This is a genomic window from Tessaracoccus pujii (assembly GCF_055326215.1).
Genome location: NZ_JBUZNP010000009.1, coordinates 1 through 57,164 on the forward strand (window position 1 = coordinate 1; position 57,164 = coordinate 57,164).

Annotated in this window: 48 protein-coding genes and 1 tRNA gene; 21 read left to right on the top strand and 28 right to left on the bottom strand. The window is 69.6% G+C overall.

The window, feature by feature from the left end; all coding sequences use genetic code 11:
- Positions 1-101 precede the first annotated feature (101 nt).
- From ACZK5N_RS12030 to ACZK5N_RS12060, 7 genes are all read left to right on the top strand, one after another.
- The gene (locus ACZK5N_RS12030) at positions 102-1,511 is read left to right on the top strand and encodes an IS1380 family transposase (RefSeq protein WP_459020375.1); all 1,410 of its coding nucleotides are present in this window, start codon (positions 102-104) and stop codon (positions 1,509-1,511) included.
- A gap of 892 nt (positions 1,512-2,403) precedes the next feature.
- Entirely contained in the window at positions 2,404-4,422 is a 2,019-nt protein-coding gene (locus ACZK5N_RS12035) for an AAA family ATPase (protein WP_463625024.1), read from the top strand.
- Complete coding sequence (locus ACZK5N_RS12040) at positions 4,422-5,264, top strand: HNH endonuclease family protein (protein WP_459018481.1); 843 nt, start codon at positions 4,422-4,424, stop codon at positions 5,262-5,264. The genes ACZK5N_RS12035 and ACZK5N_RS12040 overlap by 1 nt, the downstream gene beginning before the upstream one ends.
- A gap of 2 nt (positions 5,265-5,266) precedes the next feature.
- On the top strand, positions 5,267-7,210 hold the full coding sequence (locus tag ACZK5N_RS12045) for a hypothetical protein (RefSeq protein ID WP_459018480.1): 1,944 nt from the start codon (positions 5,267-5,269) through the stop codon (positions 7,208-7,210).
- Between the two features lie 127 nt (positions 7,211-7,337).
- Entirely contained in the window at positions 7,338-8,792 is a 1,455-nt protein-coding gene (locus ACZK5N_RS12050; protein ID WP_459018479.1) for an A1S_2505 family phage non-structural protein, read from the top strand.
- Between the two features lie 53 nt (positions 8,793-8,845).
- Entirely contained in the window at positions 8,846-10,006 is a 1,161-nt protein-coding gene (locus ACZK5N_RS12055) for a lycopene cyclase family protein (RefSeq protein WP_459018478.1), read from the top strand.
- A 98-nt stretch (positions 10,007-10,104) separates the two neighbouring features.
- Entirely contained in the window at positions 10,105-10,344 is a 240-nt protein-coding gene (locus ACZK5N_RS12060; RefSeq protein ID WP_459018477.1) for a hypothetical protein, read from the top strand.
- 128 nt (positions 10,345-10,472) lie between these two features.
- On the opposite strand, the gene ACZK5N_RS12065 is transcribed toward ACZK5N_RS12060, so the two are convergent.
- Positions 10,473-11,144 carry a LysR substrate-binding domain-containing protein gene (locus ACZK5N_RS12065; protein WP_459018476.1) on the bottom strand — a complete coding sequence of 224 codons (672 nt, stop codon included), beginning with the start codon at positions 11,142-11,144 and terminating at the stop codon, positions 10,473-10,475.
- 35 nt (positions 11,145-11,179) lie between these two features.
- On the opposite strand from ACZK5N_RS12065, the gene ACZK5N_RS12070 reads away from it, so the two are divergent.
- Entirely contained in the window at positions 11,180-11,596 is a 417-nt protein-coding gene (locus ACZK5N_RS12070; RefSeq protein ID WP_459018475.1) for a DUF5997 family protein, read from the top strand.
- A 109-nt stretch (positions 11,597-11,705) separates the two neighbouring features.
- Here ACZK5N_RS12070 and ACZK5N_RS12075 read toward each other — a convergent pair whose 3' ends face one another.
- The gene (locus ACZK5N_RS12075) at positions 11,706-14,276 is read right to left on the bottom strand and encodes a hypothetical protein (protein WP_463625025.1); all 2,571 of its coding nucleotides are present in this window, start codon (positions 14,274-14,276) and stop codon (positions 11,706-11,708) included.
- Between the two features lie 220 nt (positions 14,277-14,496).
- Between ACZK5N_RS12075 and ACZK5N_RS12080 the strand changes: the two genes are divergently transcribed.
- Together ACZK5N_RS12080 and ACZK5N_RS12085 are read left to right on the top strand one after the other, a co-directional pair.
- Positions 14,497-16,188 carry a sensor histidine kinase gene (locus ACZK5N_RS12080; protein WP_463625026.1) on the top strand — a complete coding sequence of 564 codons (1,692 nt, stop codon included), beginning with the start codon at positions 14,497-14,499 and terminating at the stop codon, positions 16,186-16,188.
- Positions 16,176-16,832 carry a response regulator gene (locus tag ACZK5N_RS12085; RefSeq protein WP_463625027.1) on the top strand — a complete coding sequence of 219 codons (657 nt, stop codon included), beginning with the start codon at positions 16,176-16,178 and terminating at the stop codon, positions 16,830-16,832. The genes ACZK5N_RS12080 and ACZK5N_RS12085 overlap by 13 nt, the downstream gene beginning before the upstream one ends.
- On the opposite strand, the gene ACZK5N_RS12090 is transcribed toward ACZK5N_RS12085, so the two are convergent.
- Complete coding sequence (locus ACZK5N_RS12090; protein WP_463625028.1) at positions 16,801-17,808, bottom strand: DUF4349 domain-containing protein; 1,008 nt, start codon at positions 17,806-17,808, stop codon at positions 16,801-16,803. The genes ACZK5N_RS12085 and ACZK5N_RS12090 overlap by 32 nt on opposite strands.
- 307 nt (positions 17,809-18,115) lie before the next feature.
- Here ACZK5N_RS12090 and ACZK5N_RS12095 point away from each other — a divergent pair, with 307 nt between their 5' ends.
- The 4 genes from ACZK5N_RS12095 to ACZK5N_RS12110 all read left to right on the top strand — a co-directional run bounded on the left by ACZK5N_RS12095 (position 18,116) and on the right by ACZK5N_RS12110 (position 21,437).
- Positions 18,116-18,334 carry a YgaP-like transmembrane domain gene (locus ACZK5N_RS12095; RefSeq protein WP_459018470.1) on the top strand — a complete coding sequence of 73 codons (219 nt, stop codon included), beginning with the start codon at positions 18,116-18,118 and terminating at the stop codon, positions 18,332-18,334.
- Between the two features lie 415 nt (positions 18,335-18,749).
- On the top strand, positions 18,750-19,802 hold the full coding sequence (locus ACZK5N_RS12100; protein WP_463625029.1) for an ABC transporter substrate-binding protein: 1,053 nt from the start codon (positions 18,750-18,752) through the stop codon (positions 19,800-19,802).
- Entirely contained in the window at positions 19,799-20,578 is a 780-nt protein-coding gene (locus ACZK5N_RS12105; RefSeq protein ID WP_459018468.1) for an ABC transporter ATP-binding protein, read from the top strand. Before ACZK5N_RS12100 ends, ACZK5N_RS12105 begins: the two co-directional genes overlap by 4 nt.
- Positions 20,550-21,437, top strand: coding sequence for an ABC transporter permease (locus ACZK5N_RS12110; protein ID WP_463625030.1), 888 nt, complete (start codon positions 20,550-20,552; stop codon positions 21,435-21,437). The genes ACZK5N_RS12105 and ACZK5N_RS12110 overlap by 29 nt, the downstream gene beginning before the upstream one ends.
- 49 nt (positions 21,438-21,486) lie before the next feature.
- Here ACZK5N_RS12110 and ACZK5N_RS12115 read toward each other — a convergent pair whose 3' ends face one another.
- Positions 21,487-22,680 carry a cytochrome P450 gene (locus ACZK5N_RS12115; protein ID WP_463625031.1) on the bottom strand — a complete coding sequence of 398 codons (1,194 nt, stop codon included), beginning with the start codon at positions 22,678-22,680 and terminating at the stop codon, positions 21,487-21,489.
- A gap of 130 nt (positions 22,681-22,810) precedes the next feature.
- Positions 22,811-23,743, bottom strand: a complete 933-nt coding sequence (locus ACZK5N_RS12120; RefSeq protein WP_463625032.1) for a LysR family transcriptional regulator — start codon at positions 23,741-23,743, stop codon at positions 22,811-22,813.
- A gap of 134 nt (positions 23,744-23,877) precedes the next feature.
- Here ACZK5N_RS12120 and ACZK5N_RS12125 point away from each other — a divergent pair, with 134 nt between their 5' ends.
- Both ACZK5N_RS12125 and ACZK5N_RS12130 read left to right on the top strand, forming a co-directional pair.
- Positions 23,878-24,069, top strand: a complete 192-nt coding sequence (locus tag ACZK5N_RS12125) for a ferredoxin (RefSeq protein ID WP_463625033.1) — start codon at positions 23,878-23,880, stop codon at positions 24,067-24,069.
- Positions 24,066-25,262, top strand: a complete 1,197-nt coding sequence (locus ACZK5N_RS12130; protein ID WP_463625034.1) for an NAD(P)/FAD-dependent oxidoreductase — start codon at positions 24,066-24,068, stop codon at positions 25,260-25,262. The genes ACZK5N_RS12125 and ACZK5N_RS12130 overlap by 4 nt, the downstream gene beginning before the upstream one ends.
- 3 nt (positions 25,263-25,265) lie before the next feature.
- Here the strand turns inward: ACZK5N_RS12130 and ACZK5N_RS12135 are convergent, their stop codons facing one another.
- From ACZK5N_RS12135 to ACZK5N_RS12165, 7 genes are all read right to left on the bottom strand, one after another.
- Positions 25,266-26,144: a sugar phosphate isomerase/epimerase family protein gene (locus ACZK5N_RS12135; RefSeq protein WP_463625035.1), complete on the bottom strand. Its 879-nt coding sequence runs from the start codon at positions 26,142-26,144 to the stop codon at positions 25,266-25,268.
- Between the two features lie 24 nt (positions 26,145-26,168).
- Positions 26,169-27,176 carry a Gfo/Idh/MocA family protein gene (locus ACZK5N_RS12140; protein ID WP_463625036.1) on the bottom strand — a complete coding sequence of 336 codons (1,008 nt, stop codon included), beginning with the start codon at positions 27,174-27,176 and terminating at the stop codon, positions 26,169-26,171.
- A gap of 64 nt (positions 27,177-27,240) precedes the next feature.
- Positions 27,241-28,230, bottom strand: a complete 990-nt coding sequence (locus tag ACZK5N_RS12145; RefSeq protein WP_463625037.1) for an ABC transporter permease — start codon at positions 28,228-28,230, stop codon at positions 27,241-27,243.
- Entirely contained in the window at positions 28,227-29,741 is a 1,515-nt protein-coding gene (locus ACZK5N_RS12150; RefSeq protein WP_463625038.1) for a sugar ABC transporter ATP-binding protein, read from the bottom strand. The genes ACZK5N_RS12145 and ACZK5N_RS12150 overlap by 4 nt, the downstream gene beginning before the upstream one ends.
- A gap of 4 nt (positions 29,742-29,745) precedes the next feature.
- Positions 29,746-30,747: a sugar ABC transporter substrate-binding protein gene (locus ACZK5N_RS12155; protein WP_463625039.1), complete on the bottom strand. Its 1,002-nt coding sequence runs from the start codon at positions 30,745-30,747 to the stop codon at positions 29,746-29,748.
- A 153-nt stretch (positions 30,748-30,900) separates the two neighbouring features.
- Positions 30,901-31,902 (bottom strand): sugar phosphate isomerase/epimerase family protein, encoded by a 1,002-nt coding sequence (locus ACZK5N_RS12160; protein ID WP_463625040.1) that lies wholly within the window; start codon positions 31,900-31,902, stop codon positions 30,901-30,903.
- Positions 31,899-33,074 (bottom strand): Gfo/Idh/MocA family protein, encoded by a 1,176-nt coding sequence (locus tag ACZK5N_RS12165; RefSeq protein ID WP_463625041.1) that lies wholly within the window; start codon positions 33,072-33,074, stop codon positions 31,899-31,901. The genes ACZK5N_RS12160 and ACZK5N_RS12165 overlap by 4 nt, the downstream gene beginning before the upstream one ends.
- 115 nt (positions 33,075-33,189) lie before the next feature.
- Between ACZK5N_RS12165 and ACZK5N_RS12170 the strand changes: the two genes are divergently transcribed.
- On the top strand, positions 33,190-34,209 hold the full coding sequence (locus ACZK5N_RS12170; RefSeq protein ID WP_463625042.1) for a LacI family DNA-binding transcriptional regulator: 1,020 nt from the start codon (positions 33,190-33,192) through the stop codon (positions 34,207-34,209).
- 200 nt (positions 34,210-34,409) lie between these two features.
- Positions 34,410-35,216: a GntR family transcriptional regulator gene (locus ACZK5N_RS12175; protein ID WP_463625043.1), complete on the top strand. Its 807-nt coding sequence runs from the start codon at positions 34,410-34,412 to the stop codon at positions 35,214-35,216.
- Positions 35,217-35,295: 79 nt separating this feature from the next.
- Here ACZK5N_RS12175 and ACZK5N_RS12180 read toward each other — a convergent pair whose 3' ends face one another.
- From ACZK5N_RS12180 to ACZK5N_RS12190, 3 genes are all read right to left on the bottom strand, one after another.
- Positions 35,296-35,847, bottom strand: coding sequence for a hypothetical protein (locus ACZK5N_RS12180; protein ID WP_463625044.1), 552 nt, complete (start codon positions 35,845-35,847; stop codon positions 35,296-35,298).
- 87 nt (positions 35,848-35,934) lie between these two features.
- Positions 35,935-36,753, bottom strand: coding sequence for a maleylpyruvate isomerase family mycothiol-dependent enzyme (locus ACZK5N_RS12185; protein ID WP_463625045.1), 819 nt, complete (start codon positions 36,751-36,753; stop codon positions 35,935-35,937).
- Positions 36,740-37,396, bottom strand: a complete 657-nt coding sequence (locus tag ACZK5N_RS12190; protein ID WP_463625046.1) for a TetR/AcrR family transcriptional regulator — start codon at positions 37,394-37,396, stop codon at positions 36,740-36,742. Before ACZK5N_RS12190 ends, ACZK5N_RS12185 begins: the two co-directional genes overlap by 14 nt.
- Before the next feature lie 136 nt (positions 37,397-37,532).
- On the opposite strand from ACZK5N_RS12190, the gene ACZK5N_RS12195 reads away from it, so the two are divergent.
- Positions 37,533-38,573 carry a sodium:calcium antiporter gene (locus ACZK5N_RS12195; protein WP_463625047.1) on the top strand — a complete coding sequence of 347 codons (1,041 nt, stop codon included), beginning with the start codon at positions 37,533-37,535 and terminating at the stop codon, positions 38,571-38,573.
- 99 nt (positions 38,574-38,672) lie between these two features.
- Here the strand turns inward: ACZK5N_RS12195 and ACZK5N_RS12200 are convergent, their stop codons facing one another.
- From ACZK5N_RS12200 to ACZK5N_RS12210, 3 genes are read right to left on the bottom strand one after another with little or no spacing between them, the layout of a single operon-like run.
- Entirely contained in the window at positions 38,673-39,560 is an 888-nt protein-coding gene (locus ACZK5N_RS12200) for a phosphoribulokinase (RefSeq protein ID WP_463625048.1), read from the bottom strand.
- A gap of 8 nt (positions 39,561-39,568) precedes the next feature.
- On the bottom strand, positions 39,569-40,624 hold the full coding sequence (locus ACZK5N_RS12205; RefSeq protein ID WP_463625049.1) for a class 1 fructose-bisphosphatase: 1,056 nt from the start codon (positions 40,622-40,624) through the stop codon (positions 39,569-39,571).
- Positions 40,625-40,648: 24 nt separating this feature from the next.
- Positions 40,649-42,028: a ribulose-bisphosphate carboxylase gene (locus tag ACZK5N_RS12210; protein ID WP_463625050.1), complete on the bottom strand. Its 1,380-nt coding sequence runs from the start codon at positions 42,026-42,028 to the stop codon at positions 40,649-40,651.
- A 333-nt stretch (positions 42,029-42,361) separates the two neighbouring features.
- Between ACZK5N_RS12210 and ACZK5N_RS12215 the strand changes: the two genes are divergently transcribed.
- Positions 42,362-43,633 (top strand): glycosyltransferase, encoded by a 1,272-nt coding sequence (locus ACZK5N_RS12215; protein ID WP_463625051.1) that lies wholly within the window; start codon positions 42,362-42,364, stop codon positions 43,631-43,633.
- 60 nt (positions 43,634-43,693) lie between these two features.
- On the opposite strand, the gene ACZK5N_RS12220 is transcribed toward ACZK5N_RS12215, so the two are convergent.
- The 4 genes from ACZK5N_RS12220 to gyrB form a co-directional block, all read right to left on the bottom strand.
- Positions 43,694-43,770: transfer RNA gene (locus ACZK5N_RS12220), tRNA-Ile, on the bottom strand.
- A gap of 61 nt (positions 43,771-43,831) precedes the next feature.
- Positions 43,832-44,701 carry a DUF3566 domain-containing protein gene (locus tag ACZK5N_RS12225; RefSeq protein WP_463625052.1) on the bottom strand — a complete coding sequence of 290 codons (870 nt, stop codon included), beginning with the start codon at positions 44,699-44,701 and terminating at the stop codon, positions 43,832-43,834.
- Positions 44,694-47,357, bottom strand: a complete 2,664-nt coding sequence (gene gyrA / locus ACZK5N_RS12230; RefSeq protein WP_463625053.1) for a DNA gyrase subunit A — start codon at positions 47,355-47,357, stop codon at positions 44,694-44,696. The genes ACZK5N_RS12225 and gyrA overlap by 8 nt, the downstream gene beginning before the upstream one ends.
- 575 nt (positions 47,358-47,932) lie before the next feature.
- Positions 47,933-49,930 carry a DNA topoisomerase (ATP-hydrolyzing) subunit B gene (gene gyrB / locus ACZK5N_RS12235; protein ID WP_463625072.1) on the bottom strand — a complete coding sequence of 666 codons (1,998 nt, stop codon included), beginning with the start codon at positions 49,928-49,930 and terminating at the stop codon, positions 47,933-47,935.
- A gap of 427 nt (positions 49,931-50,357) precedes the next feature.
- Here gyrB and ACZK5N_RS12240 point away from each other — a divergent pair, with 427 nt between their 5' ends.
- Positions 50,358-51,107, top strand: coding sequence for a sulfite exporter TauE/SafE family protein (locus ACZK5N_RS12240; RefSeq protein ID WP_463625054.1), 750 nt, complete (start codon positions 50,358-50,360; stop codon positions 51,105-51,107).
- A 23-nt stretch (positions 51,108-51,130) separates the two neighbouring features.
- Here the strand turns inward: ACZK5N_RS12240 and ACZK5N_RS12245 are convergent, their stop codons facing one another.
- From ACZK5N_RS12245 to dnaN, 6 genes are all read right to left on the bottom strand, one after another.
- Positions 51,131-52,492: a M23 family metallopeptidase gene (locus ACZK5N_RS12245; RefSeq protein WP_463625055.1), complete on the bottom strand. Its 1,362-nt coding sequence runs from the start codon at positions 52,490-52,492 to the stop codon at positions 51,131-51,133.
- 109 nt (positions 52,493-52,601) lie between these two features.
- Positions 52,602-53,231 carry an SIMPL domain-containing protein gene (locus tag ACZK5N_RS12250; protein WP_463625056.1) on the bottom strand — a complete coding sequence of 210 codons (630 nt, stop codon included), beginning with the start codon at positions 53,229-53,231 and terminating at the stop codon, positions 52,602-52,604.
- Between the two features lie 16 nt (positions 53,232-53,247).
- Positions 53,248-53,772: a DciA family protein gene (locus tag ACZK5N_RS12255; RefSeq protein ID WP_459018440.1), complete on the bottom strand. Its 525-nt coding sequence runs from the start codon at positions 53,770-53,772 to the stop codon at positions 53,248-53,250.
- 67 nt (positions 53,773-53,839) lie between these two features.
- The gene (recF, locus tag ACZK5N_RS12260) at positions 53,840-54,991 is read right to left on the bottom strand and encodes a DNA replication/repair protein RecF (RefSeq protein WP_463625057.1); all 1,152 of its coding nucleotides are present in this window, start codon (positions 54,989-54,991) and stop codon (positions 53,840-53,842) included.
- 12 nt (positions 54,992-55,003) lie between these two features.
- Positions 55,004-55,885: a phosphogluconate dehydrogenase (NAD(+)-dependent, decarboxylating) gene (gene gnd / locus ACZK5N_RS12265; RefSeq protein ID WP_463625058.1), complete on the bottom strand. Its 882-nt coding sequence runs from the start codon at positions 55,883-55,885 to the stop codon at positions 55,004-55,006.
- A 40-nt stretch (positions 55,886-55,925) separates the two neighbouring features.
- Positions 55,926-57,086, bottom strand: a complete 1,161-nt coding sequence (gene dnaN, locus ACZK5N_RS12270) for a DNA polymerase III subunit beta (protein ID WP_463625059.1) — start codon at positions 57,084-57,086, stop codon at positions 55,926-55,928.
- Between the last annotated feature and the right edge of the window lie 78 nt (positions 57,087-57,164).

Here is a 57,164-nt window from a genome sequence, read left to right on the forward strand (position 1 = left end):
CTAGCCTCGATCGTTCATGGCGTGTGGGCGACCTGTGCCGTAAATGAGCCAGAGTGCCTTCTGACTACGGGATACTTGGAGTTGCGAAGCTCAAAAGACCCATAGCGGAAGGCACTCGGCAAGTGAAGGATACTGCGTGGTCGTCGGGGTTGTCAGTCACAGGTGACGGGACCGGGGTGGTCGCCCACGCAGGCAGCATCGGGCTTCGCTTGTTGGCTGACCGGGTCGGGCTGACCGGTGGTCTCTCGACAGCGATGGCCAGGCGCGGTTTCGTCCCCTCGGTCCATGACCGCGGCCAGGTGCTGACCGATGTCGCGGTGCTGCTCGCCGACGGCGGTGAGGCGATCTCCGACATCGACGTCCTGCGTCACCAATCCCAAGTGCTGGGGCCGGTCGCCTCAGCTCCGACGGTGTGGCGGGCGCTGGATGAGGTCACGGACGCCAGGCGTAGGAAGATCGCCACGGCCCGGGCCCGTGTCCGGCGCCACGTCTGGGCCCAGCTGACAGGCGCTGGCGGAGTTCCGGCCTCTCGGGTCGCTGGCACCGATCTCGGCAGCACCGTGGTGTTGGATGTCGATGCCACGATCGTGGTCACGCATTCGGAGAAGGAACTCGCGTCGCCGACGTTCAAACGAACCTTCGGGTATCACCCGATCGGTGTGTGGTGCGACAACACGCACGAGTTCCTCGCCGCCGCGCTGCGAACCGGTCGGGCGGGGTCGAACACCGCCGTGGATCACATTCAGGTCCTGGGCGAGGCGATCACCCAGATCCCGATGCCGTATCGCCGCAACCTGTTGATCCGCTGTGACGGGGCCGGCGCCTCCCACCAGTTGCTGGACTGGCTCCATGCGCAAGGCCAAGTCAGAGGCCGGATCTTGCACTACAGCGTGGGGTTCACCATCGGCGAGAACGTGCGCGATGCGATCACGCAGTTGCCGGTCGGGTCATGGTCTCCGGCGCTGAAGGCCGATGGTGAGGTTCGAGAGGGCGGGGAGGTCGCCGAGGTCACAGGACTGCTCAATCTCGATGGTTGGCCGGCGGGGATGCGGGTGATCCTGCGCCGGGAACGCCCGCATCCGGGGGCGCAGTTGTCGCTGTTTGAAGAGGCCGACGGGTGGCGGTATCAAGCGTTTGCCACCAACACAGCCGCGGGGCAGTTGCAGTTCCTTGAGGCCCGGCATCGGGCGCATGCCCGGGTTGAGGACCGGATCCGTCACGCCAAGGACTCGGGCTTGGGACGTTTCCCGTCGCGCGAGTTCAGCATCAACCAGACCTGGCTGACCCTGACGATGATCGCCGCCGACCTGGTCGCCTGGTTCAAGATGCTGGCCCTCGACGGTGACCTCGCCAAGGCCGAACCCAAGGCACTCAGGTATCGGCTGCTGCACGTCCCGGCCCGACTGGTCCACGGCGCCCGGCGGCGACGGCTGCGCCTCCCGAAGAGCTGGCCCTGGGTTGAGCACCTCGTGGCCGCGTTCGCCCGGATCGCCGCGATCCCACCAGCCTGACCCCAACCGACCGCCACTACCCGAGGAAACCTGGAGAACCGCCGCCCGGCAGCGTCAGCCGGCCAACAGTCACGCCCTCAACCGGCCCAGTGTTCAAATCGGGCTCCGACAGCCCAGCTGACAGCTCTCAAGCCGCCTCATGAAAGAGGGAGGCTAGCTGTAGCGACCGACAATCGGTAGCGGAGATAGTGCCCCGCCACCGCTCACCATCATCCACGCAGACCACCCGCCCTCGGACCGTGCGAGTCGATTGAGTCCAATTCGAACAACATCCTCAGCAGAGACGCGCAGGCCGAGTACATCGAGAACAACGAGGAGATCCTGCGGGAGCATGTTCTAGGAGGGCATTATCACGGGCATCGACCCGGAGATCGACATCGCCTACGACTTCCGCCAGTGATCACACAGGCCCGTCTTGACCCCGCCAGACGTCCTCGCCACCCGCATGGGCGTCCTACTCAGACGCATCCGCAGCACCTTGGACAGCCTCACTGTCGACGCCGGCTCCTACTCCAGTTCGCCTCCTACGACACGGACATCAGGATCCTCGTCGCGACCGCCTCCACAGCGCACCACCCGGTCTAGGGCGTCCCGCCATTCCGGCTGGAGACCCCGCTGCGCCACCTGAGCGACCGCAAGGGCAGCAACTTCCACCTAGAGACCGCCGGCACGACGCGCCTCCCCTCAAGCCAGGGCGCTGCAACTTGCTACCTATGGCGCGGCATTTGTGCATATACACAGTTGCCGCGCTATGCGTAGAAACCTGCAGGGCTCGACGGCGTTCCTGAGCGAAGTGGATCTCCGCTCCTGCGCCTGACCCCAAGCGTCGCCGTTCGACCTCTTCCCACGCGGCCTCAACCCGGCAATAATCGCGGCAACAAGGGGGTACGCCATGCGGCTTGCACGACCCACCGAGCCGCCGGTCCTGGCCGCGGCCAAGGGCCGGCTCACCGAGGAAACCGGGCGCTCCTGGCAGGAGAAGCGGTCCCGCGGGCCTGAGATCGATCCCGTCCTGCACGACCCCGAGATCCTGAATTCGTTGCTCGGCATGACGAACGGCGCCTGCGCCTACTGCGAGCGCCCCCTCGAGGCTCACGGTCCCGACGCCGCAGTCGTCACCCACCACCGCCCCACCTGGGGCGCGGTCGGCAGCGCCGGCGACGTCGACCTGCGCGCCTACTGGTGGCTCACCTACGAGTGGGACAACCTCTACCCGGCCTGCGCGGACTGCGTCCGCTCCCGCGGCACGCGCTTCCCCGTCTCAGGCGAGCGCGCCACTCCGACAGGCGGCCTCGACGAAGAGCAGCCCCTTCTCCTCGACCCCCTCACCGACGACCCCGACGAGCACCTCCGTTACCAACCCGACGGCACCATCACCGCCCTCACCGAACGCGGCCGGATCACCACCGACATCCTCGCCCTCAACCGCGACTTCCTGATCAAGGCACGCCTGACCGCCCTGGCCGGCACCCCGGACGACCCCTCGTTCCCCACGCTGCGAAGACAGCTTGCGGCAGAGCGGCCTTCCGAGTCGGCGGCACCCGCTCCCCCGCAGCCGCCGCGACCCTCCGGCCCAGACCTCCCGCCCATGTCCGGCGCCGAGCCGGGCGCGCCCGCCTACGACCTCACCAGCAACATGGCCGGCGCCCAGCGCGGCAACTACTACCAGGCCACCCAGTGGGTCGAGCGCGTTGTCATCCACAACTTCCGCCCCATCCGCGACCTCGAGATCGACCTGGCAAGATCCACCAGCGAGCGCGGGCCCTGGACGGTCCTCCTCGGCGAAAACGGCTGCGGCAAGAGCTCCGTCCTGCACGCCATCGCACTCACCATGATGGGAGGAGAGCAGCGCCGGGCACTCGGCATCGACGCCCGGAAGTTCCTCCGCGACGGCGCCCGCAAGGGGCTGGTCGAGGTCTACCTCTCCGGGCGGCCGGATCCCCTGCGCCTCGAATGGGCCAAAGGTGAGCACGAGTTCACCGGCCCCGAACCGGTGGCCGCGCTGATGCTCGGCTACGGCGCCACCCGCCTGCTGCCGCGCACGCCGTCGCCGCACGACGACAACCGGGTGGTGCGCGTCGACAACCTCTTCGACCCCGTCGCCCCCCTCACCGACCCCACCTCGTGGCTGCTCTCCCTCGACGACGACACCTTCGACGACGTGGCCAACGGCATCCACGAGATGCTCGCCCTGGACCAGGACGCCGAGCTGCTCCGCGATGACGACCAGGTGCTGCTCAGACAGGGCCGCACCCGCTCCGACATCGTCACTCTGAGCGACGGCTACCAGTCGATGGTGGTGATGGCCTGCGACATCCTTCGCTCCACCATGCGGCTCTGGACGCAGTCGGCGTTGGCCGAGGGGATCGTGCTGATCGACGAGATCGGCGCCCACCTCCACCCTCGGTGGCGGCTAAGGATCGTCACCGCCATGCGCAACCTGATGCCACGCATCCAATTCATCGTCACCACCCACGACCCGCTCTGCCTGCGCGGCATCGTCGACGGCGAGGTGGTGGTGATGCGCCGCAACAGCGAGGGCGACGTCATCTCGCTGTCGGACCTGCCGCCGGTCACCGGCATGCGGATCGACCAGCTGCTCACCTCCGAGCACTTCGGCCTGGGCAGCACCGACGACCCCGAGGTGGCCGAGCTGTGGGAGAGCTACTACCGCCTGATGGCCCTCAAGCACCCCACCGGCGACCAGACGGGGCGCCTGGAGCGGGTCCGCGCCCGCCTCGACGAGCTGGAGCAGTTCGGCACCACCGAGCGCGAGCGGCTGCTGCTCACCTCTGCGGCGGACTACATCGCCCAGCGCCGCGAGACCGGCGACACCGTCGCCCCCAGCAGCAAGGAGATGACCGCAAAGCTCTCCGAGCTATGGGGCAGATACCTACCCGGGAGCTCGTGATGCGACGGGTGCCGCGGCCCAAGGAGCCGCCCAGCCTGGCCGAGGCGAAGACGCTGACAGAACGCCGGGCCGCCCTCGACTTCTACGCCGCCTGGGACGGCGCGGCCAAGTACGACGGCTACAAGGCCTACAAGAATCCCGACATCCGTGCCGCGCTGGAGCAGGCGTTCGGCGGCAAGTGCGCCTACTGCGAGACCTTCTACGCCGCGACCCAGCCCGTCGCCATCGAGCACTACCGGCCCAAGGGCGAGGTGACCATCGACGGCAAGCGCGTCCCGCCCGGCTACTACTGGCTCGCCAGCGAGTGGACCAACCTGCTGCCGTCGTGCACCGACTGCAACAGCCCCCGTAAACAGGACCTGCCCGACGAGTCCCGCACGGCAGGGAAGGCCAACGCGTTCCCGCTCGCCTCGGAGACCACCCGCGCCACGGCGCCCGGGCTGGAGAAGAGCGAGAAACGGTTGCTCCTGCACCCCTACCTCGACCATCCGGAGAAGCACCTCGAGTTCGTCTGGGGCACGGGCACCATCGACGACGGCTGGGTCCGGCCCCGGCGGGGCAGCGCCAAAGGGGCCGCGACCATCGCGGTGTGCGCGCTCCAACGTCGAGGGCTCCGCGCCGCCCGCCGCGACCGGCTGCTGGACCTCATCGCCCACCTGGAGTCCGTTGTGGAGGCGCAGAACAACGCGGTGCGCCACCCGGATGACGCGGACCTGCTCGCCCAGCTGGAGCGGCGGCTGGCCGAGGTCAGCCGCTTCGTCGCCGACCACGCCCCCTACAGCGCCATGTGCCGCCAAGTGGTGGCGAGCTACCACGAGAAACTTTTCGGACCCCAGGAGTGACCATGCCCACATCCCCGATCAACCCGTACGCCTCCCCGTCGCTGACCTGCGACATCGTCATGAAGGGCGGCATCACCAGTGGTGTCGTCTATCCCCGGGCGGTCGCCGAGCTGGCGAAGACCTACCGGCTGAGCCAGGTCGGCGGGGCGTCCGCGGGCGCGATCGCTGCGGCGGCAGCGGCCGCGGCCGAGCTCGGGCGACACTCCGGCGGGTTCGAGGAGCTTGACGCGATGCCCCAGGAGTTGGCCGCCATCGGGCCCGGCGGGAAGTCGACGCTGGCGTCGTTCTTCCAGCCGACGAAGACCGCCGCCCCGCTGTTCCGGCTGCTGTTCGCGGTGGCGGAGGCCGAAGGGGGGAAGGCCGGCGCACTGGTGGGCGGGCTGCTGAAGAGCTTCTGGAAGGAGGCCCTCGTCGGCTCCCTGCTTGGCCTGGTGATCGTGGTGCTGAGCGCGCTGGGCGACGGTGTCGCGGCAGTCGCGGGCATCGTCGGCGGGCTGGTGTTGCTGCTCCTCGGGGTGGCGGCGGGGGCCCTGTTCGGCGCGCTGCGGACGTTCGGTCGCGTCGCGGAGGACGGCTTCGGCATGTGCACGGGGATGGAGGGCGACGGCGCGGCGGGCGCGACGCCGCTCACGCCCTGGCTGTACGAGAAGATCCAGTCGCTGGCGGGCCGCAAGGACGGGGAGCCGTTGACGTTCGGCGACCTCCGTCGCGCCGGGGTCACGCTGCGCATGATGACCACGAACCTCACCCGCCACCAGCCGATGGCGATGCCGTGGACCACCGAGGAGTTCTACTTCGACCCCGACGAGATGCGCCGGCTGTTCCCCGAGGACGTGGTGACGTGGATGGAGACCCACCCGCCGTCGACCAACCCGGGGTTCGACACCCAACTCCGGCGTGCCCAGGCGGGCAGGCTCCGCCCTTGGCCGTCGGCCGACGACCTGCCGGTGATCGTCGCCACCCGAATGTCGCTGAGCTTCCCCGCCCTGATCTCGGCGGTGAAGCTCTGGTCCATCGACTTCAGCCAGCCGTCGAACTGGCAGGCGGGCGACGCCGTCACCGCGTGGCGGAAGGCGAACCCGGGCGGCACCGTCGAGCAGGCTCTGGCGGCCGTCCCCTCGCCGACGTTCTCACCCCTCTGGTTCACCGACGGCGGCCTCTGCGCCAACCTGCCGGTGCACTTCTTCGACTCCCCGCTGCCGAAGCACCCGACGTTCGCGTTCAACCTCGGGCCGTTCCCGGCGGGGCGGGAGAAGTCGAAGGACGAGGCGGAGAACAGCTACCTGCCCACCGGCAACGCTGGGGGGCTGCAGCGGCCGTGGTTCCCGCTGCCGACGTCGGGGATCGGCGCATGGGGGTCGTTCGGGCTGCTCATGGTGCACACGGCCCGCGAGTGGGTGGACGCGGCGCAGATGGTGATGCCCGGATACCGCGACCGGATCGTCACCGTGCACCAGGACCACTCCGAGGGGGGAATGAACCTGTCGATGCCCGAGCACGTGGTGACCGGCCTCGCGGAGCGGGGGAAGTGGGGCGCGGTGAAGCTCGTGGACGCGTTCGCCGGCGATCAACCGGGTGTCGTGCCCGCGCGCGGCTGGGACAACCACCGCTGGATCCGGTTCCGCACCGCGGCGTCGGGGCTGGCGGGATGGCTGGGGGCGTGGGAGCGCAGCTACCGCGACCTGACCTCGGGCGGGACCCCGTACCCGGACCTCGCCGGTCCGGCCGCCGACGCACCGCTGCCGTCGTACCAGCTCGGCAAGGCCGAGCGGGAGGCCCTCAACGAGCGCACCGGCGAACTGCTGACCCTCGCCACGGACTGGAGCGACGACGAGCGGGTCCCCGCAGCCCCCAGGCCCGCACCTCGCCTGCGCCTGGTGCCGGACGACGGCACCGCTGCCGGTCTCGATGCCACCGTCGACAGGCCGGCGCCCCCCGTCGTCTGAGGGTCGCCGACGCCTGGCCGAGGTGCTGGAACCATTCCCCCGCCTCCACACCACCGGCCCGCGTGAGCTCCACGGGCGCGCGAGAATGGACCTCCACGCCCGTGCAGCACCCACCTGAAGGACCGCCGTGACCCGGAACACCTCCCTCGATCCGTCAGGGCGACTGATCAGCTCTGCCCGCATCTCGACGCTGGCGCCCGACGAGGTGTTCGTGTTCGGGTCCAACTCCAACGGCGCGCACGGCGGCGGCGCGGCCCGTTTCGCGATGGACCGGTTCGGCGCGGTCTGGGGTCAGGGGCACGGGATGCAGGGGCGGAGCTTCGCCGTCGACTCCATGAGCGGGCTCACCGTGCTCGCCGACGAGGTGGCCAGGTTCCTTCAGTACGCCCTCGCGCATCCGGAGCGGGTGTTCCTGGTCACGGAGATCGGCTGCGGCATCGCGGGGTACACGCCGGCGCAGGTGGCGCCGCTGTTCGCCGACGCCCCGGCCAACGTCGCGCTGCCGGCGTCGTTCCTCGAGCGGCTCCCCGCCCGAGTTGCGGGGGTTTCGACGCGCGCTGAGGCGCTGCGCGGCCCGGCACGACACAGCTCACCGGCCCTGGCGTTGGGCACGCCTCATGTCGACAGGGCGGCGGGCGTCGTCGTCGCCTCGGCTGCCGGGGACGCGCTGGGGTCGGCCTACGAGTTCGGGCCGAGCCTCGACGACGACGTCACGCCGGCCTTCGGCCCCGGCGTCTTCGGGCACGCGCCCGGCGAGTGGACCGACGACACGTCGATGGCCGTACCCATCCTCGAGGCCATCGCCCGGGGTGACTCCCTCCGCGACCCCGCCACCCTCGCCGGGATAGCCAGGCGGTGGTGGGACTGGTCGAAGGACGCGCGCGATGTCGGCGCCCAGACCCGCGCGGCCCTCGCCGGGATCGCGGCTCTCGGCGGATCCCCCATCACGGAGGACTACATGCGCCGGCACGCCCGGGCTCTCCACGAACAGAGCGGCCGCAGCGGCGGCAACGGCTCGCTCATGCGCACCGGCCCGGTCGCACTCGGTTACCTGGCGCCGGGACGCGAGCCCGCCCTGGTCGAGGCCGCCGGGCGCGTCGCGCAGTTGACGCACTGGGAGGACGACAACGTGGACGCCGTCGTCCTGTGGTCGCTGGCCATCCGGCACGGCGTCCTCACCGGCGGACTCGACGTTCGCGCCGGCCTGTCCTGGGTGCCCGAGGACCGCCGCGACCGCTGGGCCGGCCTGATCGACGACGCCGTCGCACCCGGGACGCACCCACGCGCCTTCCGGGCAGGCAACGGATGGGTGGTACGCGCATTCCAGGCGGCGCTCTCCGCCGTCGCCGGCGCCACCGACCTCCCCGACGCCCTCAACCGCGCCGTCCGCGGCGGCGGGGACACCGACACCGTAGCTGCCATCGCCGGATCTCTCGCCGGAGCGCTGTGGGGCGCATCGGCGGTGCCGCTCGGCTGGCAGCAGGAGCTGCACGGCTGGCAGCAGGAGCTGCACGGCTGGCCCGGCTACACCGTCGACGACCTCACCCGCCTCGCCGTCGCAGCAGCCGGCCACGGCGGCTGAGAGTTGGCCCCGTCGCGATCCATCCCTCAGCTCACGCATGGCACGATGGGCGCGTGAGCGCCCCGACCCGATACGACGTGGCCGTGGCCGGGTTGGGCCCGGCCGGCCGGGCGCTGGCGTCGAAGTGCGCTGCGACCGGGATGAGGGTCCTCGCCATCGATCCGCGGCCCGGCGCGGAGTGGGCCCCGACCTACGGGATCTGGGGCGACGAGCTGGGGTCGCTGCCGGAGTCCGTGGTGCGCTCCCGGATGGTCGGGCCCGAGCTGCGGGCGCACGGCGCCTACCCCTTGCCGCGTGACTACCTCGTCCTCGACAACGCGGCCCTCCAGGCATCACTCCCGCTCGACGGGGCGTCCGTCCGTCAGGGCCGCCTGACCGACGGGCAGGTCGCGGCCCTGCGCTCGGAGGCGCGGGTGGTGGTCGACGCCCGGGGCGCCCGTCCCGACGGCGTGCTGCCTGGGGATACGGCGCCCGCTCAGACGGCGTACGGCATCGTCGTGTCCGCCGACGACGCAGTGCCGGCCCTCCAGGGCGCGCCGGCACTGCTGATGGACTGGCGCACCGACTGGTCGGCGGAGGCCGAGCCGTCGGGGACGCCGACCTTCCTCTACGCGATCCCGCTCGGCGAAGGGCGGGTGCTGCTCGAGGAGACGTGCCTGGCCGCGGCGCCGGGGCTGCCGATCGACGAACTCAAGGCCCGCCTGCGGCGTCGGCTCCGGGCGCGCGGGGTCGCGGAGTCCGCCGTCGATCATCCGCTGGAGCGGGAGGTTGTCCGCATCCCGATGCGGGGTCGGGGTCGCCGTGTCCCGTCGGGGGTGCTGGCCGTGGGGACGGCGGGTCGCGGGGGAAACGTCGTGACGGGATATTCGGTGGCGCACTCGTTGGCCCGTGCCGGGACGCTGGCGGACGAGCTGGCCGCCGGCGCGGCGCCGAGGGATGCGGACCCCGCCGGGCCCGCCGACGTGTTCCGCGAGATGGGTCTGCGGGCATTGCTGCGCCTGGATGTCGCGGGGACGCTGGGACTGTTCGACGCGTTCGGGCGGCTGCCCGCGGCGTCGCAGCGGGCGTTCATGTCGCGCGACTCGGCGGCGGCGGGCTTGGCGGCCGCAATGTGGGGGATGTTCGTGCGGATGTCGCCGAGGGACAGGGGCCGGCTGGTCGCGGCCACGCTGGGCCCGACGCGCGGCCGCGCGGCGGCGTCGTCAGAGCGGTGAAGTCCTCGTGCGTCTCGGGCGTCCCGGGTCTCCTGATGAATCCAGCTCTGTGGGTGCGTTCTTCGCCTCCGTTCGCAGGTCCGCGCAACACTGGGGTCATGAACATCGAAGAGTGGTGGCCCAGGCTGCGGGCCGAGACGCGCGACTGGCTGATCGCGAACAACGGCGACGTCGTGCCGTCGGCCGTTGTCGAGGAGATCATCCGAGCGGGCGGCGACGCCACCTCCGACGCCTGGCGGGCCGGCGAGAGCGGCGCGGACGGGTTCTACCTGGCCGACGAGGTGGTGGACTGGATCGAGGAGGTCGCCAACGGGGAGACGCCTGCCCCGCGACGGTGACCCGGCCGCAGTTGCGGTAATCATTCCTCCAGACAGGAAGTCGGCGCCGATTCAGCCCTGAGACTCTGTCTGGAGGAACAATTTCCGCTCGGCGCCATCGTGAGCAGGTACGAAGCCGCGTTGCTCACTCAGCGACGACGGGGCCGCCCGCCGCGCTGGGGTGGCCGCGACCCCCTCGCCGGGACCCCGCCCTTCCGTGGCCTCTCCGCCGGCTTCGCAGGCTTCGGCTCGTCGCCGCGCTCCGCAGCGGTCCTCGAGCTGTTGGGGGTCCGGCCGCGCACGATCCCGATGAACTCGTCGATCCACTCGTTGCCGTTGTCCGTCCGCCAGGCGAGGGCCACCGTCGTGGGAGGGGCGTCGACGACCGGGCGGTACACCATGTCGCGGCGGCTCCCAGAGCGGGCCACCGACATCGGCACGCGCAGCACCGCGGCGGAGAAGCTGGCCAGTTCGATGCTGTCCGGGGCGGCGTCGTGAATGACCCGCACGTCCGCCAGATCGACCGAGGACACCTCGTCGAGGACCGTCAGCTCGTGTTCTTTCGACAACCACACCACCGGCACCTCCTCATAGAGGGGGATGGCGTGGAGGCCGTCGGGGTTGAGCGGGAGGCGGACGAAGCACAGGTCGACGTCGCCGTCGAGGAGCGCTCGGCGCTGGTCGGCCTGCTCGATCTCGAGCACGGCCAGCGGCACCCGGCGGAACCGCTCCTCCCAGATGCGCCGCCACTTGGTCAGAGTCACCCCCGGCACGAATCCCACGCGCAGGCCGGCGACGTCGGGGCGCGAGGATGTGGTCACGCGCGCAGGCTACCCCACGGGGCTAGGCTGCGGGCATGAGCCAAACGATGAAGCCGGCCACCGCGGCCGCCAAGCTCGGCATCTATCTGCCGGCGGCGCCCGAGGAGTTCCAGAACACTCCGATCAGCCGCGACGATCTGGACGAGCTCCGAGCCGACCCTCCCGCCTGGCTCGTCGACCTTCGCCGCAACGGCCCCTTCCCCCGCGACGTCGTGGCCCAGAAGCTGGGCATCTCGCGCTCAGGCCTGGCCCGCGCCGGAGTGAGCGACGCGATGACCTCGGACGAGATCGGCGCCCTGCTCGCCGACCCGCCGGAATGGTTGATCAGTGAGCGGGAGACCCACCGTAAGGTCCTCGACGAGCAGGCCCGCGAGCAGGCACCCGCCCCCAAGCCGAAGCCGAAGACGAAGCCCAGATCGGCTGCCCCGAAGACGCGAGGGCGCTGGCGCTGACCTCCCCCAACGTCGACCCTTCCGTCACGCTCACGGTAGAGGCTCTGGCGGAGCCCCGACACTGGAGTGGCCCGGTCCCCCCAAGACCCGGGCCACTCCAGCTGTCACGTCACGGGTTCACCAGGACGGTGCTCCCCGCGTCGAGGTCGAGGGAGACCGGCGAGGAGGCGGCGAAGACACCGGGCCCCGTCACGATCACCTGGTCGTCGGCGTCCGCCTCGCAGTCGACGGCGACCAGCGCGAACTGCTGGTTGCCCACGGTCTCTCCGTCGAGGGTGTAGCTGGACTTGCCGTTGAAGGCGGCCATGGCACAGGACTCGCCTGACACCCTCCTGGTGGAGAACGTGAGCCCGCCCAGCGCGTTGCCCTTCAGCACCGCCGTGTGTGAGCCTGCGGAGTCCTCCCATGTGCGGACCAGCATCAGGCCCCCCTGGACGGTGGTGCCCTTCTTGTTCAGCTTGGCGCCAAAGGTGACGTTGCCGGGGCTTCCGTCCGCCCAGGTGAACGCTGCGGAACCCTCCGCGGAGCCCTTGGCCGTGGGGTCGTAGATCGCCAGGCCCGCGTAGCCGGCGCCCGCAAAGTCTCCGCCAAGGCCCTCGGTCGTCGCGACCGCCGAGTACACGTCGTGCGGCAGGTCGACGTCCGGGTTCGAGCACACGTACGCGGCCGAGCCGCCGTCGGACCTGCGCTGACAGTCCAAGGTCTCCGTGGCCCTGGTGACCAGGCCGGTGAGTTCCACGCGCAGGTCGGCGTCGTTGGCGAGGTCCGACGGTGATCGGCTGCCCACCTTCATGGTGACGGGCCCGGTGTAGTTGCCGTCGCCGGACCAGGCGATCGCCGGGGCGGCGCCCACGAACACCACAAGGTCGGCCGGGGTGACCGTCCACTGGCCCTGCACCGTTGCCACCTCGAAGTTCGCAGGGTCTTCGGTGCCGTACCGCATCTGGGGAGTCACGACACCATTCCCAGCGCTCACGCCCACCGTCGCCGGGTTGTTGACGCACGCCAGGGAGCCGGTGAAGGCCCCGGTCACGGCGCAGTCCCCCACGTCATGCGCCACGCCGTCGAACTGCCCCGAGTAGCTCCCGGCCGTCATCGTGACCGGCGCCGGAGCGATGGTGAACTCCACCGAACTGCTGCTCGCGGTGTGGTTGGCGTCTCCCGGCCAGCTTCCGGACACCGTGGCGGTGCCGGCGTCGACGTTGTCGCGGTAGGTCAGCGCGACATTCGCCGGTTCCATCCCCGCCGCGGTCACCGTGCCGGTGCAGGGTTCGATCGGCGATCCCGTGTACGTGGGATCGACGGTGGGGCACAGGATCGAGACGGCGGTCGACCCCGGGACGACGGTGAAGTTCGACGACGCGCTGCTGGGGTAGTGGTTACGGTCCCCGTCGTATTGGGCCGTCGCCCGTGCGGTGCCGAGCTGGACGTTGCCGGTGTAGGTGACGGTCAGCTCCTCGGTCATGCCGACGCCCTCCGCCTGTGCGCTGCACGGTTCCAGCGGCGAGCCCGTGTACCCGACGGAGGTCGGGCACACGATCGTGACCTTGGACCCCGCGCGGTTGATGCTGAACGTCTGCGTCCCGGTGCTGCCGGTGTGGTTGCGGCCGCCGTCCCACGTCGCCGTGGCGCTCGCGGTGTTGATGCCGGCGTCGATGTTGTTCTCGAAGACGATCTGCACCGGCTCTCGCAGGCCACCCACGCCGAGGGCGTAAGCGTTGAAGCAGCCCGACACGGGGCCCCCTGTGTACCCCACCGATCCGTAGCAGTCCATCCCGATCCACGAGGTTGCCTTGTCGATGGTGAAAGTCTTCCTGACCGTGCTCCCGGTGTGGTTGGCGTCACCGGCCCAGGCGGCCTCCGCCGTCGCAGTGCCCGCGTTGACGTTGTCGGTATAGGTGATCGTCGGCAGAACCCAGTCGGTCAGCCCTGCGGCGGTGGCCCGGCAGGGAGTCCTGGCCGTGCCCGAGTAGACCGCGTCGTCGCAGGTGAGGGTCACCGTCGACGCGGCCTTGCCGATCACGAACGGCACGGTCGCCGAGTTGCCGTTGGTGTCGGTCGCAGTGATCGAATAGCTGCCCGCGGCCGTCAGGAAGGGGATGCCGAGAGAACACGACGACGCGGAGCAGGTCGATACCGAGGCGCCCGGGATGGTCGTCGTCACCGTCGGAATCTGCGCGAAGTTCGCATGGCTCACGACGACGCTGGTGGCGCTGATGGAGTAGGTCGCGCCGGCCGGCGACGCGGTGATCGTCGGCTTCACCCGGTACCCGACCACCAGATCCCTGCTGCCGCCTTCGGCCGGAGTGTAGAAGCCACCTCCCAGGACGAGGGACTCATACTCCACACCGAGGCAGCTGATGGGCTGCTTCGGCCTGTAGTAGAAGTACGTGTCCGGTTGGACCACGACGGTCATCGGCAACGTGACATCGAGCCGCTCGCGGAACACCCCCGCCGGGTCGTAGAAGTTAATCCTCTCCAGCACCGCCGAACAACTTCCCGTCCCGGTGGCGCTCAGATTCACGTACGCCTCCGGTTCACCCGCCGCGACCGCCCGGCCGGGCAGGGCCAACACCTGCACGGCCAGCGCGACGGCCATGAGCACCGCCACCCAGACCCTCGATCGGCCGCGCCCACCCGTCACGCGTCCCGAATGGCTGTCGAAGCGGAACCCACGCATCACGATCCTCCTCAGGATGGTCAAGGACAGGCACGGACGTCCGATTCCGCGCCGCCTGCTCTCACCTTGGCGCGGGAGTAGGGGCCGGACCATGGGGCTAGGTCGCCTATCACCGCGACCGGCACCGAAGCCGCGACATTCGGGTCTACTGTGAGCGCGACGAACGGGAGACGACGTGACTCAGAGCCCGCACCGACCGCGCGACCCCAGACCACAGCTGGTGGACGCGCTCAGCACGGCGCTTCTCGCCTCCGTGATCGCCGCGGCCTCCGCGGCGTTCCTGGAGGGTGTGTTGATGCTGGCGCTCCCGGACGCCTTCTGGCCCACGCTCGCCTACCCAGCGAGCGTCGTGGTCTACGTGGTGGCCGGCGCGATCGCATGGCGACGGCGACCCGGGTCGCTGCTGGGCGCCCTGATCATGCTGGGAGGGTTGGCGCTGTTCGTGGCGGGATTCGCCAGCATCGAGATTCCCGCACTGTCGCTCGTCGGTGGGCTGGCAGGCACCTGGATCCTCGCCGTCGTGGTGCACCTGATGCTGGCGTTCCCGAGTGGTCGGCTCCGCCACTGGTTCCCGCGCGCGATCGTCACCGCCGCGTACGTCAACTCCGTGGTCCTTCAGGTGCCCAAGGTGCTGCTTGCCCCTGAGCAGGGCCAGGTGTGGGGGTGGGTCCAGTCGGCTCTCGGCACCGTCGTGATGGTCTCGCTCTCCGGCGTGCTTCTGTTCAGCCTCCGCCGCACCACTCCCGAGAAGCGACGCACCCTCATTCCGCTGTACGCCTACGGCATGGCCGTTGCGGCGCTGATCCCCACGTCGTCGCTTCTCCTCCGGGAGATCCTCGGCATGCCGCCCACCCAGGTGTGGGGGATCCAGATGGCGGCCATCGCAGGCGTCCCCCTCGCGTTCCTCGCCGCCTCCGTGCTGGGCAGCTTCGCCCCGACGGCGGAGGCCGAGGCCATCGCCGCCTGGCTCGGCTCGGGCCCGGGGCGGCCTCCGGTGCGCGAAGCTCTGGCCAAGGCGTTGGCAGACCCCAGCGTGAGCGTGGCCTACTGGGTGCCAGAGCGTGCCGAGTTCGTCGACTCCGAGGGCGTGCCCGTCGACGTGCCGCCCCCTGGATCCCCCGGGAGCGACGCCGCCCGTGTCCACGTGAACGGAGAGTTGGTGGGCGCTATCGTCTTCGACCCGGACACCACCCCCGGCCGCGCCGCGCAGGAGGCGGCGAGCGTCGTCGCCCTGGCCATCGAGGGCGAGCGCCTCACCGCCGCGCTGCGAGCCAGCCAGGCGTCGCTGCAGCGCTCGCGGGTGCGGTTGGTGGAGGCGGCCGACGCCGTGCGGGGCGCGATCGCGCGGGACCTGCACGACGGCCTGCAGGTGCGGCTCGTTCTCCTCGGCGTCGAGGCGCAGCGGCTGGCGATGGCCACCGCCGCGATCCCCGTCGCGGCTGGGGTCAGCGCGGAGGCGACCCGCCTGCGGGAGGGGATCGACGAGGCGGCCGGCGACCTGCGTCGCCTGGCACGGCAGGTCATGCCCTCGGCCCTGGAGGAGCGTGGCCTTGCCCTCGCCGTCGAGGACCTCACCGACCGGATGCCCATACCCACCGCGTTCGACCCGAACTCAGTGCCCGACCACATCTCCCCCGCGTGCTCCCTGACCGCCTACTTCGCGGTGGCAGAAGGGTTGAGCAACGCCGTGAAACACGGCCGGGCCACGTCTGCGGCCGTCAGCTTCGAGGTGGAGGGACGCAACCTCGTGGTTGAGGTGTCCGACGACGGCGCCGGCGGCGCCTCCCTCCGTCCAGGGTCCGGGATCGGCGGACTGCGGGACCGGGTCGACGCGGTCGGCGGGTGGTTGAGCGTCATCAGTCCCGAAGGTATGGGAACCAGATTGAGGGTGGTGGTGCCATGCGCATCGTGATCGCGGAGGATGAGGCCCTGCTGCGGCAGGGGCTCACGCTGGTCCTCGAGGACGGCGGGTGGGAGGTCGTGGCGCGCGTCGGTGACGCCGACGCCCTGCTGGACGCTGTCGTCGACTACGGGCCGGACCTGGTGCTCACCGACATCCGGATGCCGCCGTCATTCACCGACGAGGGGCTCCAGGCCGCGCTCAGGATCCGCCGGGAGTGGCCGGACACCGCGGTGGTGGTGTTGTCGCAGTACGTGCAGCGCCGCTATGCCATCGAGCTGCTGAACGGCGACGGCGGGGGCATCGGCTACCTGCTGAAGCAGCGCATCGCCGACATCGAGACGTTCCTCGGCGACCTCGCCAGGGTCGCGGCAGGCGGCACGGCGCTGGATCCCGAGGTGGTCAGCCTGATTCTCAGCCGGGCGGAGCACACCGGCGGGGCGGTCGTGCACCTGACCAGGCGTCAACGCGAGGTGCTGGCGCTGATGGCCGAGGGACGGTCCAACGCGGCGATTGCCGCGTGCCTGGTCCTCACTGAGAAGGCCGTGGTGCAGCACACCTCGCACATCTACGACGCGCTGGGCATCCCCGTCACCACCGACGACCACCGCCGCGTGCTGGCGGTCATTCGCTATCTCGAAGGCCTGGCCGGGTAGACGGGTCGGGATCCTCGACCGTCGCGGGTTCCGGCCCGGCAGGTGCCGGGGTCGCGGTGGGGGCGGGTGCCGCCGCGCCGGCGCGGCGCCGTCGGAGCAGGGCACGGATGGGGAAGAACAGGATCAGCGCCGCCAACCACAACGGGGCCGACGCGATGAGCACCGTGAGCGTCACGGTGACCAGTTGGGCCGCGCCACGCACACCGTCGGTGATAGCCTCGACAAAGCCCCACGACTCCCCCGTCGGCCGCACCACCGCGCTGGGTTCGGTGAGCTCGATGGTCACCGTGGCCATCGCCGCCTGGCGCTCCAGGTACGTCACCTGCGCGTCCAGGGATTCGATCTCGCCGCGCACCCGCCCCAGCTCGGTCTCGATGGCAAGCATCTCCGTGACGTTCTTGGCGGCGTCGAAGAACTCCCGCAGACGCACCTCCTGGGCGCGCATGTTCGCCAGGCGGGCGGAGAGGTCCACGTGCTCCTGTGTCACGTCGGTTGTCGCCTCGGACTGGTACTTCACCGTGCCGATCGTGGCCACCTCGTCGAGGAACTCCTCGTAGGACGCCGACGGCACCCGCACGGTGACCCACCCGCGGAGCGCGGCGCCGTCGCCGACGAGCGAGCCGTTCTTGTCGTAGTGGTAGATCCATTCACCGGTGTCGGTGGCCACCTGCATGTCGGTGATGCTGCCGTCGTGGGTGCGGGCGAGGTCGCGGATCTCGGTCACCGCGTCGGAGGTGCTCTCCACCTCGAGGCGAAGCACCTTGGAGCGGATCACGAGTCTGTCCGCCTCGTCGCCGCCGGTGTCCTCCTCGCCGCCCTTCTCGGGCATGCCCCCGTCGGCTCCGACGGCCGGCGCGGGCTCGACGCCCGGCTGCTCCTCCGAGCTGCCGGACCCGGAGCAGGCCGCGAGCCAGACCGTCATGAGCAGCATGACGACGACGGCCACCGCTCTCCGCAACCACGTGTTGAGCCTCATCGTGCCTCCTCGCAGGACGTGAGCCGGGCCGAGCCGACGGGTCCGCGCGGGCTGCGTGCCGACGCCGGGGCGAGTCTCCTCGGTACACCGAGATTACACCCGGGGTCCTCGCGTCACATGTGCCGTGCACCGCCGCGCGTCCCCGGGCGCGAGGAGGGACCCCCGAGGGCCAACGTGCAGGGGACGGCGGCTTCCGCGCGAGCCGCGACGGTGGCGACAGACTGGGCCACCAGTGTCGCGGCTCCCCCGTCGCCTACCCCCGGGGGTATAGTCTGGAGGCCTCGCAGTATCTACCCGGGAGCGCATCATGATCGAGTTCTTGTCGTCCACCGCCGGCCGCATCACCCGCGCCGCCGTGGGGGTGGTCCTGTTGGTCCTCGCCTTCGTCGTGGGCGGCGTGTGGGGTTGGGTCCTGGGGGTCTTGGGTGTGGTCTTCGTCGCCGTCGGCGCCCTCGACGTGTGCCTGCTCGCTCCCCTGTTCGGGAAGCCGTTCCGAGGGGCGGACGTCCGCGCCTCCCTGCGCTGACCGCCGACCTCGTGCCGGAGCGTGAGCCGGACACGGTCTTCCTGGGGGGTTGAGCCGGACACGGCTTCCGACAGCGCGCGTTGAGCCGGACACGGCCTCCGACGACGTGCGTTGAGCCTGAGATCGACCTCGTGAGAATGGCAGCGTTGCCACCGGCCGCTTCTGAGGTTGAGCCTCGGATCCGGCTCGTCGTCCCGAACCGAGAGCCGTGTCCGGCTCAACCCACCCCAGCGAGAGCCGTGTCCGGCTCAACCCACCCCCGACCCAGAAGGTGCGGCACTTATTCCCTCGTTCAGCAGTCAGCGAAAGACTGGCCTCGCGCACGCTCAGGGGCCATCTCACCACGGGCGCGCGCGTTGACTGCGCCGGTGGGCGCGCCTAGCTTCAGCATCACCCGCTCACCAGGAGACCCCCCATGGCCCACCGCAGCACCCGACTGTCGCGGCGGACGGCTGCCGCCGTCGGCCTGCTGACCGTCACCGGGATGCTCAGCGGGTGCGCCAGCACGGCCGCCGCCGACGACACCGTCGTCATCGGCTACTTCGCCAACGTCACGCATGCCCCGGCTCTGATCGCCGACGGCACCGGGCTGTTCGACACCCGGCTGGCAGAGGTCGGCGCCACGGCCACCACCCAGTCGTTCCGCGCAGGACCCGAGGCTCTTCAGGCCGTGCTCGCGGGCTCCGTCGACGTGGCCTACATCGGCCCCAACCCCACGGTCACGGCCTACCTGCAGTCGCGCGGCGAGGCCGTGCGTGTCATCGCCGGCTCCACCTCCGGCGGCGCCGCGCTCGTGGTCCGGGCGGGCATCGACTCCGTCGACGACCTGCGCGGCGCGAACCTGGCCAGCCCTCAACTGGGCAACACGCAGGACATCGCGCTGCGGTACTGGCTCGGCACCCAGGGCTTGACCGCTGGGGAGGACGGTGGCGGCGACGTGCACGTCCTCCCCCAGCCAAATTCCGCGGCGGTGCAGTCCTTCGCTTCCGGCGAGATCGACGGCGCCTGGGTGCCCGAGCCCTTCGTCGCGCGCCTCGTGGAGGCCGGCGGGGTGGTGCTGGTCGACGAGCGCGACCTGTGGCCGGACGCCCGCTTCGTCTCCACCAACGTCGTCGCGAGCCCTGAGTTCATCGAGCAGCGGCCCGACCTGGCACGGGCGGTCGTCGACGCGCACCTCGACGCGCTGAGCCTCATCGACGATGACCCGGAGGCCGCCCGCGCCGCCGCCGCGGCGCAGCTCCAGGCCCTCACCGGGCAGCAGATGGATCCCGCGACACTCGAGTCCGCCTGGCGCACCCTGGAATTCATCGCCGATCCCCTGGCCGAGACCCTCCGCGCCTCGGCGGATCACGCGGAGGCGGTCGGGCTCCTCCCTGACAAGCCCAACGACGGCTTCGCGCGCCTCTGGGATCTCACCGTCCTCAACGAGGCTCTCGTGGCCCGCGGCCAGGCCGAGGTGGCCCAGTGACCGCGACCACTGCCGCGACGGGCGGCCTCCGGCTCCGCGGGGTCTCGAAGTCGTTCGGCCAGGGGGACCAGAAGGTGACGGCGCTGGGGAACCTGGACCTCGACGTCGAACCGGGCGAGTTCGTCGCCGTCGTGGGCGGCTCCGGCTGTGGGAAGTCGACCATGCTCACGCTCGCCGCCGGGCTGGAGACCCCCACATCGGGCACCATCGACGCCGGGGGCAAGGTGGCGTTGATGTTCCAGGAGAGCACGCTCCTGCCCTGGCTCACCGCAGCCGGCAACGTCGAACTCGCCCTGCAGCTCCGCGGCATCGAGAAGGGCGAACGCAGCGCTCTCGCGCGGCAACTCCTCGCCAAGGTCCGCCTCGGACGGCACGTCGACAAGCGCCCCCACGAGATGAGCGGCGGCATGCGGCAGCGGGTCGCGCTCGCCCGGGTGCTGGCTCAGGACGCCGCGGTCGTGCTCATGGACGAACCCCTCGGCGCGCTCGACGCGATGACGCGCGACCAGATGCACGACCTCATCGAGGACGTCTGGCTCGACGCCGGCTTCAGCGTGGTGTTCGTCACCCACAATGTGCGGGAGGCGGTGCGACTGTCGGATCGGACCATCCTGATGGGGTCGCGGCCGGGGCGGATCATCCACGAGCAGCGCATCCAGGTCCCCCGGCCCAGGGCCATGGACTCGGCAGCGTGCGTAGCGCTCGCCGCGGACCTCACCCAACGCCTGCGCGAGGAGGTGGCCCGCCATGACGAGGCCGACTACTTCGAGATCTGACTCCCGGGCCGACGACCCGCTCGAGGCCGTCGACGACGCGGCCGTCGAGGCCCCGACGGCCCCCGGGGGTGCCCCCCGCTGGCGGCGCGCCCTGCCCATCCTTCTCGCCGTCGCGATCTTCCTCCTGCTCTGGCAGCTACTGGTCTGGACCGGATGGAAGCCCGACTACCTGCTCCCCGGCCCGGCCGTCGTGCTGGGCGAGCTCGGGCGGCTGGCCGCGGAGCCCTCGTTCTGGCTGGCGCTCGGCCGCACCCTCACCCGCGCTGTGGTGGGGTTCGCGTTGGCGGCGGCCATCGGCACCACCGTCGGCCTGGCGACTGCGCGGTCGCGGCTGCTGCGCTCCGCCATCGGGTCGCTGGTCACGGGGCTGCAGACCATGCCGTCGGTGGTGTGGTTCCCGCTCGCGATCCTGCTGATGGGGCTCGGCGAGCAGGCCATCATGTTCGTCGTCGTGCTCGGCGCCGCGCCCAGCATCGCCAACGGAGTCCTCACCGGCGTGGACCAGGTGCCGCCGGCCTACCACAAGCTGGGCGACGTCCTGGGCGCCCACGGCTGGACCCTGTACCGGCACATCATCATCCCCGCGGCCCTGCCGTCGTATGTGGCGGGGTTGAGCCAGGGCTGGGCGTTCGCCTGGCGCTCGCTCATGGCGGGCGAGCTGCTCGTCGTCATCCCGGGCGCGATCGCGCTCGGCAACCGGCTGTCCTTCGCCCAGGAGTTCGGCGACGCGGCCGGGCTGATGGCGTACATGATCGTGATCCTGATCGTCGGGATGCTGGCGGACACGGCCTTCACTGCGATGTCGCGGCGGATCCGCCGACGCCGCGGGCTGGCCACCCCGGCCGAGACGCGCACCTGAGCCCGCTCGACCCGGTCCGCTGCGACGAGATGCGGGGCCCATGGGGCGATCAGGCCGCGACCAGAGACGTGACCGGAAGCGAGTCGTAGCCCCTCGTCGCGTTGTTGATCCTGCGCCGCCCCTCTCCCACCTCGAAGCTCCTCACCCGTCGGACGAGGGCGTCGAGCACCGCGTGCGCCTCCAGCCGCGCCAGGCCCTGCCCCGCGCAGGTGTGCGGCCCGTAGCCGAAGGACAGGTGATCGATCGGGTTCCTTCGCACCAGGAACGTGTCGGGGTTGTCATAATGCCGCGGGTCGCGGTTGCCCGATCCGAACAGGAGCGCCAGCCGCGCATCCTTCGGAACGAGGGTCCCGTCGATCACGACGTCGGAGCGCACCAGACGCGAGAACGCGTGCGGCGGGGCCTCGATCCGCAGCACCTCGTTGAACGCCGACGGCACGAGGGAGGGGTCCGCCCGCAGGATCTCGAACTGGTCCGGGTTGCGGGCCAGGTGATAGATCGCGTTGCCGATCGACGACACGGTCGTGTCCATGCCCGCGGCCACGTACTGGTGGATGATCTTGGGCGCCGCACCGGCAGGGATGGCGCCGCGCCCGGCCGCATCGAAGATCGCGCGGCCCATGGATCCTGGCGCGAGATCGTCGGCCGTGACGCCTGAGGCCCATCCGAACAGCTCCCCCGCGACAGGGAAGTTCTCGGCCGTGCGCTGGTTCATGGGGCCGAGGACGTTGAACGCCGCCTCGCCCCAGCGCAGGATGTTGTCGCGCGGTTCGCCGGAGATCCCGATGAGGTCGGCCACGACGAGCCGCGGGAGAGCGCGGGCCAGGTCGTCCACCGCGTCGAAGGAGCCGCGCTCGACGAGCTCAGCGACCATGGTGTCGGCCTTCTCGTCGATCTCGGCCTTCATGCCGCGGAGCGCGCGAGGCGCGAGGTTTTCCGTCAGTGCTGCGCGGAGAGGTGCGTGGTCCGGCGGGTCGGTGGTGAGCGACGTGCCCTTCAGGATGTCGTTCATCGTGTCGTTGAAGGCGAACTTCGCGGAGGAGAAGACCTCATGGTTGGCCAACGCGTCGCGGATCTCGGCGTAGCGGGTGAAGGCGTACACGTCGTTCTTGGGGAGGTAGACGACGGCAGCCCGTTCACGGAGCGCGGCGAAGGTCGGGTAGGGATCGAGCAGGATCTCGTCCGAGAAGAGATCGACGTCCGACGTCGCGAGCTCTCGCAGGGTCGACTGGTCCACGGTCATGGTCTGACACCTCACTGGGTCAAGGGGGGCGACTGGTTCTGTCCAGTGAACGGGAGCGCTGGCCATGCGGCAAGACTCCGTTTGGCATACCGATCATGCACAGCGCGCATGTCCCGCGTGCGACCAGACGTCACCGGACCGAGGCGACGGCGTCGAACAGCACATCGCGCAGCCAGGCCGTGAAGGTCTGGTCGCTGAGCCACGGGTTCCACACGAGGTCGATCCCCAGGCCACGGATCGGGAACGGGAATTCCTCGATCCTCAGGTCGAAGTACCTCTGCAGCGCCGTGGCCACGCGGAACCGGTGGACCGCGACTCCTCCGGTGTTGGCCACGAGGCCCGGAATCATCATGTTGTCGGTGACGCGGTGCCGGACCGTGTAGGCCACCCGATGCTGGTCCAGGACCTCGTAGGGGCGGGCCCGATCCTGCAACACGCCGGAGGCGACATGGGGCAGCCCCGCGAGGAGTTCCACGGCGGTGGCGTCCCTGGGAGCGCCGGCGTGGGTGATGACCACCCAGCGATCGTCGTAGAGCCGCTCGCGTGGCAGTCGTGTGGGGAGCCCCTCGGACAGCAATGCGACGTCGGCGCCCTGCTCGGAGAACACGGCGCCGGACGTGGGATCGGTGGTCTCCAGCAGCAGTCCCGCCAGCGGGGCCCGCTCGGCGAGCAGCCGGGCGAGGGCGCCGCCCATGAAGAAGGCGGTGCTCGTCGTCAGGGCCACGGTGATGACCCGCCTGGTGGTCCCTGGGTCGAAGTTGGCCCCCTGCACGAGGCGGGCAGTCGAGTGAAGAACGCGCTCGAGGGGCTCCAGCGCCTCCGAGGCCATCGGGGTCAGCCGCATGCCCTTTCCGTCCCGGACGAGCAACTCGCCGCCCAGGAGGCGACGCAGCCGGCGGAGCGCGTGGCTCATCGCCGGTTGCGACAACCCCACCTTCTCCGCGGCCCGTGTCACCGAGCGCTCCTCGAGGAGGGCCAACAGAGGAACCAGCAGGTTGAGGTTGATGGACGCCAACCGGGCCAGGTCGGCGTCCATCGCGGGCCTGGGCTGCACCGTCATCATGGCTCCCGTCAGGAGATATTCACGCCACGCATGGTGGCCGTGACAAGAATCTACTTGGTGGAGGGGGCGTCGGTCTCCGACACTCGTGGGAGACCCGGACGCAGCGGCGCGTCCGAGAGACCCTGGGAGTACAGATGAGGATCACCGTCGATCGTGTGAAGTGCGAGGGGCACGGCCTGTGCGAGGAGGCCGCGCCGTCGCTGATGCACCTGGACGACGAGGGCGAACTGGTCATCGACGTCGAGACAGTTGCCGATCACGCCGACATCGACGCGGCCCTGGCCGCCGTCCGCGTCTGCCCCGTCGCCGCGTTGCGGATCGCGTGAGCGGTGCGGGCCTGCGCCGAATCGTCGTCGTCGGCTACGGAGTCGCGGGCCTGACCGCGGCCGACCAGCTACGCTCCTCCGGGTTCGACGGCGAACTCACCGTCGTGGGCGAGGAGCGCCACCACCCGTACAGCCGCCCGGCGTTGTCGAAGGCCGCCCTCGTGGAGCACGGCGAGATGACCGCCCACGAACTGCCGGCGCCCAGGCACGACGCGGCCGAGCGGCTGGGGATCGCGGCGACGAGCGTCGACGCCGGGCGGCGCATCGTCGGGCTCGCCGACGGATCGGAACTGCCCTACGACCGGTTGGTCATCGCCTCCGGGTCGAGGGCGGGCCGCCTGGCGGACCGTTGGCCCGTCGCCGACGGCGTCCAGGAACTCGTCGTGCGGACCGTCGAGGACGCGCGGGTGCTGCGCGAACGGGTGGCGTCGAAGCCGTCGGTCGTGGTGGTCGGAGGCGGCCCGCTCGGCATGGAACTCGCTTCGGCCTGCCTCGCCTCGGGCTGCGGCGTCACGCTCGTCGCGCAGGATCGCCCGATGACGCGCCTGCTCGGCGAGTACCTCTCGCAGGTCTTCGTCCGCGCCGCCCAGGCACGCGGCCTGACCGTGGCGGCGTCGCCGGCGGTTCGGGTACACGCCGGCGACGGGGGGCGCCCGACGGTGACTCTTGCCGACGGGACGTCGGTGACGGCAGACCTGCTCGTGTCCGCGGTCGGGGACGTGCCCAACCTCGAGTGGCTCGTCGGCTCGGGGCTGTTGGCCGGGGGCGCGCTCGTCGTCGACACGCGCGGGAGGGTGCGCCCGGACATCGTGGCCGCCGGTGACGTGGCGTCCTTCCCCACGCCGCAGGGCATCCGCCGCATCCCGTTGTGGACTAGCGCCATCGAGCAGGCGAAGGTCGCGGCGGTGGCGGCGCTCCGGGACGATGACGCCCCGGAGCTGGCATTCCAGCCCTACTTCTGGACGGATCAGTTCGGTCTGAGCCTCAAGGCCGTCGGCGCCACCCCGGTCACCGGCCGACCCGAGATCCTCGACGGTGCCCCGCACGAGGGCTCCGGGCTCCTTCGATGGGGCAACGTCGACGGATCCGTCACCGCTGCGGCGCTCAACTACCGCATTCCCGTGCCTAGGCTGCGGAGGTTGGCGGCTCCCTCGACCGTGGGCTGGGGCCCCAGCAGTGCGTCCGTCGGCTGAGACTCAGCCGGCGGAACCGCCGCCGAGTTCACGCTGGACCCTCTCCAGCATGCGGCGGTTGATGTTGTCGGCGTCCTCGTGCCAGCCGAAGACGCACACCGACACCACGCCGTCGAAGCCGATGTCCCGCAGGGTCGAGAAGACGGTGTCGAAGGGCACCTCGCCCTTGCCGATCTCAGCGTGCTGGTGCACCCGGGCATCCACCCCAGGCGGGTTGACGATGTAGCGGTTACCGTCGTTGGCCCGGTGGTTCAGCGCGTCCGCGACGTGCACTTCCCGCAGCTTGGGCGCCGAGTCGCGGATCATCCGCTCCACGTCACCCTTGCCGTCGGACAGGTGGAAGGCGTGCGGGCAGCAGAACTCGTAGCCGATCCATGGCAGGTTCACCCCGCGGATGAGGCTCATGGCATCGTCATGCAGCTCGGCGAAGTCGTACGGGTGGGCCTCCATGTTGAGCCGGATGCCGTACTGCTCGAACACCGGCGCGAGCTCCTCGACGGAGCGGTACCACTGGGCCTCGCATTCGCGGTAGGTGTTCGGGTTGCCGGAGAACTCCGAGGTGATCTCGCGCACGTCGATCTGGTCGGCGAGCTCGAGGAGCCGGCGCCAGTTGCGAACCTGCGCCTGACGCTCGGTCTCGTCGGTGCTTGACCAGTTGAACACCGGGTTCAGCGTGCGCACCTTCACGCCCGACTCGGCCTGGGCCTTGTTGAGCCCGGCGACGAAGTCGTCGTCGGCCTTGGGGTAGCGGTGCCAGAAGTGGAATTCGGTGTTGGGCGAGAGCTCCACGTACTTGAAGCCCAGCTCGGCGGCCTTGTGCAGGGTGTCGGCCGTGGACATGGACGCGTAGTACATGTTGGGGTCAAGGGCGATGTCGACCATCTGGGTCTCCGTTCGGAAGTGCGATCAGGCGTAGAAGTCGGGCTTGGCGATCATGTTGACGGCCAACTCGCCGCCGCCGTTGTCGAGCGACGCGAGCGCGGCCTCCACGACGGCGACGGCCGCATAACCGTCCCACGCTGTCGAGCCGGTGTGCTCGTCGCGCTCCACGGCCCGGATCCATTGGGACACCTCGGCGTTGAAGGCGTCGTGGAAGCGGTCGATGTGGCTGCGGCAGATCGAGTTGCGGTTGCCCGCTATGTCGCGGATGTGGGTCTGCTCCTGGTCACCCAGGCGGATGGTGCCGGTCTCCATCACCACCTCGCACTCGATCGAGTAGCCCCACTGCAGGTTGACGTTGACCTCGTTGTCGATCCGTACGCCGGACTCGGTGTAGGCGACGAGCACCAGCGGGTCCTGCAGGTGCGGGAAGCGGTGGCTGGTGGCCCGCGGCGTGTCGATCCGGATCCGGAGGATCTCCTCGCCCAGCAGGTAGCGGCAGATGTCGATCTCGTGCGAGGCGGTGTCGTCGATCATGTTCCGCGTGGTGTAGTTCTCGGGCACGCTCGGATTGCGGTGCCGGCAGTGCACGAGCGTGGGGTAGCCGTGCTCACCGGCCTCGACGGCGGCGCGCATCTGCTGATACCCCTTGTCGAAGCGCCGCATGTAGCCGACGGTGACCAGCTTCTTGCCGGCCTTCTGCTCCGCCTCCAGCACCCGCAGTGCGTCGGCCGTGGTGGTGACCATCGGCTTCTCGCACAGCACGTATTTTCCCGCCTCGATCGCCGCCAGCAGGTCGGGTGCGTGCACCTTGCCGAACGTGGCGATGAGGACCGCGTCCACACCCTCGTCGGCGATGAGCTCAGCGCCCGTCGCGTAGGCGCGCGCGCCGAGCGGTTCGGCGACAGCGCGCGCACCCTCCAGGTTCACGTCCGCTACCGCGACCACCCTGCCGCCAGCCAGCTCGCGCTCGATCCGTTCGACGTGGGCGCGACCCATCCCCCCGGCCCCGATGAGTCCGATGCGTACCGTCATGTGTGTCCTTCCAGAGGGGTGGGGCGAGGCCGCCCCCTCCGACGGCCCCGCCCCTGATGTGTGGTTACTTCTTCTTGCTGAAGATGACATCCACCGCGACCGCGAGGATCAGGATGGCGCCGTTGAACATGCCCTGGTAGTACGGGTTGACGCCCATGAGAACGAGGCCGCTCTGCAGGGCCGCCAGGATCAGCACACCGACCATGGTGCGCGGGATGGAGCCGAAGCCGCCGCTGAGCTTCGTCCCACCGATGACGACGGCGGCGATCGACTGCAGCTCGGCGGCGGGCAGCGCCACCGGGGAGGCGGTGCCGAGGCGCGACGTCAGCATGACGCCCGCGAAACCACCCACCATGGCGGCGACGACGTAGGCGGAGGCGAGGACGTTCTTGGACTTGATGCCGGCCAGGCGCGCCGCCTCCGCGTTGCCGCCGACGGCGTAGATGTGGCCACCCCACCGGGTGTAGGCCAGGGCGATGTGCGTCACGACGGCGAGGCCGCCGAACCACCAGATGATGCCGGGGAGCCCGAAGAGCTGCCACTGCACGAGCCCGATCAGCCAGTCCGGCAGGTTGATCACCGAGCCTCCGTTGTTCAGCAGCAGCGCCACGGACGTGAGGATGGTGAACATACCGAGGGTGACCACGAAGGGGTTCACCTTCGCCCTGGAGATGAGAACGCCGTTGACCAGGCCGATCAGGGCGGTGGCCGCCACGCCCAGGAGCAGGGCGATGGGACCCAGGCCCGAGGTCAACGCCACCACCATGCCTGCGACGACGGCGGTCTTCGCGATGCCGATGTCGAAGCCGCCGGTCAGCATGACCACCGTCTGGCCCAGCGCCAGCACGCCGATGACGGAGGCGCTGATCAGGATGTTGCGGATGTTGGCCTGGCTCATGAACTCGGGCCTCGAGATGGAGAACACCACGAGGAGGATGGCGAAGAAGAACAGAAGCCCGTTGCGCCTCATGACGGGGCCCACCCAGGCCCAGCGGTCCTGCTTCCTGACCGCGGCCGGTGCCGGCGCAAGCGGCGTTGACGTCGTAGTGCTCATGATGCTGCCTCTTCAGTGTTGGTGCGGATGCGGGCGTGCAGGACTGCTTCCTCGCTGGCGTCCTTGCTCGCCAGGTCGGCGACCACCTCGCCGTCGGCGAAGACCATCACGCGATGGCTCATCCCCTGGAGCTCAGCGTGGTCCGCCGACACCAGGATCACGGCCATGCCGGTCTCGGCCAGGGCGACGATCTGGTCGTAGATCTCTCGGCGGGCGCCGACGTCGACGCCCAGCGTCGGCTCGTCGAGGATAAGGAGCTTGGGTCTGATGGCCGCCCAGCGGGCCAGCAGCGCCTTCTGCTGGTTGCCGCCGGAGAGTTCGGCGATCACCTTGTTCGGCGACGACGTGCGCACATCGAACTGCTTGATCAGCTCAAGGCCGAGCTTGCGCTCGCGACCGGGGAGCAGGAAGCCCGCCGTGGCGAGATCGTCGGACTTGACGACGGTGGTGTTGCGCCACACCGGCAGGATGGGGAAGAGCCCGTCCGTGGCGCGGTCACCGCTGACGTAGCCGATACCCGCCCGGACGGCCTGGTCCGGATGCCCCAGCTGCAGCGGCTTTCCGTCCAGCTCGACGCTGCCGGTCCCCCGATCCGCCCCGAAGACGATGCGGGCAAAATTCCGCTGCCCAGCACCGATGGCGCCGGTGAGGGCGATGATCTGGCCGGCCCGGAGGGTCAAGGAGACGTTGCGCGCCAACTTGCCACTCACGTCCTCCGCCTTGAGGACCACCCGCTCGGTGACGGTGGGCAGGGCGGGGAACAGGTCTCCCATCTGCCGCCCCACGAGCAGCGGGATGATCTTCGCGGGCACCGAGTCGTCGTGGTCCAGCCCGCCGACGTTCCGGCCGTCGCGCAACACTTCCACGCGGTCACAGATCCGAGGAATCTCGTCGAGCCGGTGGCTGACGTAGAGCACCGGGATGCCGGTGGCCTTGAGCGTGCCGATCAGGTCGAACAGCTCGTCGACCTCATCAGGGTTCAGCGCGGCCGTCGGCTCGTCGAGGATGATCAGCGTGTCGGCCTCGGCGGCCGCCCGCACGATCTCGACGCGCTGCTTCTGCGCCACGCTGAGGTCGTCGACCAGGGTGGTGAGCGGAAGCTCGATGCCGAATCGCTCGGTCACCTCCTTGGCCTTGGCCAGGATCGCCTTCTGGCGGATCCAGAACGGGAGCCATGAGACGCCGGGCTCCCGGCCCATCATCAGGTTCTGGGCGACGGTGAGGTTGTTGGCCAGCGAGCTGTGCTGGTGCACCGTCGCGATGCCGCGCTTGAGCGCGTCGATCGGCTCGGTGAAACGCACCTTCTCGCCGCGGACCTTGAGTTCACCGCCCTCCGGGATGTAGACGCCGGCCAGCACCTTGATCAGGGTGGACTTGCCGGCGCCGTTCTCGCCGAGGAGACCCACGACCTCCCCCGCGTGCAGCGTGAGGTCCACGCCGTCGAGGGCACGGAAGCCGGCGAAAATCTTGGTAATCCCGCGCGCTTCGATGCGGGGAAGGTCGACGGTCATCAGATCACCAGTCCCCGGGGTTGTCTGCCGCGTTCTCCTTGGTGATGATCAGCGCGTCGACCACAACGGTCGGGCGGTCACCGGAGTCGTCGACCTCGATCTCCTCACCTCGGACCAGCGCGGCGAGCGTGCGCACCGAGGTGGCGCCGTCATCGTTGCCAGAGACCTTCACGGTGCCGAACATCTTGCCTGAGGCAACCGCCTCGGTGCCCTCGAGGGAGCCGCCGATGCCGATCACTCCGATCTCATCCTCCAGGCCCTGTTCCGCCAGCACGGTGGCCATGGCCAGCGCCTCGGGGTCGGTCTGGGCGAGCAGGAAGCTGATGTCGGAGTCGATCTGCAGCATGGTCTGGGTGACGTCGGCAGCCTTGACCGGATCGAAGTCGTTGGTCTCCTCCATCACGATCTCGATGTTCGGGGAGTCGGCGATCTTGTCCTTGAGGCCGGCGGAGCGGTTAACCTGCGGGGTGGCGCCCAGAGTGCCCACCTGAAGCCCGACACGGCAGGGATCGATGTCCTTGCAGGCCTCGATCAGCAGGTCGCCCTGGAATCCGCCCATCTGGTAGTCGTTGAAGCCGGTGTGCACGATCGGGTTCGCGCCGTCGACGCCGCCGTACTCCATGTCCAGGGTGCGGTTGGAGGTGATCATGATGATCCCGGCGTCATTGGCGGCCTGGACCGTGGGCTGGTTGCCGGTGGGGTCCACCGACGCCACCGCGATGCCCTGGACGCCGCTGACGATCAGGGTGTTGACCTGGTCGTTCATGGTCTGGGCATCGTTCTTGGCGTCGGTGATCGTGAGCTCGACGCCCAGCCGCTCGGCTTCGGCCTCGGCGCCCTTGATCCAGCCGGTCCAGAAGGTCTGGTTACCGGCGGGAAGCGCGATGCCCAGCTTGATGGTGTCGCCGCCGGCGTCGCCGGAGGTGGCGGGGTCGGCCGTGCCGCTGCAGGCAGCGAGCGCGACCACGCTGAGGGCGGCAATCGTGGTTGTCAATATCTTCCGCATGTTGAATCTCCTTCGTTGGGGACGTGCGCGGTGGTGGGACTGGCGCCAGGTCTGGCGGGTCCCACGCTCGTCGGGGGTGGGGTCCCCCGACGAGCAGGTGGGGTGTTGTCTGGAGCCGTCACTCACCGTCGAGTGGGGCCCGATGGGTGCGCGTCAGGCCTTGAACGCGGCCCAGGCGTCGGTGAGGACCTTGGCGGCCACTTCGAGGCCCTTGATCCGGCCGAGCTCGGTGTCCTCGTGCTCGATGTTGAGGCACATGTCGGGGTCCACCTCGTGGAGCACGCGGATGAACTCGGTCCAGTAGGCGGTGTCGTGGCCCTTGCCCAGGGCGACGAAGTCCCAGGAGGAGTCCTTCGGCCACTCGTTGGCCCACTCGTCGCCGCCGAGGTTGACCCGAGCCTCGTCCGGGCCCATGCGGCGGAAGCCGTTGTCCAGGACGCCGTTGAGCTTGGCGTTCTCGGTGTTGATGCGGATGTCCTTGGCCGCGGCATGGAAGATCAGCGGGCCGAGCTCGCGCACCACGGCTACCGGATCGGCCTGCTGCCAGAACAGGTGCGAGGCGTCCATCTCGACTCCGACGTGTGTGGCGCCGGTGAGCTCCACGAGCTTACGGATGTCGCGGGCGTTGAACACGATGTTCTGCGGGTGCAGCTCGAGAGCCACCTTGACGCCGTGGTCCTTGGCCAGCTGGTCGATGTCGCTCCAGAACGCGGCGGCGATTTCCCACTGGTGGTCCAGGACGTCGAGCGCGGCGGAGTTCCAGGCGTTCACGATCCAGTTGGGGAACTTGGCGCCGGGCTCACCGCCGGGCAGGCCCGACATGGTGACGACCCGGTTCTGTCCCAGCGCTGCGGCCGCGCGGATGGACCGGCGGATGTCCTCGGCGTGCTTCTCGCCGATCTCGCGGTTGGGATGCAGGGGGTTGCCGTTGCAATTGAGGCCGGCGATCTCGACGCCGCTGCCCTCGAAGCGGGCCAGGTAGGCCTTGGCCGCGGCGGGATCGGCGGCGATCTCGTCGATGTTCTGGATGTGGGTGGGGGGCAGGAAGCCGCCCGAGTTGATCTCGATTCCGTTGAGGCCGAGACCCGCGATCACCTTGAGCGCGTCCTCAAGGGGGCGGTCGTGCAGGACCGCGTTGTAGACACCGAGCTTCACAGGGTCACCGTCTTTCCGTTGTTGACAGCCGACTCAGCGACCGCGGCGAGAATTTCCATGTTGTGGACGCCTTCGTCGAAGGAGGCGTTGCGGGGGAGGGAATCGGCCTCGGGGATGCCGGCGACCTCTTCCAGGAAGGCGCGGGCCTGGAAGGCGAAGCCCTCGTTCTGGCCGAAGCCCACACCGGAGACGTCGATGGCCATGCCGCCGGCAACGTAGGGGTGATCCGAGCCGAGATTGACGGTGCGGTAGCCGTTCTTGCCGGGCTCGTCGTCGTGCAGGTAGAGGCGCACCTGCGACGGGGTGTCCTGGTGGAAACTGGCGGCGCCGTTCTCGCAGAAGACTTCGAAGTTGAGGCCGTTGGGGTAGCCTGCCGCCACGCGGGAGACCTCCAGGCTGCCCCGGACCTCGCCGAAGAGCGCGGTGTAGGTGGCGTAGTCGTCGTTCTCGACGGGCTCCTTGACATCGGAGACCGCGGCCAGGCCGTGGCCGACAACCGCACCCAGCGGAACGGGGCGCTCCTTGACAGCGGTGACGAAGGCGCCGCCGGCGACGGAGCGGATGTCGTCGCCGACGAGGAACTCGGAGAGGTACGTCAGGTGGCTGCCGACGTCGGCGAGCGCGCCGGAGCCCATCGGGCCCTTGTAGCGCCAGCTGATCGGGCCGTTGGGGTTGCAGCCGTAGTCGCACCAGTAGCGGCCGGAGTAGTGGAGGACCTTGCCGAGCGTGCCGTCCTCGATCCAGTTCTTGATGGCGGCGATGCCGGGCTGGCGGCGGAAGGTCAGGCCGATGCGGGCGAGCGACGAGGCCTCGCGGGCCAGGCGCGCCATCTCGCGGGCGGACTCCAGGGTGTCGGCGAGGGGCTTCTCGCACAGCACGTGCTTGCCGGCCTCGAGCAGGCCCTTGACCACCTCGAGGTGCAGGCTGTTGGCGATGACGACGCTGACCACCTGAATGGTCGGATCCTCGGCGATGGCGCGCCAATCCGTGTCGCTTCTCTCGTAGCCGTACCGCTTCGCCGTGGCCTCGCCGACGGCGGCGTTCACGTCGCCGATCGACACGTAGCGAAGTTCGGGCAGCGTGGGCTGGTAGAGGGTCGGTGCCACACGGTGGGCGGCGGCGTGGGACTTGCCAGCCATACCCGCCCCGATCACGGCGATGCCGATGCTCATTCATCCTCCTTGATGTATGCTTGGAGCGTTCCAAGTAGGACCACTGTAGACGTACGGAAAATGTTCTGTCAATAGGGGTCCGGTTAGACTTTCGGACAACCTGAAGGAGACTCCTGTGAGCCCCACGCCCCGCCAGACGCGGCCGACGATCTACGACGTCGCCCGCGAGGCCGGCGTGTCCAAGTCGCTGGTGTCGCTCGTGCTCAACGACTCAGACCTGGTGGCCGCGGCCAAGCGCACCGCCGTCCTGGAGGCCATCGACAAGCTCGGATACCGTCGCAGCCGTGCCGCCGCCAACCTCGCGAGCCAACGCACCAAGACCGTCGGCATGATCATCGACGACTTTCAGAACCCCTGGTTCGTCGAGGTGCTGCGCGGGCTCCGGGCGGCGCTCGGCCCGGAGGGGATCCACGTCGCGATCCGCGAGCAGCACCAGGTGGGCGACGTGCTGGTCAACGCCATCGACGGTTTCCTGGACAATCAAGTGGACGCGCTCGTGATCGCCGCCGAACCCGGCCGCAACCTCCCGGGCCTGGGGGTACCCACCGTGGTCGAGGGGACGCGTCTGCACGACGTCACCGGCGCGGACCACGTGGTCAGCGATCAGGAGCTGGGGGTGCGTCTCCTCATGCAGCACCTGCATTCACTAGGGCATGACCGCATCGGGCACGTCACGGGTCAGGGTGGTGCCGCCGCCAAGCGTCGCGAGGCGTACCTGGAGTTCATGGCCTCCATCGGGCAGGAACCGCGCGTGGCGGGCCAGCCCAACCCCACCAACGAGGACGGCGGGTACGCGGGCACCGTCGAGCTGCTGCGTCGCCACCCGGACGTCACCGCTGTCTTCGCGGCCAACGACACCATGGCCCTCGGCGCGCGCGCCGCGCTCCGCGAGGTGGGTCGCGAGGTGCCTGCCGACGCCGCGCTGATCGGCTACGACAACTCCCAGTTCGCGCGCAGCCGCTTCCTCGACCTCACCACCGTCGACAACCGCGGCTTCGACGTCGGCGTGGCGTGTGGGGAACTCATCCTGCGCCGGCTGGCGGATCCGGAGGCTTCCGTCCAGTCGGTGGTCATCCCCAGCCGCCTCGTGGTGCGATCGTCGTCCGTGACGGTCCCCCGCCCCTCGGCTCCCTGAGGCGCGCCGGCGAGCCCGACCGTCTACCTGGCGAGGTCGGCATCGCCAAGCGACCGCCACCGTCTCGAAGGGTTGGGGACCCTGGTGAGCACAGCCTTCATCGCTGACACAGTGCCTGACAAACATCTCCTTGCAACTTGGAGCGCTCCATATTACGATCAAGATGTCCGTACATCCAGCTTCACCGGAGAGGCGATCCCATGGGCGTCGCAGCCAGCCAGGCGGTCCGCCACCCCCCACACGTGCCCGTCCTCCTGGACCGTGCGAGCTCGGTCCCGCTGTACCAGCAGCTCTACGACCAGCTGGCCGCCGCGATCCTCGACGGCCGGCTGATGCCGGGCGAACGCTTCGAGCAGGAGCTGTCGCTGGCTGAGCGCCTCGGGCTGTCCCGGCTGACCATCCGCCGTACCATGGCCGAACTGGTCAACCACGGCCTGCTCGTCCGGGGGCGGGGACTCGGCACCGTCGTGGCCCACCGGAGCCGCGAGCGGCGCGGCGGGCTCTCCAGCCTCCACGGCGACCTCATTGCCGCGGGACGCACGCCATCCACCCGCCTGCTGGTCATGGAGTACCCCGTCCTCGACGAACGAGCCGCCCATCAGCTCCGCGCGGGGACCAAGACCCCGCTGCTCCACCTCGAGAGACTGCGTTTCGTCGACGGCGCGCCACTGGCCATCCTGCGGAACTGGCTGCCGCCGTCGGGTTCATCGGTGAGGTTCTCGGATCTGGAGGCGCACGGCCTCTACCCGACGCTTCGCCGGCACGGGGTCCATCCCCAGCTCGCCACCCAGACGATCGGGTCGCGACGCGCCACCCCCGGCGAGCGCGAACTTCTCAAGCTCGGCGCTTCGGACCCCGTGCTCACCATGACCCGGCTCAGCTTCGACGAGGTGGGCCGGCCCGTCGAGCTCGGCGAGCACACCTACCGCGCGGACCGCTACGAGTTCGACCTCACCGTCCGCGCCGGACAGGACGGCGGCCTGCGAGCGGACACCCTGCCTCGCTAAACCTTTGACACCCCCGTTGCACCGCGCGACAACGGGTCGCCGGCCTCATGCCGGCGACCCGTGTCTGTGAGGGGGTTGGTCAGAGGGCCAGACCCAGGCCGGACAGCAGGCGGTTCAGCAGGGCACTGATACCGTTCAGCGCGCCGCTACCGTTGTTGTCGAGCAGACCAGCGACCGCACACACAAGGTTGCCCAGGAGGTTCCCTGCGCCCGTCACCCCCGTGATGTCGAGCTCAACCTCGTTGAGATCGACAACGAGGCCGAGCACGTCAAGGTGAAGGGGCCCGAGGTCCAGGTCGAGCACGGTGCACGCGTCGTTGGCCTCCAGACCGACAATGTCAGCCACGAAGCCGGCGCTGCCGTCGGGGATGCCCTCTCCGGTGATGGTGCCCGACAACTGGAGCACGTCGCCGACGCGCTCGACGGCCAGATCGGAGATGGTTCCGCTAAAGTCGCCGACGGTGCGGATCGTTCCGTCGACCTGAAGCATGTCTTGGGCGGGGGCATTCGGCGACCCGACCGGCGGCGCTGCATAGGCGACGGTGGCCAAGGCGGGAGCGCCGATCAGCGCGCCCGACAAGGCACCTGCGATCACGATCGAGCTGAGGCGCTTCTTGATTGAGGCGTTCATGGATGAATCCTTTCCTAGATGCGGATCGTTACCCCTGCATTACCCACCAAGGCCTGGTATCAAACATCGTTCCCCAGAGCCGGCTGGTCAGAAGACCACTCGCGCCGCCTTCAAGGCTGGGCGCAGGGCGCCCGGGACGCCGTCGAACAGGTCGGCCGCGACCACCCTCCCAGAAAGATGCCGCATGAACGGAACCGCTGGCAGGACCGCCTCGGGGGCCGCTGAGTCGGAGCCCAGGCGCCACGTCCCGCCCTCCGGGCCGGTCAGCCGCAGCACGATGTCCGGGCCGGTCCACGCGAGGCCGAGGTCGCGGATCACCTGCGCCACCACCTCCGCGTCGGTGGGTTCGGAACCCGGCACCCTCCCCACCGCCCTCGCGATGTCGTGGCGGTGCAGCCAGGTGTCTCGGGTGAGGACGGTGTCGACGAACGATCCGATGGTGGTGTACGACGGCAGGGCAGTGTCGTTCGTCAGCCGACGGCGCATCCAGGCCGGCGTGTCGCGGTCCGACAGTGCCCGCCGTCGCAGGCGCTCCAGCAGCTCGACCGTGGAGAGAGAGCGATGCCGGTGAATGCCCACCTCATTGGCCGCGTCCAGGGCGCTGCGTCCGCGGTAGCGGAGACGTCCGATCTGCGCGTCGAGAATGAACAGCAGCGGGTTGCCCTGGAAGCGTGCCGCTGACGTGACGTGGCCCACCATGTCGCGCGCGGTCCATTCGGGGCATTCGGTGACGGTGGCCCACTGCGCTGCCGTCAGGTCACTCACCTCGTCGATGAGGCGCAGGTGTTGGGCACGGCCCACCCTGAGGCCATCGCCGGGCCCGGGCAGGGGGATGTCGATGGCTCGCATGATCAGGTCCTTCGTTGCGTTGCCCTGGCCGGGGAGGGTGGTGCTATCGGCTCGCATGATTCGTCCTTTCAGGGAGGTGGGCGAGCATCAGCGCCCTGATGAGCGCTGGGAAGTGCCGGGAGGCGGTGCCGTCCTCATAGGGCACGCCGGGTTCGTTGGACTGTTGACGGATGATCACACCCGTGCCCGCCGTGGCGACGTTCTGGGTGAGTTCCTCGAGGTCGACGGTGTGGCTCAGCAGGCCGAGGTCGCGGAAGGCGCGCATCTCGTCGACGAGCAGCCTGAGGAGGTCCCGCGACGGCTGATACGCCTCAGCCGAGGGTTCCCACATCGGAACCGGGCGCGTCATCATCAGCTGGCTCAGCTCGGGGTTGCCGAACGCCCACCGGACGAACGTCTCGTGGAGTGCGATGGTCCTGCCCACGACGTCCGACCCCGCAGTCACGGGTCCGAGTCTCTCGCGGTGCGCGACGACGGTGTCGTGGCACGCCTGCCAGCCGCGGCGGAACAGTTCGTCGTAGAGCGAGCCCTTGGAATCAACGTAGGTGTACAGCGACGGGGTCCGCACGCCGAGCCGTCGGGCGACCTCCCCCAGTGACAGGCCCGCCACCCCCTGCTCACGCATGATCTCGACGGCGAGCGCGACGATCTCCTCGCGGGTGTCGTGATGCCGGCGTCGCCGCCGCTCGGATGCGTCCATGGACCTTCCTCCTTATACCAAAAGGTAATCCTAAGAGCGTTAGGCGTCAAGGGATCGGCACGGATGATCACTGGCGGTCCGCCGGGAGCCGCTGCGGAGTAGCGTCGGCATCACACAGCCTGGGGTGGGTGGTGAGATGTCAGACCTTGTCGCCGTCATCGGCTTCGTAGCCTGTGCCACCGCGATCTTCGTCGCGGGGGGTCGGCTGTCGCGATACGGCGACCGCATCGCGGACCTGAGCGGCTGGGGCAGAGCGTGGGTGGGCCTCATCCTTATGGCATCGGTGACCTCCCTGCCCGAACTCATCGTCGGTGTCAGCTCCTCGGCCCTCGTCGGCTCGGCGGACCTCGCCGTCGGCGATGTGCTCGGCAGCTGCGCCATCAACCTTCTCATCCTGGCCAGCCTCGACATCTTCGTCCCATCCCGCCGACGACTCTTCGCCGTCGCCTCCCCTTCTCATGTGCTGGCGGCCGGGCTGGGCATCGTGCTGCTCGCCACCGTGGGGATCGGCCTCCTGACCGGGGACTCGCTGGCGCTCACCCCATGGATCGGCCTCTCATCGCTGGTGTTCCTGGGGCTCTACCTGGGCTCGGTCCGCCTCATCTTCCGCCACGCAAGGGGCATCCCCCCCGACCCCAGCGTGCAGCCGCCACTGGACGAGACCCTGGGCCCGCGCGACGCCGCGACCGCCGGCCTCAGCCTCCGCCAGGTGGTCGCCCGGTACGCGTGGTTCGCCGGCATCGTCGTGGTGGCGGCCGTCCTTCTGCCGCCGGCTGCCGAGGTGATCGCGCGGATGTCCGGGCTCGAGGAGTCCTTCGTCGGCACCGTGTTCCTCGCGTTGTCGACGTCGCTGCCGGAGTTGGCCGTGTCGCTCGCCGCCATCCGGATGGGTGCCATCGACCTGGCAGTGGGCAACATCCTGGGCTCCAACCTGTTCAACATCCTCATCCTGGCCATCGACGACGTGGCCTACACCGACGGACTCCTCCTCGCCGATGCCTCCCCCAGCCATCTCTTCACGGTGATGACCACCATCGCGATGTCGGCGATCGCGATCATCGGGCTCACCAACCCGCCCTCCCGCGGCAAGAGGTTCCTCCTGGCAGGAGACGCGGCCCTCATGCTCGTGGTCTACGCGGGCAACGCGGTCATGCTGGTCACGCTCCAGCCGCAGTAGGCCTGCCGCGCGCCGGCTTCCCGGCGGCGATTGCTCCTCTCGGGAGCAGCGTCCCGATGCCCTGTCTGGGATGCACCGATGTGTCTCTGGGTTCCGGCCTCAGGCGGGTGACCCGGCGCGGGCCCGGGCCTTACGGCTCGCCTCTGCCAGCCGCCAGATCAACGGGGTGAAGATCAGCTGCATGGCCAGGTGCATCTTCCCGCCCGGAACGACGATGCTGTTGGCGCGGGACATGAAGGACCCGTCGATCATCGACAGCAGGTAGGGAAAATCGATACCGCGGGGATCCGCGAACCGAATCACCACCATCGACTCGTCCAGCGTCGGGATCCACCCCGCGATGAAGGGGTTCGACGTGTCCACCACCGGGACCCGCTGGAAGTTGATGTGAGTGTTGGAGAACTGCGGGCAGATGTAGTGCACGTAGTCGGGCATCCGGCGCAGGATGGTGTCGGTGACCGCCTCCGTCGAGTAGCCGCGCTTGCTGCGGTCGCGGTGCAGTTTCTGGATCCACTCGAGGTTGATGATCGGCACCACCCCGATGCGCAGGTCGACGTGCCTGGCGACGTCGACGGTGTCCGTGCGGACGGCGCCGTGCAGCCCCTCGTAATAGAGGAGGTCCGTGCCCCCAGGGAGGTCGCGCCACGGGGTGAAGGTGCCGGGCGCCTGCCCGTACAGGCGGGCCTCGTCGTCGTCGTGGACGTACTGGCGGACCTTACCGGCGCCGGTCCGGCCGTACTCCGCGAACAACTCCTCCAGTTCGGCGAAGAGGTTCGCCTCCGGCCCGAAATGACTGGGTGCGCTCTCGCCGGCCTCGGCGTACACCTTCTTCATCTCCTCCCTGTCGTAGCGGTGGAAGGAGTCACCATGGACGACGGACGACGTGATCGACTCCCGGGCAAAGATCTGCGCGAAGGTCTCGGTGACGGTGGTCGTCCCGGCTCCCGAGGAGCCCGTGATGGCGACGATGGGGTATCTCTCGGACACGTCCGCTCCTAAGGCTCGATGAACAACGTGCGGTTGTGAAACAGCGGATACGACGAGCCTTCGTCGAGTCCCTGCTCGTGTTCCTGGAAGTACCGCTCGACGCGCGCCACCTCGTCGGCGGCTCCGAAGTAGATGGGCAGGCGCTGGGTGAGGGAGGCGGGGACGACGTCGAGGACCCGCCGGGCCCCGGTGGTTGCCGCGCCGCCTGCCTGCTCCGCCAGGAACGCCAGCGGGGCTGCGTTGTGCATCAGCGGCACACCCCAGAGGGCGCCGCGGCGACCGGTGTCGGGCGCCATGAACATCCCGCCGTGGACGAGGATCCGGAACGCCCCGATCACGGCCGACGCGTTCCAGCGCATCTTGAAGTCACGCCCGCGCGGCCCCTCCGCCCCGCGGAGGCACTCGTCGACGTACCGCTTCGTGTATGCCGGCCAGTGCCGGGCATCCGAGGGGTTGATCGCGAAGCTGTCCGACAGACCCGGGATCGTCATCCGCGCGTCGGTCAGCACGAAGTTGCCGACGTCACGGTCCAGCGTGAAGCGGTCCGCTCCCCTGCCCGTGGTGAGGACCAGCACGGTGCTGGGTCCGTAGAGCCCGATGCCAGCGGCCATCTGTCGGGTTCCTGGCTGCAGGAAGTCGCTCTCGGCACACGCACCGACGCCCTCCGGACGCTCCAGGATGGAGAAGGCGAGACCCACGGTCTGGTTCTCGCAGAGGTTCACCGATCCGTGCAGCGCCTCGAACAGCAGCAGATACCGGCCGCGCGGTGAGCCCGAGATCGGGTGGATGCTGGGGTCTCCCGCGATGGACACGGCGGCCAGCTGCTCGATCCCCGCCACCTGCTCGAGCAGGATCCGGGTGGCGAGGCGACGCAGGCCCCGGTGGAGCGCCCCGTGCTCGCCCTGGACCTGCTGAGCGAGGGCGCCCAAGGCCAACTGGCCCCGGCTCACCATGGCGGCGGTGAGCTTCACCGACACCGCTATCGCGCTGAGGATGTGGGCATAGCCGTCGTCGCCCGAGTCGTGGAGATCAAGGAGGTACTGGGTGAACGTCCGTGGCGCCATGTCGGTCTCCTCAGGACCTGGGAGTCACCGGGTGCCGACGCCGAGGGCACGGCGCCATCCGGGGTAGAGGAGATCCGCGTCGGCCGGGAATGACTCGAACGCCCGGGCGAACTCGCGATGATCGACCGCCCACTCGATCGGATCGGCACCTGCCGCCCAGCACTCGTGCGCCTGCCGCAGCGACCTGCCCCCGGCGCCGGCGCCGTCGAGGTGCCCGTACGCGCCGCCCCCGGCGGTGTTGATGACGTTGGCGTGGCCGAGGTTTTCGAAGAAGCCCGGCAGCCGGAGCGCGTTCATGCCACCGGACACGATGGGGGTGGTGGGGCGCATCCCGTGCCAGTCCTGGTGGAAGGCCGGTCCCTGGTACTGGTCCCGCTCGCAGATGTAGGCGATGGCGCGATCATCCCGGGCACCCTCCATCTTCCCGTACCCCATCGTGCCGACGTGCATGCCCGACGCGCCCTGCAGCCGCGACATCTTCGCCAGCACGTAGGCGGTGTATCCCCGCTTCGAGCTGGGTGAGGTGACGGCCCCGTGACCTGCGCGGTGATAGTGCAGGAACTGGCGCGCGAAGTAGCGTCGCGCTGTCGTCACCGCACCCGGTCCCCCGACATAGCCATCGACGAGGAACGCCACCTTGTCCGCATCCGGACCGAACGCCTGCAGGATGAACTCGCCTCGGGCGATCATCTCGGCGTGGTCATCGGCGGTGATGTTGGCGCTGAACAGCTTCGCCTCGCCCGTGTCGTCCATCGCCCGCTTCATGGCGTCGTAGACCAGCGGGATGGTGGTTTTCATCGGCGAGAACACCTGGTTGCCCTGCGGCTCGTCGTTCTTGATGAAGTCGCCGCCCAGCCAGAACTCGTAGGCCGCCTGCGCGAACGGCTCCGGACGTAGGCCCAGCTTGGGCTTGATGATTGTGCCGGCGATGTAGCCGCCGTCGGTGACCGGCCGGCCCAGGATGCGCCAGAGCTCCGAGATGCCGACAGCCGGCCCGTCGAACAGGTTGATCGCCGCGCGCGGGACGTAGAAGTCGTACATCTTCGCGTACTCGATGTCGCCCATCCCCTGGTTGTTCCCGATGGTCAGGGTGAGGAACGAGACCATCATCATCCTGCCGTCGATGATGTTGCGGTCGAACAGATCTATCGGATAGGCGATCCGCATGTCCTCGGCGGCCTCGTCCATGTGATAGACGAGGGCGTCGAGGCCCTTGGTGAAGTCATCGGTGGTGGACACCTCGACGTTGGTCCCGGTAGACGACTCGGCGGCGAAGTGGGCGGCGGCCTCAAGGTAGGAACCGGACTTCGGCTTCATCGTGTACGCGCACAGGATGTGCCGACCTCCGGCGATGAGGTCCTCCTCCAGGATGCTGAGATCTGCGTAGCGGGATGACTGGTCCACGATGACTCCTCGGTTGGGGGGATGAGAGAGGGGTGCCGTCCGGGCCGCACTGGGCTGTGCGGCGGAGCGCCGTCGTTGGCGCCTATGCAGCAAGAGTGCGGCCCACATCCGCGATCGGATGCCTCGACCGCAGCTATGTGCGGACCTGACGGGTGAAAGCCGCACGCATTCTCAGCGCAGTCCTTCGCCTGGCGCGGGCCAGGTGGCGGGAGTGCCGACATGGTGATCCATGTGGGTGGATCGCGATCGAGTGGCGGCCGTGTGGTCTCCGGTCGCCTGGATGCCGTAGCGTCCGGACCGTGTTCCGCGCACCGCGGAGACCAGGAGGAACCAGTGACACGACCCACCCGACGCCTCGTGCTCGTCGTACGCGCAGATCCCGTGATCTGTGGCCACGCCGGCGAGGCACGCAATCTGGCCGAGGCGGCCCTCGATCACGGCTTCGACGATGTGCGCATCCTCAGCTGGCCCCTGGAGCGGCTCATCGAATCAGGGCTTCCGCTGAAGCCGCTTGATTCGATCCAGCCCTATCGGGACGGCATCACCGTGGAGCGTCCCGGTCCCGTGGGCAACTACAAGGTGATCGACGGCCGCTACCTCGCCGGACTCACCGGTCGGCTGTTCGAGTTGTTCACCGACGGCGTCCCCACCGTGTGCATGTCGCTGTATCTCAGCCCGCACGCCGTGGCGGTCGACGATGCCCTGCGCGCGGCGCACCGCTCCGGCCTGCCGGTGCGCGTGGTCACCATCGCCGAGGCCGTCGGCTCGGACGTCACCAACGTGGTGCGCAACTGCATCGAGTCCGGCCGCTACGGCGCCGCCGCCCACCTGCTGACCGTCTACCTCGCCAACGACCTGTGCGTAGCGGTCTCCGAGTACACGCGTGACCTCATCGTCAGCGAGGCCGCCCTCCTCGATGCGCGTCACGGCACCAACTTCGCCCAACAGTGCCGCCGCAAGATCGCCATCTCCTACCCGGCCATCAACGCGCGACAGTTCACCGACGTCAGCGCGCAGGACACGGACGCGGCCCTGGCCGCACGGGGACTGGAGCGAGGCCAGTACGCCCTCTTCCTGTCCCGGTTGAGCGAAGCGAAGGGGGTCGACGACCTCATCGAGGGTTTCGCGCGCAGCGCTGCCAGCGGCCGCGTGCGCCTGGTGATCGCGGGGAACGGTCCGGAGGCCCCACGCCTGCGGGAGGTCGCGGCGACTTCGCCCGCGGCTGACCGGATCCTCTTCCTCGACGACGTCAGTGACGCCGAGCGTTCCCACCTCATGGCCGGCAGCGCGGCGTTCGTGCTGCCCAGCAAGCCCATCCCCGAGTTCGTCGAGACGTTCGGCATCGCCCTGGTGGAGAGCATGCTCGCGGGCGGCGGGCCCGTCATCACCACCTCCACGGGCGGCATCGGCGAAGCGGTCGGCGACTGCGCGCTGCTCATCGGGGTGGAAGACCCCGCCGGGATCGCGGCAGCCCTCGATCACGCCATTCTCGTGATGACCGACGAGGAACGGTCCACCCTCGCGGAGCGTGCTCTGGAGCACGCCATGCAGTTCGACCGCACAGCGGTCTACGAGCGGCTGCTCGCCCGGACGCCGGCCCCCTGACGCGGGCATCGATCATCCTCGGAGACAGAAAACCCGCGTCGATCGACGCGGGTTTTCTTGTGGTGGGCCTAACTGGACTTGAACCAGTGACCTCTGCCTTATCAGGGCAGCGCTCTAACCGTCTGAGCTATAGGCCCGTTCACCGACGCCAAACTCTAGCGCACCGGTTCGCGGCTCGGCAAACCGGGGACGACGGGGTCAGTCCTCCGCGAGGGTGACCTCCAAGCCACCCATGACGGTGGCGGCGAGGTTGTACAGGAACGCGAAGAGCGTGGCCACCGCCGTGATGATGACGACGTCCACCGCCGCGACCACCGTGGCGAACCCCAGCACGCGCGTCATGCTCAGCAGGTCCGCGATGTTGAACGCCGTGTCCTGGTCACCGATGAGGGTGTTGATGAATGCGTTGGCCGACTCCAAAGCCCCCGAGCCGGCGAGCACCGACCACAGCACGAACGCCGCGACCACCATCATCACGCCGAACGCGATGGAGAACAGGAACGTGGTCTTCATGACGGACCACGGGTCGATGCGCGACAACCGCAGCCGCGCCTTGCGCGTACGGCGACTCGCCCGCGTCGCGGGCGTGACCACCGAGGACTCTGATCCCTCCACCCGCTCGAACGTGGCCGCACGCGACGGCGTGGTCACCACGGGCGGAACCACAGCCCCCGGCTCCACGGGCGGCCCGGTGAGCGTGGCGGGGGGGCGGGAGACGGCATCGGCCACGACCACCTTCGCCTTCGACGCCCACTCCTGGGCAACCCTCGCCGCGCGCCCGGCGACGGCCGGGATGGTCCGGGTGTCATTGGCGGCGTCAGCGGTGGTGGCATCGGTCGGTCCGCCGTCGTCCGAGGCCGCGGGGGTCGGCGAGAAGGCCGGCCCAGCGTGCGCGGGAGTGACCGACGGCTCGTCGGTGGTGGCCCCGCTTCCGGCCGGGGCAGGGACACTGCCGTTCATCGAGGGCGGCGAGGGCTGCTCCCGGTCCCCCTCGGGTGGGCGCTGGGCAGAGAAGTCGAGGCCCGGTGCCCCGGAGGCGGATGGCCAGCGCGGCGGGTTCTCACTCATCAGCGCCCTCCTCGGTGTTCGGCTCCTGCGTCACCTGACTGGCGTCGCTGCCTCCTACCGTACCCTCTGGGTCCTCCGTCGAGACCTCTTCGATCTCGCCGTAGGCGTCGTCGAAGGCCTCCACATCATCGTCTGCCGCGGAGTCGTCCGCGGCGGCAGCCTCGGCAGCGACCTCCGCTTCCGGGTACAGCGCGATGGCGCCCACGGCGTCGTCGCCCTTGACCCCGACGAACTTGACGCCCATGGTGTCGCGGCCCTTGACCGGCACGCCCGCCACCGCGGACCTCGTCACCTGGCCCGAGACCTTGATGGCCAGCACCTCGTCCGCCTCGCCGACGATGAGCCCGCCCACCAGGGAGCCGCGATCCTCGTTGAGGCGCATCGCCTTGATGCCCAGGCCCCCGCGACCCTGCTGACGGTACGAGTCCACGGCGGTGCGCTTCGCGAAGCCGCCGTCGGTGACCGTGAACACGAACTGGCCCTCGAGGTCGTCGTCGGCCCGCAGTACGGCCATGGACAGGAGTTCGTCTCCGTGGCGGAACTTCATCCCGGTGACGCCCGAGGTGGCGCGCCCCATGGGCCGCAGCTGCGAGTCGTCGGCCTGGAAACGGATGGCCTGCCCCTTGCGGGAGATCAGCAGCACGTCGTCGTTGGAACTGACCAGCGACGCGCCGATGAGCTCGTCGGACTCCTCGCGGAAATTGACGGCGATGACGCCCGCCTGCCGCGGCGAGTCGTACGCCTTGAGCTCGGTCTTCTTCACCAGGCCGTGCTTGGTGGCCAACAACAGGTACTCGGCGTCCTCGTAGCTGCGGATCGCCAGCACCTGCGCGATCCGCTCCTCCGGTAGGAAGCTCAGCAGGCCGGCCACGTGCCCGCCCTTGGCGTCGCGGCCCGCCTCCGGCAACTGCCAGGCCTTCGTCCGGTAGACGCGGCCGAAGTTGGTGAAGAACAACAACCACTGGTGGTTGGTGGTCATGAAGAGGTGCTGTACCTCGTCGTCGGCCCGCAGCGTGGCGCCGCGGACGCCCTTGCCGCCGCGCTTCTGCACGCGGTACTGATCCGCGCGCGTGCGCTTGGCGTACCCGCCGTGCGTGATGGTGACCACCACGTCCTCGTCGGGGATGAAGTCCTCCTCGGAGAAGTCACCGTCCGCCGCGACGATCCGGGTCCGCCTGTCGTCGCCGTACTTGTCGACGATCTCCTGCAGCTCGGTGGCGATGATGGTGCGCTGCCGCTCCTCGTGGGCGAGGATGTGCTTGAGGTCCTCGATCTTCGCCTCGAGGGTCAACAGGTGGTCGATGATCTTCTGCCGCTCGAGCGCGGCGAGCCGGCGCAGCTGCATGTCCAGGATGGCCGTGGCCTGCACCTGGTCGATGTCCAGCAGGTCCATCAGGCCCTCGCGGGCCTCGTCGGTGCTGGGCGAGCGGCGGATGAGCGCGATGACCTCATCCAGCGCGTCCAGGGCCTTCACGTAGCCGCGGTAGATGTGGGCCTGCTTCTCCGCGTCGTCGAGCTGGAACTGGGTGCGTCGACGGATGACGTCCAGCTGGTGCTTGATCCACAGTGAGATGAACTGGTCCAGGCGCAGCGTGCGGGGCACCTCGTCGACGATGGCCAGCATGTTGCAGCCGAACGTGTCCTGCAGCGACGTGTGCTTGTACAGGTTGTTCATCACGACGCGCGGCTGGGCGTCGCGCTTGAGCACGATGACGAGGCGCTGGCCGGTGCGGGCGGAGGTGTCGTCGCGGATGTCGGCGATGCCGGTGAGCTTGCCGGCGTTGACCAGGTCCGCGATCCGCTGCGCCAACGCGTCCGGGTTGCACATGTAGGGCAGCTCGGTGATGACGAGGAGCTGACGGCCCTTCGGATCCTCCTCCATGTCCATGACGGCGCGCATCGTCACCGAGCCGCGGCCCGTGCGGTACGCCTCCTCGATGCCGCTGCGGCCCACGATCAGGCCGGCGCCGGGGAAGTCAGGGCCCTGGATGCGGGCCATGGCCGCCTCGAGCAGCTCCTCGCGCGTCGCCTCGGGGTGGGCCAGGGCCCACTGCACCGCGTCGTTGACCTCACGCAGGTTGTGCGAGGGGATGTTGGTGGCCATGCCGACGGCGATGCCGGTGGAGCCGTTGACCAGCAGGTTGGGGAACCGCGCCGGGAGGACGACGGGCTCCTCCTCGCGGTTGTCGTAGTTGGGCTTGAAATCGACGGTGTTCTGCTCGATCTCGCGGACCATCTCGACGGCGGGCGGCGCCATCTTGCACTCGGTGTAGCGCATGGCCGCGGCCTTGTCGTTGCCCTGGGAGCCGAAGTTGCCCTGGCCGGTGACCAGCGGAAGGCGCATGGCCCACGGCTGCGCGAGGCGCACGAGGGTGTCATAGATGGCCGTGTCGCCGTGTGGGTGGTAGAGGCCCATGACCTCGCCCACCACGCGGGAGCACTTGTTCCAGCCGCGGTCCGGGCGGTAGCCGCCGTCCCACATCGCGTAGAGCACGCGGCGGTGGACCGGCTTGAGGCCGTCGCGCACGTCCGGCAGGGCGCGCCCGACGATGACGCTCATCGCGTAGTCCAGGTACGAGCGCTGGATCTCCACCTGCAGGTCGATCGGGTCCACCCGGCCGAATGCCGGGGGGATCGGGGTGCCGTCGTCAGCCATGCGTCAGAGAACCTTCCAGGTGGTTGTGGTCGTCGTTCAGTTGTGAGCGAGAGGTGGACCACATGAACTCAGGTGATGCCGGACCGCTCGCGGAGCGAGCCCAGGAACCGCTCCGAAGAGCTTGGTTCCTGGTTGATGAAGTTGTGCGAGCCCAGCAAACCGCTCCGAAGGAGCCTGTTGCTGGCCAGGTTCAGTTGTGAGCGAGAGGTGGACCACATGAACTCAGGTGATGCCGGACCGCTCGCGGAGCGAGCCCAGCAAACGCTCCGAAGGAGCCTGTTTGCTGGCCATTCAGTTGTGCGAGCGGAGCGAGCTCCTGGTGGGCTCACGGGGCGGAGCCCCGTGAGGGGGGCCCACGGGGGGCTTGCCCCCCGTGTGTTTGCTGGCCATTCAGTTGTGCGAGCGGAGCGAGCTCCTGGTGGGCTCACGGGGCGGAGCCCCGTGAGGGGGGCCCACGGGGGGCTTGCCCCCCGTGTGTTTGCTGGCCATTCAGTTGTGCGAGCGGAGCGAGCTCCTGGTGGGCTCACGGGGCGGAGCCCCGTGAGGGGGGCCCACGGGGGGCTTGCCCCCGTGCGTTAGATGTCGAGGAAGCGGACGTCCCGGGCGTTGCGCTGGATGAACGTGCGGCGCTGCTCCACGTCCTCACCCATCAGGATCGAGAACATCTGGTCCGCCATGGCGGCGTCGTCGATGGTGACCTGCAGCAGGATCCGCTTGTCCGGGTCCATCGTGGTGTCCCACAGGTCGTCGGCGTTCATCTCACCGAGACCCTTGTAGCGCTGGATGGGGTTGACCTGGGGCAGTTTCTTCCCCTCGGCCAGGCCCTTATCGCGCAGCCCGTCGCGCTCGGTATCGCCGTAGGCCAGCTCATGCGGGGCGTTGCTCCAGCGCAGCCGGAACAGCGGCGGCTGGGCCAGGTACACGTGCCCCGCCTCGATCAGCGGGCGCATGAACCGGAACAGCAGCGTGAGCAGCAACGTGCGGATGTGGGCGCCGTCGACGTCCGCGTCCGCCATGAGGACGAGCTTGTGGTAGCGCAGCTTGTCCAGGTCGAAATCCTCCTGCATGCCGGCGCCGAGGGCGTTGATGATGGCCTCGACCTCCTTGTTGGCGAGGATGCGGTCGATGCGCGCCTTCTCGACGTTGAGGATCTTGCCGCGGATGGGGAGGATGGCCTGCGTTCGGGGGTCGCGGCCGCCGCGGGCCGAGCCGCCGGCGGAATCGCCCTCGACGATGAACAGTTCGCATTCACTGGGGTCTGTGGACTGGCAGTCCACCAGCTTGCCCGGCAGGCCGGAGCCGCCCAGGAGGCCCTTGCGCGAGCGGGCCATGTCGCGCGCCTTGCGGGCGGCGATTCGCGCCGCGGCGGCGGACTGCGACTTGCGCACGATGTCCTTGCCCTCGGCGGGGTTGCGCTCGAACCAGTCGCCCAGGCGGTCGTTGAGGACGCGCTGCACGAACGACTTGGCCTCGGTGTTGCCCAGCTTGGTCTTGGTCTGGCCCTCGAACTGCGGCTCGGCCACCTTGATCGACACGATGGCGGTGAGGCCCTCGCGGATGTCGTCGCCAGAGACCCGGTCCTCGCGCTTCTTGATCAGGCCCCACGACTCGCCCCACCTGTTGACGGTGTTGGTCAGCGCCGTGCGGAAGCCCTCCTCGTGGGTGCCGCCCTCGTGCGTGTTGATGGTGTTGGCAAACGTGTAGACGCTGTTGGTGTAGGACGTGTTCCACTGCATCGCGATCTCCAGGCCCATGCCCTGGTCCGGCGCGTGGGCCTCGACGGCGATGACGGTGGGGTGGATCGCGTCCTTGCCCGAGGACAGGTACTTCACGTAGTCGATGAGGCCGTCCATGTACTGGAACTCGTCGTAGGGGGTGTCCGTCTCGCCCTCGTCGCCCGTGGCCACCTGACGGTCCGCGCGCAGGTCGATCAGTGAGATCCGCAGGCCCTTGTTGAGAAAGGCCATCTCACGGAAGCGGGTCGCGAGCGTGTCGTAGTTGTAGTGCGTGGTCTCGAAGGTCTCCGTGGAGGGGAAGAACGTGATGGTGGTGCCCGTGTCGTCGGTCTCCTCGCGGCGCTCCAGTTCCGTCACCGGGGTGCCGAGGTGGAACTCCTGCTCCCAGCGGTAGCCGTCGCGGCGGACATCGACGATGAGCTTGTCCGACAGCGCGTTGACCACGGAGGAGCCCACGCCGTGCAGGCCGCCCGAGACCTTGTACCCGCCGTCGCCGAACTTTCCGCCGGCATGCAGGACCGTCAGCACCAGCGTGACGGTCGGGATCTTCTCGATGGGGTGTTCCTTGACCGGGATGCCGCGGCCGTTGTCCTTGACCCGGACCCCGCCGTCGTCCAGGAGCTCCACCTCGATGGAATCGCAGTAGCCCGCGAGGGCCTCGTCGACGGAGTTGTCCACAATCTCGTACACAAGGTGGTGAAGGCCGCGCTCGCCGGTGGACCCGATGTACATGCCGGGGCGCTTGCGAACCGCCTCGAGGCCCTCGAGGACCGAGATCTGATCCGCGTCATAGAGGCCGGAGACGGTGTTGTCCGCGGAGTCCTGAAGGCCCTCCATCCGCTCGCTCGGGAGGTACTCCTCGTCCACCTGTACGTCTTCGCTCACTTTGCTCCTGTCCACACAAACGGGCGCCGGACTGGCCGGCGCCGTTGATCGTGCCAATTCTACCCTGACAGCCCAAGTTTCGAGGCATCGCCCACCGCGGACGCGCCACGGGACGCCGGATTTGCGCGATTCGCGACGACGGCGGGGGTCGGGGCAAGGTCCCCTATCCCTCCCGGGGCCGTAGCGCGGCACAACGGCGCCGGTCCTTGAGCCGGATCCCAGTCTCAACCGGCACTGGAACGATCAAACGGGTCTGCCCGGCCGACGAATGCCGGATCAGGCTCGTGGCGGCACGCCGAGAGCCGTGTCCGGCTCAACTCACCTGGCGCGGCGGACGACGGGCGGTGCAGTAGCCTGCCCGCGACAGAGGGAGACGCTCGTGGAGTGGACGTGGGTGGTGGTGGGCGCTGCGGCGCTGGTCATCGGCATCGCCAAGACCAGCTTCGGCGGGCTCGGCTCCCTGGCGGTGGCGCTGCTGGCGCTGACGCTGCCGACGAAGGAGTCCACGGCCGCCGCGCTGCTGCTCCTCATCACCGGAGACATCATCGGCGTCCTGCGCTACCGTCGCTCCGCCGACTGGTCGCTGCTGCGGGCGCTGCTGCCCTCCGTCGTCCCCGGCATCCTGCTTGGCGCCCTGTTCATCCAGTTCGTCGACGACCTCGTGCTGCGACGCTCCATCGGAGCCATCCTGCTGCTGTCGGTGCTGCTGCAACTGGTGCTGTCGACGCTGGCCCGGCGCCGGGCGCCGGCACCAGAGCTCGACGCCGGCCCGCCGCATCGGGCGCTGACGATAGGCGCGGGTGTCGCGGCAGGGTTCACGACGATGGCCGCCAACGCGGCCGGCCCCGTCATGGCGGTGTATCTCCAGCTGGCGAAGGTGGAGAAGATGCGCTTCCTCGGCACCTCGGCCTGGTTCTACTTCATCGTCAACGTGGCCAAGACGCCGCTCACCTTCAGCCTGGGGCTGTTCACGCCGCAGGTGATGGTGGCGGTGGCCTGGGGCATCCCTGTGGTGCTGCTGGGCACCGTCATCGGCGTCGCGCTCATCCACCGTGTCCCGCAGCGGACGTTCGACGTCCTGACCCTGCTCACGTCGGTGATCGCGGCCGGAGCGTTGCTGGTCATCTAGCAGGGATCATCGCCGGCCCCGGCTCAGGGCGTCGGGGAGCCCTCGACCGGGTCCGGTACCGGTTCCACCACGGGATCCTCGGCGGGCGGAGGCTCGGGCTCGACGACCGGATCCGGCTCGGGCTGCGACGTGGGTGGCGGAGGCGCCGCCGTCGTGGTCTCGGGAACGGGTTCCTGCGTGGTGGTCGCCGGTGGGGGGGCGGAGGAGGGCGAGGGCTCTGGTTGGGTCACGGATGCGGTGGGCGACGGCGCGGCGCTCGTGACCGGGATGGCCTCGCTGGGGCTCGGCGAATCACTCGGGCTGGGCGACGCGCTCGGGCTTGGCGACGGACTCGCGCTCGGGGACGGGCTGGCGCTCGGCGACGGGCTGGCGCTCGGCGACGGGCTGGCGCTCGGCGACGGCGACGGGCTGGCGCTCGGCGACAGGGCGACGCTCGGGTTGGGCGAGGCGCTGAGCAGAGGCACCAGGGACGGTGACCCGCTCGGCGACGGGCTGGGGCTGGGGCTCGGGCTGAGCGACGGCAGCGGCGACGGCGACGCGGGGACATCGAAGAACGTCACCGCGCTGAGGTCCACCCGGGAGGGCTGCCCGTTCAGCCACGGCTCGGGGTCCGTGAACTGTCCGTTGACGATGACCTCGAAATGCAGGTGGCATCCGGTGGAGTAGCCCGTGTTACCCACCCGACCCACCCCGTCGAGCGCCTCGACCCTCTGGCCGAGGCTGACGCCGATGGCGCTGAGGTGGTTGTAGGTGGTCACCACGCGGAAACCGGCGATCATGCCGTGGTCGATCTTGACCTGGACCCCGTTGCCGCCCGCCCAACCCGCCTTGACCACCCGACCGTCCGCCGCGGCGCCGACGGGGGTGCCGCACGGTGCTGCCCAGTCCAGGCCGGTGTGCAGCTTCCACACGCGCAGCACCGGGTGGTAGCGCATCCCGAACACGGACGTGCGCCTCCCCATGACGGGCATCGAGAAGAGCTTCCCCGCGGCCCGCTCGCCCAGTGAGCCGATCGCCGGGTCGGCCGGGATGGTCTCCGGTGCCGGTGGGGGTGCCGGCTCCGGCATGCGGGGGCCGTCAAGGGGAAGCACCTCGGGGGTGGGGGCGCTGAACGGATCAAAGGAGAGCGGACGGTCGTCGACCCATTCGCCGTCGACCACCGACCCGTCGACCCATTGGCCGTCGACCACCGACCCGTCGACCATGCCCATGGGCAGCGACGGCGGTTGGGTGAAGGAGGGCGCGGGGGCCACGACGTGGAGGACGGGTTCGATCGGCACGGCCTCAACCGCCGTCAGCGGGTCCTGCCCGTACGTGACGGCTCCTCCGACCAGGGCCGCCGAGACCGCTGCTGCGATCACCGACGACAGCCCTCGAAGCTTCATCCAGTCCCCCGATACCGGTTAGCCCGTGCCTACCCATGGAACCACGTGGGGACAAGAATTGGAAGAAAGTTAGTGTGTTGATTTCAGGCTTTTCTCAGGCGAGCTCTGGTCAGGCTGTGAACTCGACGACGAGACTCACCGAGATCTCGACGTCCTGCGGATCCAGGTTGATCGAGGGGGCGGCCTCCATGCCACGCGACGCCGTCCGGGCGCTGGCCATCGGCATCACTCCCCCGCCCGCGTCCTGCACCGCCACCACCTCGACGGTGCCGCGTCGGGCCGCCGTCGCGATCCACCCGGCGCGCCGTTCGGCGTCGCCGAAAGCGTCGGCCAGGGCCCGCGGCTGCACCTCGTCGAGGGTGGCGTCCCGCAACCGCCAGTCCAGCCAGCCCACCTGGGCACCCGGGGTGGCGGCCAGCCCGCCCAGGAGGTCTCCCAGAGCAGCGAGGTCGTCGACGACGAACGAACCCCGCACCTCCGCCGTGTGCTGGGCCGGCGTCGGCTGCCCCCACGTGTTGACCGGGGTGGAGGTCCACGAGCGGAGGCCGCTCAACCTGACGTCGCGGACGGTGCCCGACGACGTGGCGCGCTCCAGGCGCACCCGGGCCCCGTCGGTCGCGGCGGCCGTGTCTGCCACCACCGAGCTCCGGTCCGGGCCGGTGAAACCCAGGGTCAGGTTGACCGCGACACACTCAGCGGGGAGCGTGATCCGGCTGGTGCCGGTGACGGTGACGCGCATGCGGCCAGCTTAGGTCTCAGCCGTAGGTGTCGCGGGGGCCGCGACCCTGCACGGCGCGAGTGCCCCTCTTCCAGCTCGGCGGCCTCGGTCCGCGGAAGTCGACGCGCAGCACCGTCCGCTCACCCAACGCGGCGTTGAGCTTGGCGACGATCTGCGAGGCCGAGAACTTCATGGCCGCGGCCCAGGAGGTGGAGTCGCAGTCCACGATGAGGACCCCGTCGGTGTAGTTGACGGGGGTGGAGTGCTGGGCGTTGGACTCCCCCACCAGCTCCGGCCACCGTCGCAGCACGTGCGACAGGCTGATCCGGCGCTGCCACCCGCGGGCCTTGATGACCGTGTCGAGCACGTCGCCGACGAGTTGAGGGTCGCGGTCGTCGGGGTGTGCGCCGGAGCGCTGCTGCTCCATCGGCCGCTGGCGGCGCCGCGGCTGCCTGGCGGGCGAGGGGTCCGGCAGCACCACCCCGTAGGCGGCGGACTCGACGGCGGCGCGAGCGATCTCGGAGGCGAGGTCGAGCCCCGTCGGGTCGTGCTCCTCGCTCATGCGCCGAGACTACCCCCCGCGGCGTGAGTGGGCCGACGTCGCCCACCTCCCCCCGCTCCTCCTCAGCTCAGGCACCGAGCAGTTCGACGGTGCCGGCGTCGACGCGGAAGCGACGCTCGGCCGCGAAGTCCGGGACGTCCGCGCCGACCGCGGCCGTGATGAGCACCTGCTCTGCGTCGGCGATGGCAGCCGCCAACCGCTCCCGCCGCGACACGTCCAACTCGGCGAACACGTCGTCCAGCACGAGCACGGGCTCGACGCCGTCGTCGCGCACCAGCGTGAACCCGCCCAGGCGCAGCGCCAGCGCCAGCGACCAGGACTCCCCGTGCGACGCGTACCCCTTCGCCGGCAGGGCGCCGATGGACAGCTCGACGTCGTCGCGCTGCGGCCCGACAAGGGTCACCCCCCGCGACACCTCGTCCCTGCGCATGCGCTCCATGGCGGACAGGAGCCGCTGGCGCAGGCCTGCCCGCACGTCCGCCTCCTCCGTCACGCCGTCGAGGTCCAGCAGCGTCTTGTAGGACGCCGAGATCTGGTTGTTCAGCGGTGCGATGGTCTCGTAGGCGCGCTGCGCGTGCGGCACCACGTCTGCGAGCGTGTCCAGCCGGGCGTGCAGCAGCTCCGCCCCCAGGGCGGCGAGCTGCTCGTTCCACACGGCGAGCGTGACGTCCTCGTCGCCTCCGCTGGGTACGAACGAGCGCCCCGCCATCGCCTTGAGCAGGGCGTTGCGCTGCTTGAGCACGCGGTCGAAATCCTGCCGCACCCCCGCCATCCGCGGCCACCGGGTGACCACGAGCGAGTCCAGCCACCCGCGACGATCCGACGGGTCGCCGCGCACGATCGCCAGGTCCAGCGGAGAGAACACGACGGTGCGCAGGGCGCCGATCAGGTCCCGCGGCCGCCCCAGCGGTGCCCGGTTGAGGCGCGCCGTGTTGGAGCGACCGTTGGCGATCTCCAGCTCCAAGGAGATCACCCGGGGGTCCTCGCGGCCGGCCTGGACCCGTGCCCGCACCACGGCCGTCTCCGCGCCCGCGCGGATCAGTGGTGCCGTGGCCGCGACCCTGTGCGAGGTCATGGTGGACAGGTACTCGATGGCTTCCACGAGGTTGGTCTTGCCCTGACCGTTGGATCCGACGAAGACCGTCACCCCCGACGACAGCGACACCGCTGCCTCGGTGTAGTTGCGGAAATCCGTCAGCGTGAGTTCGGTGACGAACACCTAGGCGATCACCTAGTCCTTGGCAGGCGCGACGGCGTGGCCGCCGAACTGGTTGCGCATCGCCGCCACCATCTTCATGGCCGGCGAGTCCTCCTGGCGCGACACGAACCGCGCGAACAGGCTGGCCGCGATGGTCGGCACGGGCACCGCGAGATCAACGGCCGCGTTGACGGTCCAGCGACCCTCGCCGGAATCCTCCGCGTAGCCCTCGATGGCATCGAGGTGCGGGTCAGCGTCCAGTGCCCGGACCATGAGGTCCAGCAGCCAGGAGCGGATGACGGTGCCCTCGCGCCAGGACTCGAACACCGCGGGCACGTTGGTGACCTCGTCCGAAGCCTCGAGAAGCTCCCAGCCCTCGGCGTACGCCTGCATGAGGCCATACTCGACGCCGTTGTGCACCATCTTGGCGAAGTGCCCGGCGCCGTGTTCGCCGGCGTGCACGAAGCCGAACTCGCCCTCGGGCTTCAGCGCCTCGAACACGGGCATGGCCAGCTCGACGGCGTCCGCCGGCCCGCCCACCATCAACGCGTACCCGTTCTCCAGGCCCCACACTCCGCCGGAGACACCTACGTCGAGGAACCGGATGCCGGCGTCGGCGAGGAACGCGGCGTGCCTCGCGTCGTGGGTCCACTTCGAGTTGCCACCGTCGATGACGACGTCGCCCTCAGACAGCAGCGGCTTCAGTGTGGCGATGAGCGGGTCGACGGCCTGGATCGGGACCATGAGCCAGATCACTCGCGGACCCTCGCCGAGCTGGGCGACGAGGTCCGCCTCGTCCGTCGCGTCCGAGAGGGCGGGGTTGTGGTCCAGGCCCACCACCTCCACTCCCGCCGCGCGCAACCGCTCGCGCATGTTGCCGCCCATTTTCCCCAAGCCGATGAGACCGATGCGCATGAGAACTCCTTCAGTGGGATAGGTGTGTCGGTGGTGCGGGTCAGCTCGGCAGGCGCATGAGCATGATGACGTGCCGGTAGTCCGCCAAGGGGTCCCCGTCGATGCTGGCGAGGCCCATGATGAGGCACGGCTTGCCCGGGAGCGTGAACGAGAAGTGGGCGAAGGGCGCGTCGAGCGCCGTGAGCGCGTCCAGCAGGTAGTGGGGGTTGAACCCGGCGTCCGTGATGGACTGCTCGTCGCCCACCACCTCGATCTCGGCCTCGATGCCCTCCGATGCCTGCGCCTGATCCCCCGTGGCCGCCTCCAGCGCGATGTGGTCCTCGTGGATGCGCATCCGCAGCGGCGTGTTGCGCTCCGCCACCAGCGATACTCGCTTGACCGCGGCCAGGAGGTCCGTGGTGTTGACGCGCACGCCGACGGTGGCGTCCACGTCCATGAGGTGGCGGACCTTGGGGAACGCCTGGCTGAGCAGGCGCGTGGTGGCTTCGCGGGTGCCCTTGGAGCTTTCGCCGACGAAGCCGGCCAGGCCCTCGCCCTCCGCCTCGGTGGTGGACAGTGAGATGGTCAGCGTGTCACCCGAGGTCATGGATTTGGCGGTGTCCGCAAGAACCTTGCCGGGCACGAGGACCGCACCCTCGACCGACGGCGACGACGGCCGCCACGTCAGCTCCTTCAGCGCCATGCGGTAGCGGTCCGTGGCGAGCAGCGAGAGGGACTCGCCGTTGATCTCCATCTTCACGCCCGTGAACACGTTGAGCAGCTCGTCCCGGCCGGCGGCGACGAACACCTGGCCCACGGCCTTCTCGAACATGGCCGCGTCGACGACGCCCGTCTGGGTGGGCATGTCCGGCAGCGTGGGGTACTCCTCCACAGGCAGCGTCTGCAGCGTGAACCGCGCCTGACCGCACGTGAGCTCCACCTTGCTGTGGTCCGCCACGAGATCCACGGGCTTGTTGGGCAGCGCGCGGGCGATCTCCGCGAGCAGCCGGCCGGAGACCAGCACGGTGCCCTCGTCGTTGACCGTGGCGGGCATCGAGACCTTGGCCGAGGTGGTCGAGTCGAAGCTGCTCAGCGTCAGCCCCTTGGCGTCCGCCTCGAGGAGCATGCCGGCGAGGATCGGTGCGGTGGGACGCGTGGGAAGGCTGCGCGCCACCCAGGCCACGGCGTCTGCCAACGCGTCGCGCTCAACTCGAATCTTCACAAGGCTTCCCCTTTGATCTCGCTACCGTCTTGATCTCGCTACCGTCGCCTGAATCATAGCCGGGCGGCTCTCCGCCCA

Excerpts from the sequence above, each read along its gene's own strand:
- ACZK5N_RS12035 (WP_463625024.1), top strand. The coding sequence starts at position 2,404 with ATGCGGCTTGCACGACCCACCGAGCCGCCGGTCCTGGCCGCGGCCAAG.
- ACZK5N_RS12040 (WP_459018481.1), top strand. The coding sequence starts at position 4,422 with ATGCGACGGGTGCCGCGGCCCAAGGAGCCGCCCAGCCTGGCCGAGGCG.
- ACZK5N_RS12045 (WP_459018480.1), top strand. The coding sequence starts at position 5,267 with ATGCCCACATCCCCGATCAACCCGTACGCCTCCCCGTCGCTGACCTGC.
- ACZK5N_RS12060 (WP_459018477.1), top strand. The coding sequence starts at position 10,105 with ATGAACATCGAAGAGTGGTGGCCCAGGCTGCGGGCCGAGACGCGCGAC.
- ACZK5N_RS12070 (WP_459018475.1), top strand. The coding sequence starts at position 11,180 with ATGAGCCAAACGATGAAGCCGGCCACCGCGGCCGCCAAGCTCGGCATC.
- ACZK5N_RS12075 (WP_463625025.1), bottom strand. The coding sequence starts at position 14,276 with ATGCGTGGGTTCCGCTTCGACAGCCATTCGGGACGCGTGACGGGTGGG.
- ACZK5N_RS12085 (WP_463625027.1), top strand. The coding sequence starts at position 16,176 with ATGCGCATCGTGATCGCGGAGGATGAGGCCCTGCTGCGGCAGGGGCTC.
- ACZK5N_RS12090 (WP_463625028.1), bottom strand. The coding sequence starts at position 17,808 with ATGAGGCTCAACACGTGGTTGCGGAGAGCGGTGGCCGTCGTCGTCATG.
- ACZK5N_RS12095 (WP_459018470.1), top strand. The coding sequence starts at position 18,116 with ATGATCGAGTTCTTGTCGTCCACCGCCGGCCGCATCACCCGCGCCGCC.
- ACZK5N_RS12100 (WP_463625029.1), top strand. The coding sequence starts at position 18,750 with ATGGCCCACCGCAGCACCCGACTGTCGCGGCGGACGGCTGCCGCCGTC.
- ACZK5N_RS12110 (WP_463625030.1), top strand. The coding sequence starts at position 20,550 with ATGACGAGGCCGACTACTTCGAGATCTGACTCCCGGGCCGACGACCCG.
- ACZK5N_RS12115 (WP_463625031.1), bottom strand. The coding sequence starts at position 22,680 with ATGACCGTGGACCAGTCGACCCTGCGAGAGCTCGCGACGTCGGACGTC.
- ACZK5N_RS12120 (WP_463625032.1), bottom strand. The coding sequence starts at position 23,743 with ATGATGACGGTGCAGCCCAGGCCCGCGATGGACGCCGACCTGGCCCGG.
- ACZK5N_RS12125 (WP_463625033.1), top strand. The coding sequence starts at position 23,878 with ATGAGGATCACCGTCGATCGTGTGAAGTGCGAGGGGCACGGCCTGTGC.
- ACZK5N_RS12135 (WP_463625035.1), bottom strand. The coding sequence starts at position 26,144 with ATGGTCGACATCGCCCTTGACCCCAACATGTACTACGCGTCCATGTCC.
- ACZK5N_RS12140 (WP_463625036.1), bottom strand. The coding sequence starts at position 27,176 with ATGACGGTACGCATCGGACTCATCGGGGCCGGGGGGATGGGTCGCGCC.
- ACZK5N_RS12145 (WP_463625037.1), bottom strand. The coding sequence starts at position 28,230 with ATGAGCACTACGACGTCAACGCCGCTTGCGCCGGCACCGGCCGCGGTC.
- ACZK5N_RS12150 (WP_463625038.1), bottom strand. The coding sequence starts at position 29,741 with ATGACCGTCGACCTTCCCCGCATCGAAGCGCGCGGGATTACCAAGATT.
- ACZK5N_RS12155 (WP_463625039.1), bottom strand. The coding sequence starts at position 30,747 with ATGCGGAAGATATTGACAACCACGATTGCCGCCCTCAGCGTGGTCGCG.
- ACZK5N_RS12165 (WP_463625041.1), bottom strand. The coding sequence starts at position 33,074 with ATGAGCATCGGCATCGCCGTGATCGGGGCGGGTATGGCTGGCAAGTCC.
- ACZK5N_RS12175 (WP_463625043.1), top strand. The coding sequence starts at position 34,410 with ATGGGCGTCGCAGCCAGCCAGGCGGTCCGCCACCCCCCACACGTGCCC.
- ACZK5N_RS12180 (WP_463625044.1), bottom strand. The coding sequence starts at position 35,847 with ATGAACGCCTCAATCAAGAAGCGCCTCAGCTCGATCGTGATCGCAGGT.
- ACZK5N_RS12185 (WP_463625045.1), bottom strand. The coding sequence starts at position 36,753 with ATGCGAGCCGATAGCACCACCCTCCCCGGCCAGGGCAACGCAACGAAG.
- ACZK5N_RS12190 (WP_463625046.1), bottom strand. The coding sequence starts at position 37,396 with ATGGACGCATCCGAGCGGCGGCGACGCCGGCATCACGACACCCGCGAG.
- ACZK5N_RS12195 (WP_463625047.1), top strand. The coding sequence starts at position 37,533 with ATGTCAGACCTTGTCGCCGTCATCGGCTTCGTAGCCTGTGCCACCGCG.
- ACZK5N_RS12205 (WP_463625049.1), bottom strand. The coding sequence starts at position 40,624 with ATGGCGCCACGGACGTTCACCCAGTACCTCCTTGATCTCCACGACTCG.
- ACZK5N_RS12225 (WP_463625052.1), bottom strand. The coding sequence starts at position 44,701 with ATGAGTGAGAACCCGCCGCGCTGGCCATCCGCCTCCGGGGCACCGGGC.
- gyrA (WP_463625053.1), bottom strand. The coding sequence starts at position 47,357 with ATGGCTGACGACGGCACCCCGATCCCCCCGGCATTCGGCCGGGTGGAC.
- gyrB (WP_463625072.1), bottom strand. The coding sequence starts at position 49,930 with ATGGAGGGCCTTCAGGACTCCGCGGACAACACCGTCTCCGGCCTCTAT.
- ACZK5N_RS12245 (WP_463625055.1), bottom strand. The coding sequence starts at position 52,492 with ATGAAGCTTCGAGGGCTGTCGTCGGTGATCGCAGCAGCGGTCTCGGCG.
- ACZK5N_RS12250 (WP_463625056.1), bottom strand. The coding sequence starts at position 53,231 with ATGCGCGTCACCGTCACCGGCACCAGCCGGATCACGCTCCCCGCTGAG.
- ACZK5N_RS12255 (WP_459018440.1), bottom strand. The coding sequence starts at position 53,772 with ATGAGCGAGGAGCACGACCCGACGGGGCTCGACCTCGCCTCCGAGATC.
- gnd (WP_463625058.1), bottom strand. The coding sequence starts at position 55,885 with ATGCGCATCGGTCTCATCGGCTTGGGGAAAATGGGCGGCAACATGCGC.